The organism is Klebsiella sp. JN_Kp126, from assembly GCF_033843325.1.
GTDB lineage: Bacteria > Pseudomonadota > Gammaproteobacteria > Enterobacterales > Enterobacteriaceae > Klebsiella > Klebsiella michiganensis.
The window spans coordinates 57672-114227 of the sequence record NZ_JAWXQV010000089.1 but is presented as its reverse complement, the minus strand read 5'-3'; the positions used below and the strand labels follow the sequence as shown (position 1 = coordinate 114227).

Annotated in this window: 56 protein-coding genes and 1 other annotated feature (2 of these 57 running past the window's edge); of the genes, 18 read left to right on the top strand and 38 right to left on the bottom strand. The window is 57.4% G+C overall.

Features of this window, described 5'->3' with window-relative positions:
• The 5 genes from phnV to phnR form a co-directional block, all read right to left on the bottom strand.
• Positions 1-433, bottom strand: the 5' portion of a protein-coding gene (gene phnV, locus SIK97_RS24045; protein ID WP_025107577.1) for a 2-aminoethylphosphonate ABC transport system, membrane component PhnV. Its footprint begins 365 nt before the window's first position; the window shows 433 of its 798 coding nt (coding positions 1-433); its start codon is at positions 431-433; its stop codon lies beyond the left edge, outside the window.
• 2 nt (positions 434-435) lie between these two features.
• Complete coding sequence (phnU, locus tag SIK97_RS24040; protein ID WP_032751826.1) at positions 436-1296, bottom strand: 2-aminoethylphosphonate ABC transporter permease subunit; 861 nt, start codon at positions 1294-1296, stop codon at positions 436-438.
• Positions 1296-2408, bottom strand: a complete 1113-nt coding sequence (gene phnT, locus SIK97_RS24035) for a 2-aminoethylphosphonate ABC transport system ATP-binding subunit PhnT (RefSeq protein WP_014227307.1) — start codon at positions 2406-2408, stop codon at positions 1296-1298. The genes phnU and phnT overlap by 1 nt, the downstream gene beginning before the upstream one ends.
• 5 nt (positions 2409-2413) lie before the next feature.
• On the bottom strand, positions 2414-3427 hold the full coding sequence (gene phnS / locus SIK97_RS24030) for a 2-aminoethylphosphonate ABC transporter substrate-binding protein (protein WP_032751825.1): 1014 nt from the start codon (positions 3425-3427) through the stop codon (positions 2414-2416).
• A 360-nt stretch (positions 3428-3787) separates the two neighbouring features.
• Positions 3788-4507: a phosphonate utilization transcriptional regulator PhnR gene (gene phnR / locus SIK97_RS24025; protein ID WP_009653851.1), complete on the bottom strand. Its 720-nt coding sequence runs from the start codon at positions 4505-4507 to the stop codon at positions 3788-3790.
• A gap of 140 nt (positions 4508-4647) precedes the next feature.
• On the opposite strand from phnR, the gene phnW reads away from it, so the two are divergent.
• Together phnW and phnX are read left to right on the top strand one after the other, a co-directional pair.
• Positions 4648-5751: a 2-aminoethylphosphonate--pyruvate transaminase gene (phnW, locus tag SIK97_RS24020; protein ID WP_032752001.1), complete on the top strand. Its 1104-nt coding sequence runs from the start codon at positions 4648-4650 to the stop codon at positions 5749-5751.
• A 9-nt stretch (positions 5752-5760) separates the two neighbouring features.
• On the top strand, positions 5761-6570 hold the full coding sequence (gene phnX / locus SIK97_RS24015) for a phosphonoacetaldehyde hydrolase (protein WP_004855618.1): 810 nt from the start codon (positions 5761-5763) through the stop codon (positions 6568-6570).
• A gap of 32 nt (positions 6571-6602) precedes the next feature.
• On the opposite strand, the gene nepI is transcribed toward phnX, so the two are convergent.
• Positions 6603-7784 (bottom strand): purine ribonucleoside efflux pump NepI, encoded by a 1182-nt coding sequence (gene nepI, locus SIK97_RS24010; protein ID WP_014227312.1) that lies wholly within the window; start codon positions 7782-7784, stop codon positions 6603-6605.
• Positions 7785-7996: 212 nt separating this feature from the next.
• On the opposite strand from nepI, the gene SIK97_RS24005 reads away from it, so the two are divergent.
• Together SIK97_RS24005 and SIK97_RS24000 are read left to right on the top strand one after the other, a co-directional pair.
• Positions 7997-8356, top strand: coding sequence for a type II toxin-antitoxin system RelE/ParE family toxin (locus tag SIK97_RS24005; RefSeq protein ID WP_025107572.1), 360 nt, complete (start codon positions 7997-7999; stop codon positions 8354-8356).
• Positions 8340-8663 (top strand): helix-turn-helix domain-containing protein, encoded by a 324-nt coding sequence (locus SIK97_RS24000; RefSeq protein WP_004126838.1) that lies wholly within the window; start codon positions 8340-8342, stop codon positions 8661-8663. Before SIK97_RS24005 ends, SIK97_RS24000 begins: the two co-directional genes overlap by 17 nt.
• 82 nt (positions 8664-8745) lie before the next feature.
• Here the strand turns inward: SIK97_RS24000 and SIK97_RS23995 are convergent, their stop codons facing one another.
• The 8 genes from SIK97_RS23995 to ivbL all read right to left on the bottom strand — a co-directional run bounded on the left by SIK97_RS23995 (position 8746) and on the right by ivbL (position 16697).
• On the bottom strand, positions 8746-9198 hold the full coding sequence (locus tag SIK97_RS23995; protein ID WP_025107571.1) for a DUF1198 domain-containing protein: 453 nt from the start codon (positions 9196-9198) through the stop codon (positions 8746-8748).
• Positions 9199-9375: 177 nt separating this feature from the next.
• Entirely contained in the window at positions 9376-10767 is a 1392-nt protein-coding gene (gene uhpT, locus SIK97_RS23990; protein ID WP_004107098.1) for a hexose-6-phosphate:phosphate antiporter, read from the bottom strand.
• A 145-nt stretch (positions 10768-10912) separates the two neighbouring features.
• Positions 10913-12232 (bottom strand): MFS transporter, encoded by a 1320-nt coding sequence (locus tag SIK97_RS23985; protein ID WP_032751824.1) that lies wholly within the window; start codon positions 12230-12232, stop codon positions 10913-10915.
• A 9-nt stretch (positions 12233-12241) separates the two neighbouring features.
• Complete coding sequence (uhpB, locus tag SIK97_RS23980) at positions 12242-13723, bottom strand: signal transduction histidine-protein kinase/phosphatase UhpB (RefSeq protein ID WP_162097182.1); 1482 nt, start codon at positions 13721-13723, stop codon at positions 12242-12244.
• Positions 13724-13740: 17 nt separating this feature from the next.
• Entirely contained in the window at positions 13741-14334 is a 594-nt protein-coding gene (gene uhpA, locus SIK97_RS23975; RefSeq protein ID WP_032751823.1) for a transcriptional regulator UhpA, read from the bottom strand.
• A gap of 182 nt (positions 14335-14516) precedes the next feature.
• A complete protein-coding gene (ilvN, locus tag SIK97_RS23970; protein WP_004855635.1) occupies positions 14517-14807 on the bottom strand; it encodes an acetolactate synthase small subunit in 291 nt (96 codons plus the stop codon).
• 3 nt (positions 14808-14810) lie between these two features.
• Positions 14811-16499: an acetolactate synthase large subunit gene (gene ilvB, locus SIK97_RS23965; protein ID WP_025107569.1), complete on the bottom strand. Its 1689-nt coding sequence runs from the start codon at positions 16497-16499 to the stop codon at positions 14811-14813.
• A gap of 102 nt (positions 16500-16601) precedes the next feature.
• Positions 16602-16697: an ilvB operon leader peptide IvbL gene (gene ivbL / locus SIK97_RS23960; protein ID WP_004107123.1), complete on the bottom strand. Its 96-nt coding sequence runs from the start codon at positions 16695-16697 to the stop codon at positions 16602-16604.
• A 582-nt stretch (positions 16698-17279) separates the two neighbouring features.
• Here ivbL and tisB point away from each other — a divergent pair.
• From tisB to emrD, 4 genes are all read left to right on the top strand, one after another.
• Positions 17280-17369 (top strand): type I toxin-antitoxin system toxin TisB, encoded by a 90-nt coding sequence (tisB, locus tag SIK97_RS23955; RefSeq protein WP_004107126.1) that lies wholly within the window; start codon positions 17280-17282, stop codon positions 17367-17369.
• 71 nt (positions 17370-17440) lie between these two features.
• A complete protein-coding gene (locus tag SIK97_RS23950) occupies positions 17441-17887 on the top strand; it encodes a GNAT family N-acetyltransferase (RefSeq protein ID WP_057174096.1) in 447 nt (148 codons plus the stop codon).
• Positions 17888-17957: 70 nt separating this feature from the next.
• The gene (locus tag SIK97_RS23945) at positions 17958-18791 is read left to right on the top strand and encodes a DMT family transporter (RefSeq protein ID WP_014227319.1); all 834 of its coding nucleotides are present in this window, start codon (positions 17958-17960) and stop codon (positions 18789-18791) included.
• A 177-nt stretch (positions 18792-18968) separates the two neighbouring features.
• On the top strand, positions 18969-20153 hold the full coding sequence (emrD, locus tag SIK97_RS23940) for a multidrug efflux MFS transporter EmrD (protein ID WP_004855651.1): 1185 nt from the start codon (positions 18969-18971) through the stop codon (positions 20151-20153).
• Positions 20154-20399: 246 nt separating this feature from the next.
• On the opposite strand, the gene dsdC is transcribed toward emrD, so the two are convergent.
• Positions 20400-21329: a DNA-binding transcriptional regulator DsdC gene (gene dsdC, locus SIK97_RS23935; protein WP_032751820.1), complete on the bottom strand. Its 930-nt coding sequence runs from the start codon at positions 21327-21329 to the stop codon at positions 20400-20402.
• A gap of 223 nt (positions 21330-21552) precedes the next feature.
• Between dsdC and dsdX the strand changes: the two genes are divergently transcribed.
• Both dsdX and dsdA read left to right on the top strand, forming a co-directional pair.
• The gene (gene dsdX, locus SIK97_RS23930; RefSeq protein WP_004116631.1) at positions 21553-22890 is read left to right on the top strand and encodes a D-serine transporter DsdX; all 1338 of its coding nucleotides are present in this window, start codon (positions 21553-21555) and stop codon (positions 22888-22890) included.
• Positions 22891-22907: 17 nt separating this feature from the next.
• Positions 22908-24236 carry a D-serine ammonia-lyase gene (dsdA, locus tag SIK97_RS23925; protein WP_057174097.1) on the top strand — a complete coding sequence of 443 codons (1329 nt, stop codon included), beginning with the start codon at positions 22908-22910 and terminating at the stop codon, positions 24234-24236.
• Between the two features lie 52 nt (positions 24237-24288).
• Here the strand turns inward: dsdA and SIK97_RS23920 are convergent, their stop codons facing one another.
• The 5 genes from SIK97_RS23920 to SIK97_RS23900 all read right to left on the bottom strand — a co-directional run bounded on the left by SIK97_RS23920 (position 24289) and on the right by SIK97_RS23900 (position 28637).
• A complete protein-coding gene (locus tag SIK97_RS23920) occupies positions 24289-24819 on the bottom strand; it encodes a radical SAM protein (RefSeq protein ID WP_004855659.1) in 531 nt (176 codons plus the stop codon).
• Positions 24816-25178: a DUF202 domain-containing protein gene (locus SIK97_RS23915; RefSeq protein ID WP_014227322.1), complete on the bottom strand. Its 363-nt coding sequence runs from the start codon at positions 25176-25178 to the stop codon at positions 24816-24818. The genes SIK97_RS23920 and SIK97_RS23915 overlap by 4 nt, the downstream gene beginning before the upstream one ends.
• Entirely contained in the window at positions 25168-25515 is a 348-nt protein-coding gene (locus SIK97_RS23910) for a YidH family protein (RefSeq protein ID WP_004855665.1), read from the bottom strand. Before SIK97_RS23910 ends, SIK97_RS23915 begins: the two co-directional genes overlap by 11 nt.
• Positions 25516-25695: 180 nt before the next feature.
• Positions 25696-27018, bottom strand: coding sequence for a 6-phospho-alpha-glucosidase (locus SIK97_RS23905; protein ID WP_004855669.1), 1323 nt, complete (start codon positions 27016-27018; stop codon positions 25696-25698).
• Entirely contained in the window at positions 27015-28637 is a 1623-nt protein-coding gene (locus SIK97_RS23900; protein WP_032751816.1) for an alpha-glucoside-specific PTS transporter subunit IIBC, read from the bottom strand. The genes SIK97_RS23905 and SIK97_RS23900 overlap by 4 nt, the downstream gene beginning before the upstream one ends.
• Before the next feature lie 341 nt (positions 28638-28978).
• Between SIK97_RS23900 and SIK97_RS23895 the strand changes: the two genes are divergently transcribed.
• Positions 28979-29725: a GntR family transcriptional regulator gene (locus SIK97_RS23895; protein ID WP_014227323.1), complete on the top strand. Its 747-nt coding sequence runs from the start codon at positions 28979-28981 to the stop codon at positions 29723-29725.
• Here the strand turns inward: SIK97_RS23895 and SIK97_RS23890 are convergent.
• From SIK97_RS23890 to ibpA, 3 genes are all read right to left on the bottom strand, one after another.
• Positions 29693-31354 carry a putative transporter gene (locus SIK97_RS23890; protein WP_032751809.1) on the bottom strand — a complete coding sequence of 554 codons (1662 nt, stop codon included), beginning with the start codon at positions 31352-31354 and terminating at the stop codon, positions 29693-29695. The two genes, SIK97_RS23895 and SIK97_RS23890, sit on opposite strands and share 33 nt — an antisense overlap.
• A 196-nt stretch (positions 31355-31550) precedes the next feature.
• Positions 31551-31979 carry a small heat shock chaperone IbpB gene (ibpB, locus tag SIK97_RS23885; protein WP_004107167.1) on the bottom strand — a complete coding sequence of 143 codons (429 nt, stop codon included), beginning with the start codon at positions 31977-31979 and terminating at the stop codon, positions 31551-31553.
• Positions 31980-32097: 118 nt separating this feature from the next.
• On the bottom strand, positions 32098-32511 hold the full coding sequence (gene ibpA, locus SIK97_RS23880; protein WP_004126917.1) for a small heat shock chaperone IbpA: 414 nt from the start codon (positions 32509-32511) through the stop codon (positions 32098-32100).
• Positions 32505-32579: a sequence feature (ROSE (Repression Of Heat Shock gene Expression) occurs in the 5'-region of heat shock genes and acts as an RNA thermometer to modulate expression.), on the bottom strand. It overlaps the preceding gene by 7 nt.
• A 300-nt stretch (positions 32580-32879) precedes the next feature.
• Between ibpA and SIK97_RS23875 the strand changes: the two genes are divergently transcribed.
• Positions 32880-33212 carry a YceK/YidQ family lipoprotein gene (locus SIK97_RS23875; RefSeq protein WP_032694303.1) on the top strand — a complete coding sequence of 111 codons (333 nt, stop codon included), beginning with the start codon at positions 32880-32882 and terminating at the stop codon, positions 33210-33212.
• A 1-nt stretch (position 33213) separates the two neighbouring features.
• Here SIK97_RS23875 and SIK97_RS23870 read toward each other — a convergent pair whose 3' ends face one another.
• The 8 genes from SIK97_RS23870 to SIK97_RS23835 all read right to left on the bottom strand — a co-directional run bounded on the left by SIK97_RS23870 (position 33214) and on the right by SIK97_RS23835 (position 41511).
• Positions 33214-34440, bottom strand: coding sequence for a DUF3748 domain-containing protein (locus SIK97_RS23870; protein WP_032751807.1), 1227 nt, complete (start codon positions 34438-34440; stop codon positions 33214-33216).
• A 51-nt stretch (positions 34441-34491) separates the two neighbouring features.
• A complete protein-coding gene (locus SIK97_RS23865; RefSeq protein WP_071846050.1) occupies positions 34492-35829 on the bottom strand; it encodes an MFS transporter in 1338 nt (445 codons plus the stop codon).
• Between the two features lie 179 nt (positions 35830-36008).
• Positions 36009-37157 (bottom strand): galactonate dehydratase, encoded by a 1149-nt coding sequence (gene dgoD, locus SIK97_RS23860; protein ID WP_032751806.1) that lies wholly within the window; start codon positions 37155-37157, stop codon positions 36009-36011.
• Entirely contained in the window at positions 37154-37771 is a 618-nt protein-coding gene (locus SIK97_RS23855) for a 2-dehydro-3-deoxy-6-phosphogalactonate aldolase (RefSeq protein WP_014227330.1), read from the bottom strand. The genes dgoD and SIK97_RS23855 overlap by 4 nt, the downstream gene beginning before the upstream one ends.
• Positions 37755-38630: a 2-dehydro-3-deoxygalactonokinase gene (locus tag SIK97_RS23850; RefSeq protein WP_025107561.1), complete on the bottom strand. Its 876-nt coding sequence runs from the start codon at positions 38628-38630 to the stop codon at positions 37755-37757. The genes SIK97_RS23855 and SIK97_RS23850 overlap by 17 nt, the downstream gene beginning before the upstream one ends.
• Positions 38627-39316: a D-galactonate utilization transcriptional regulator DgoR gene (dgoR, locus tag SIK97_RS23845; RefSeq protein ID WP_032751803.1), complete on the bottom strand. Its 690-nt coding sequence runs from the start codon at positions 39314-39316 to the stop codon at positions 38627-38629. The genes SIK97_RS23850 and dgoR overlap by 4 nt, the downstream gene beginning before the upstream one ends.
• A 241-nt stretch (positions 39317-39557) precedes the next feature.
• Positions 39558-40370, bottom strand: a complete 813-nt coding sequence (gene yidA / locus SIK97_RS23840; protein WP_032751801.1) for a sugar-phosphatase — start codon at positions 40368-40370, stop codon at positions 39558-39560.
• A gap of 115 nt (positions 40371-40485) precedes the next feature.
• A complete protein-coding gene (locus SIK97_RS23835; protein WP_014839852.1) occupies positions 40486-41511 on the bottom strand; it encodes a zinc-dependent alcohol dehydrogenase family protein in 1026 nt (341 codons plus the stop codon).
• Between the two features lie 110 nt (positions 41512-41621).
• Here SIK97_RS23835 and SIK97_RS23830 point away from each other — a divergent pair, with 110 nt between their 5' ends.
• Positions 41622-42557, top strand: coding sequence for a LysR family transcriptional regulator (locus SIK97_RS23830; protein WP_032751999.1), 936 nt, complete (start codon positions 41622-41624; stop codon positions 42555-42557).
• Positions 42558-42589: 32 nt separating this feature from the next.
• On the opposite strand, the gene gyrB is transcribed toward SIK97_RS23830, so the two are convergent.
• The 4 genes from gyrB to dnaA all read right to left on the bottom strand — a co-directional run bounded on the left by gyrB (position 42590) and on the right by dnaA (position 48760).
• The gene (gyrB, locus tag SIK97_RS23825; protein WP_004126944.1) at positions 42590-45004 is read right to left on the bottom strand and encodes a DNA topoisomerase (ATP-hydrolyzing) subunit B; all 2415 of its coding nucleotides are present in this window, start codon (positions 45002-45004) and stop codon (positions 42590-42592) included.
• Positions 45005-45032: 28 nt separating this feature from the next.
• The gene (gene recF, locus SIK97_RS23820; RefSeq protein ID WP_032751800.1) at positions 45033-46106 is read right to left on the bottom strand and encodes a DNA replication/repair protein RecF; all 1074 of its coding nucleotides are present in this window, start codon (positions 46104-46106) and stop codon (positions 45033-45035) included.
• 148 nt (positions 46107-46254) lie between these two features.
• Entirely contained in the window at positions 46255-47355 is a 1101-nt protein-coding gene (gene dnaN, locus SIK97_RS23815) for a DNA polymerase III subunit beta (protein ID WP_004107206.1), read from the bottom strand.
• Positions 47356-47359: 4 nt separating this feature from the next.
• A complete protein-coding gene (gene dnaA / locus SIK97_RS23810) occupies positions 47360-48760 on the bottom strand; it encodes a chromosomal replication initiator protein DnaA (RefSeq protein WP_004871826.1) in 1401 nt (466 codons plus the stop codon).
• Positions 48761-49381: 621 nt separating this feature from the next.
• On the opposite strand from dnaA, the gene rpmH reads away from it, so the two are divergent.
• The 5 genes from rpmH to mnmE all read left to right on the top strand — a co-directional run bounded on the left by rpmH (position 49382) and on the right by mnmE (position 53326).
• On the top strand, positions 49382-49522 hold the full coding sequence (rpmH, locus tag SIK97_RS23805) for a 50S ribosomal protein L34 (RefSeq protein WP_004871828.1): 141 nt from the start codon (positions 49382-49384) through the stop codon (positions 49520-49522).
• A gap of 15 nt (positions 49523-49537) precedes the next feature.
• Positions 49538-49897, top strand: a complete 360-nt coding sequence (gene rnpA / locus SIK97_RS23800; RefSeq protein WP_004871829.1) for a ribonuclease P protein component — start codon at positions 49538-49540, stop codon at positions 49895-49897.
• Complete coding sequence (gene yidD, locus SIK97_RS23795; protein ID WP_004871831.1) at positions 49861-50118, top strand: membrane protein insertion efficiency factor YidD; 258 nt, start codon at positions 49861-49863, stop codon at positions 50116-50118. Before rnpA ends, yidD begins: the two co-directional genes overlap by 37 nt.
• A gap of 2 nt (positions 50119-50120) precedes the next feature.
• Positions 50121-51767 carry a membrane protein insertase YidC gene (gene yidC / locus SIK97_RS23790; protein WP_004855708.1) on the top strand — a complete coding sequence of 549 codons (1647 nt, stop codon included), beginning with the start codon at positions 50121-50123 and terminating at the stop codon, positions 51765-51767.
• Between the two features lie 194 nt (positions 51768-51961).
• Positions 51962-53326 carry a tRNA uridine-5-carboxymethylaminomethyl(34) synthesis GTPase MnmE gene (mnmE, locus tag SIK97_RS23785; RefSeq protein WP_025107558.1) on the top strand — a complete coding sequence of 455 codons (1365 nt, stop codon included), beginning with the start codon at positions 51962-51964 and terminating at the stop codon, positions 53324-53326.
• A 298-nt stretch (positions 53327-53624) separates the two neighbouring features.
• Here the strand turns inward: mnmE and SIK97_RS23780 are convergent, their stop codons facing one another.
• The 3 genes from SIK97_RS23780 to SIK97_RS23770 all read right to left on the bottom strand — a co-directional run.
• The gene (locus SIK97_RS23780; protein ID WP_025107557.1) at positions 53625-54125 is read right to left on the bottom strand and encodes a fimbrial protein; all 501 of its coding nucleotides are present in this window, start codon (positions 54123-54125) and stop codon (positions 53625-53627) included.
• A gap of 11 nt (positions 54126-54136) precedes the next feature.
• On the bottom strand, positions 54137-55006 hold the full coding sequence (locus SIK97_RS23775; RefSeq protein WP_025107556.1) for a fimbrial protein: 870 nt from the start codon (positions 55004-55006) through the stop codon (positions 54137-54139).
• 189 nt (positions 55007-55195) lie between these two features.
• Positions 55196-56556: the 3' portion of a fimbria/pilus outer membrane usher protein gene (locus SIK97_RS23770; protein WP_057173438.1), read on the bottom strand. 1240 nt of this gene lie beyond the right edge of the window; 1361 of the gene's 2601 nt are visible here — the last part of the coding sequence; its start codon lies off the right edge, out of view — the gene reads right to left on this strand; its stop codon occupies positions 55196-55198.

Below are 56556 nucleotides of genomic sequence, written 5' to 3'. Positions count from 1 at the left end.
GCACGAAGTGCGCCGCCAGAACGATCCAAAAGGTGCCGTTCATCTGCAGCGGTCCCTGGCTGAAGGCCACCAGAATGCCAAGACCCACCGAAACGGATGGGATGGCGCTTGGCAGATAGAACATCAGCCCAAGGTATTTTTGCAGCTTCGCACCGTACTGCCGCAGGGACAGCGCAGCCCACATGCCGCACAGCAGAGCGAACAGGCTGGCGCAAAACCCGACCATCAGACTGGAAAAGAGCGCATCCCACGCGGCGCCGCGAAACGCGTTAACAAAGTGTCCGAGGGTAAAGCCGGACGGCAGCAGGCCGTTCCACTGCTGGCTCAGGCTGGACATCAAAATCACCGCCAGCGGCAGGAAGAAAAACCCGGCAAACAGCGTCACCGCCAGCGCTCCTGCCGCCGTACGGCCTTTACGCGACCAAATCAACATCGTTAGCTCCTCACGCCGGTACGCGCGGCGGCCAGCCGATAGAGCATAAACAGCCCCAGCGACAGCAGAATATTAATCAGCGCAATCATGCAGGCGACGCTGTAGTCCGACTCGAGAATAGCCTTGCTGTAGACCATCATCGGTAGAGTATTTACCCCTTTGGCGCCGATAAACAGCACGATGCCGAACTCGTTGGTGGTCAACAGCAGACACAGGCTGCCGCCCGCCATTAGCGCCGGCAGCACCGCCGGAAAAATCACCTGGCCGATAACCCGCAGCGGATGCGCGCCGAGGATGCTCGCCGCTTCAAGCTGGCTTTTATCAATCTGCCGCAGCCCGGCCATCAGCGGGCGCATCACCAGAGGGGTGAAGACGGTCATTTCCGCCAGTATGACCCCCTGAATCGAATAGAGAAAATCCACCGGCGGCAGTTCAAAAGCAAACAGCGACATCAGCGTCCCGTTCAGCAGACCAGCGGAGCCGTAAATAAAGGTGAAAGCCAGGGTGATGAGAAAGGTCGGCAGCGCAATAAAGGTATCAATTATCCGGCTAATCAGCTGGCTACCGGGAAACGGGATAAACACCAGAATCAGCGCCAGTACGCTGCCGAGCAGCAGGCAGCCTGATGTCGCGATAACCGCGATTTGCAAGGTATTGAGCAATGCGCTGAGAAAGCGCCGGGACTCCACCACCTGCCAGAAGGTTTCGAGGCCCAGATGACCCTCGGTATCGCGCAGCGCCTGTTCGCCGATGAGCAGCAGCGGGTAGAAAAACAGGGTCGCCAGCACCAGCAGCGGCAGCAGCAGCCACAGTAAGGGCCGCAGATGAACAGAGCGACGCGGGAGCGTTAAGATCTGCGACATTATGACACCTCAATCAGGACCGCATCGTTGGGTTCAAAATAGAGCGCCAGCCTGTCGCCCGCACGCGGCAGCGGGTTCACGTGGGTCATCACGATACGCACCGCCTCCCCCGCCACGTCGCATAGCAGATGGGTCAAATCGCCCTGCCAGTGCACGGAGGTCAGGATGGCGTTCAGCCGGTTGCTGGTGGCCGATCGCGGCGCGAGACTCATATGCTGCGGGCGAATACAGAGCAGCTTATTGTTGCCATGCTGGCCGCCGCGGCTGAACGCGGCGATCAATCCGCCGCCGCAGCTGACGCTGACCAGGCCAGGTCCCGCGGTATCTGTCAGCGCCGTCGCCTGCAGGATATTGGCACGTCCGAGAAACTCAGCGCTAAAACGATTAGGCGGATAGTGGTAAAGCTGATGGGTTTCGCCGTGGGCAATGAGCGAGCCGTCTTTCATGATGCCAATCTTGTCCGCCAGGGTCAGGGCTTCAGTCTGATCGTGGGTGACGTAGAGAATGGTCAGCTCCGGCAGTTCGCGGTGCAGACGGGCAATTTCCTCCACCATGTTGTGACGGATTTGCGCATCCAGCGCCGAGAGCGGCTCATCAAGCAGCAATACCCGCGGACGCACGGCGATGGCGCGAGCAATTGCGACGCGCTGCTGCTGGCCGCCGGAAAGCTGGTGCGGATAGCGGCTGGCGTAATCCGCCATGCCGACGATTTTCAGGGCTTCCTGAACCCGTTCAGCGATCTGCGCTTTGGGCTGTTTCTGCGCCCGCAGGCCGAAGGCGACGTTATCTTCTACTTTCATGTGCGGAAACAGGGCGTAGTTTTGAACCACCATACCAAGGCCGCGTTGATACGGCGGCAGATGGGTGATATCCGTGTCGCCAAGCAAAATTCGACCACCGGCAGGCTGCACAAAACCGGCTATCGCCCGCAGCACCGTGGTTTTCCCGGAGCCCGAAGGGCCGATCAGCGCCAGCACCTCACCGGGTTCAATGGTTAATGTCAGCGGCTTCAGCACCACGTTGCCGTGATAAGAAACGCGCAGCGCGTCGAGAGTAATTCCGGACGTCCCCGCCAGCGACGGGGTGGGGGCAACGGTCGTTTTCATTAACATCACGCTTACTCGCTGTCCGTCACTTTATGCCAGCGGGCAATATCCGCCGACAGCGAAACCGCAACGTCGTCCCAGTTGGGTTCCCAGCTTTTCACGCCGTTAAGCGCCGCTTTCGCCGCTTTAAAGTTAGCGTCTTCCGGCGTCACGTCGCTGCGCACCGGCAGGCCCCAGGAGAGCGCGCTGACGCTGGACTGAGCGGATTTATCGAGCAGGAAGTTAATCAGCTTTTTACCGTTTTCGCCGTTCGGACCGTTCTGCACCAGGCCGATGGTATAGGGCAGCGCCAGCGCGCTGCGTTCGCCTTGCGCGTCCGCTGGCCAGAAGATTTGCACATTCGGATTACGCGCCATCTGCGACAGGTTCATTTGCAGATCGCCGTTAGCGATGTACAGCTCGCCTTTATTGACCAGCGCGGTCAACTTACCGGTGGAAGCAGACGGACCAACGTTATTGGCCTGGAGCTTACCGAGATAATCGAACCCCGCCTCTTTGCTCCCCATGCTGTGAAACGCCTGTAGCATGACCGCCGTACCGTCACCCGCCTGCCCCGGCGTCGAGTACTGCAGTTTGTTCCTGAAGCGGCTATCGAGCAACTCCTGCCAGCTGGCCGGTGCGGTTTTCAGCAGCTTACTGTTATAGATAAAGGTCAGATAGTTATTCACCAGCGGCGAGTAGCGGTCGTGTACGCCCGGGATCCGGGCGCTGTCCTGCGGCTGAAATTCGGCCAACAGCTGTTCTTTCGCGGCACGCTGGATAAACGGCGGCACCGTCACCAGCACATCGGCCTGAGGGTTGGTGCGCTCTTTTGCCAGGCGTTCAACAATCGCCCCGGAACCGCCTTCCACGTACTGCACCTTGATGCCCGTTGCTTTGGTGAAAGCGGCGAACTGGTGCTGGTACCAGCTGTTATCACCATCGTGCAGGCCGTCAGCGGAGTAAACCGTGACGATGCCATCTGCCCAGACCGGAGAGCTGGTCAGCGCGAACAGGGACAGCAGGGCAAGTCGGGAGAGTTTCATCGTATATGCCTCATCGGGTAGTTAGCCATTCTGGTGTAGACCAGATTGTTTTTCACGCTACCCGGGGTTTATGACAAAACGATGAATAAAGTGTGGCGAAAGGATGACGCCGGAGCAGAAGACTCCCTCCCGGAGGCGGCGCTTGACGCGCCTGTCCGGGCTACTCGTCCGCAGCCAGCGGTGAACCCGTAGCCCGGTCAGCGCAGCGCCACCGGGACGCCCGGCGCACAGGTATTTAATACCTGGGCTTATCCCGGAGGCGGCGTTTGACGCGCCTGTCCGGGCTACCCATCCGCAGACGGCGGTAAACCCGTAGCCCGAGCCGCAACCCGGGAAAACGCTCGGGCTGGACCAATAAAATCAATGGGTATCGACTTCAATACGCAGGCTGTCGTGGCGCCAGTACTCGATATCGTAATCGAGAATTCGCCCGTGCTGATCGTAGTTGAGGCGGCGCAAGAGCAGCGCCGGCCGCCCTTCCATCACCCCCAGGGCTTCCGCGGCCTGGGGCGGCATTGAGGTGGGCCAGAACGACAGATGCATACTGGTATATATCAGGTCATAGTGGGTCTGATAAATTTCGGTCAGGCTGCCGTTTAAATCATGGCGCAGCAGCTCCGGAACCCTGGCCGGCAGGCAGTGATTTTCACAGTAGCAGATTGCCCGCCCGTCAGCATGGCGCAGTCGGGTGAGCAGGTAGATCTGGTCGAACGGCTGCAGCGCCAGCGGCGCCATAACATCCAGCGGAACGGCGGCCAGACGCCCATCGAGCAGTACCGTTTTCGGCTCCCGCCCCTGTTCCAGGCACAGCTTGTGGAAGTTGGTATTCTGCGTCGGATCCAACCACAAGCGCTCCGGCGTAACAAACCAGCCGCGGCGGTCGGCGCGATAAATCACGCCGCTGGACTCAAGCTGCGCCAGGCTCTCACGCACCGTAATACGCGTGGTGTTGAACAGCGCGCACAGCTCGCGCTCGGACGGCAGCTTATCGCCGCTCTTCAACGCGCCGTTTTGAATACGCGCCTGAAGCTGCGCCTTGATCAGCAGATACTGTGGCGTCTCGCCAGAGGGTGATTTCATGTTCGCTCGCGGCCAAATTTGATGCGCTCATTATACATAACCAGATGAATTTTTTGTTGCAGCGCTACTTTCCCTTTGACCTTTTCGGGGCACGATCGTCATTATAAAAAACATCTGGTATAGACCAAATGGTGAAAACAATGACTTCGCGTAATTATCTGCTGCTGACGCCCGGACCGCTGACCACTTCCCGTACGGTAAAAGAGGCGATGCTGTTCGATAGCTGTACCTGGGACGACGACTACAATCTCGGCGTCGTTCAGGTCATTCGCCAACGGCTGGTGGAACTGGCGACGCCCGCTAACGGCTACACCTCAGTGCTGCTGCAAGGCAGCGGCAGCTACGCGGTTGAAGCGGTGCTCGGTAGCGCGATCGGCGCGCAGGGGAAAGTGCTGATTATCAGCAACGGCGCCTACGGCGCGCGCATGATCGAGATGGCGAAACTGATGTGCATTGCGCACCATCCCTACGACTGCGGCGAAGTGGCGCGGCCGGACGCGGCGGCGATCGAACGGATCCTGCAAACCGACCCGGCGATCACCCATATCGCCATGGTGCATAGCGAAACCACGACCGGCATGCTCAACCCGATCGAAGAGGTCGCCGCGCTGGCGAAACGGTACGACAAACGCTACATCGTCGATGCCATGAGCAGCTTCGGCGGCATTCCCATGGACGTCGCCGCCCTGAATATCGATTATCTGATAAGCTCCGCCAACAAATGCATTCAGGGTGTGCCGGGCTTTGCCTTCGTCATTGCCCGGGAGGCGGAACTGGCAAACTGCCAGGGCCGCTCGCGCTCGCTGTCGCTGGATCTGTACGCCCAGTGGCGCTGCATGGAGGATAACCACGGCAAGTGGCGCTTCACCTCACCGACCCATACCGTGCTGGCCTTTGCCCAGGCGCTGAAGGAGCTGGCGGAGGAAGGCGGCGTGCGCGCACGTCATCAGCGTTACAGCACGAACCAGCGGCGTCTGGTGGCGGGAATGCGTGCGCTAGGCTTTCAGCCGCTGCTCGACGATAGCCTGCACTCGCCGATCATCACCGCGTTTTACTCCCCGGATGCGCCGCAGTATCGCTTTAAGGATTTCTACCAGCGGCTTAAAGAGCAGGGTTTCGTGATCTATCCGGGCAAGGTGTCGCAAAGCGACTGCTTCCGTATCGGCAACATCGGCGAAGTGTACGACGCCGACATCACCGCCCTGCTGGCGGCCATCAAAAACGCCATGTACTGGCAATGCTAAGGAACCGTCATGAACCGTATTAACGCCGTTATTCTTGATTGGGCAGGCACCACCGTCGACTTTGGCTCCTTCGCGCCGACGCAGATTTTCGTTGAGGCCTTTCGTCAGGCTTTTGCCGTGGAGATTACGCTCGAAGAAGCCAGGGTGCCGATGGGTCTCGGCAAATGGCAGCATATTGAAGCGCTGGGGAAACTGCCCGCCGTGGACGCCCGCTGGCAGGCGAAGTTTGGCCGGGCGATGAACGCTGCCGATATCGACGCGATCTATGCTGCTTTTATGCCGCTGCAGATTGCCAAAGTTGTCGATTTTTCTGCGCCGATCGCCGGGGTTGTCGACACCATTGCCGCGCTGCGCGCCGAAGGCATAAAAATTGGCTCCTGTTCCGGCTATCCGCGTCCGGTGATGGAAAAGCTGGCGCCGGCCGCCGCCGCGCAGGGCTATGCGCCTGACCACTGGGTGGCGACGGACGACCTCGCCGTCGGGGGGCGGCCAGGCCCGTGGATGGCGTTACAGAACGTCATTGTCCTCGGCATCGACTCGGTAGCCCACTGCGTCAAGGTTGATGATTCCGCTCCCGGCATTACCGAAGGATTAAACGCCGGAATGTGGAGCGTGGGTCTGGCGGTTTCCGGTAACGAATTCGGCGCCAGCTGGGAGGAATATCAGCAGATGAGCGCCGAAGAGATCGCCGCCCGCCGCGAGCACGCCGCCGGGAAGCTGTACGCCGCCGGGGCGCACTATGTGGTAGATACGCTGGCGGATTTGCCGGGCGTGATTGCCGACATCAACCGTCGTCTGGCGCAGGGCGAACGCCCGTAGTTTTATTGACGATTCGCCTAACTGCGGCCCCATTACACTCGTACTTTCGTCGCCACCAGCAGGCCGGTCAGCAGCATCAACGTACCGGAGAGGACCAGCGGCGAGAGCAGACCAAGGTGATCCAGCGCCACGCCGCCAACCGCGGCGCCGCAGGTGTTGGCCAGCTGGATCACCGCCACCTGAATCGACCCGGCTTTCTCCGCCTGATCGGACAGGGAGCGGGTGATCCACGTTGACCAGCCAACCGGTATCAACGCGAAGGCAAAGCCCCAGATAACGGCAACCGTCGACGCCACGATTTTACTCTCCCCCCACAGTACCAGCACCGCCGCGCTGATGGCCAGCACCACCGGGGCAACCGCCAGCGCCGCTTTCACCGATCTTTTGAGCAGCATCGAAGAGAGCGAGGTGCCGACGAAGCTGGCGATGCCGAAGCTCAACAGCACCAGCGTCAGGCCGTCAACGTCAAAGCCCGCCAGCGTCATATACACCGGGCGAATATAGGTAAAGAAGGCGAACTGGCCGGCGAAGGCCATAAAAATGGCGCACATCCCGGCCATCACGCCGGGGCGCTTTAGCAGGCCGAACATATTTTGCTGCGCCGAGGTCGACTCGCCCGGCAGAGACGGCAGCGCCTTCAGCACCCAAATCGTACAGACCACCCCCATCACCGCGGCGCCGTTAAAGACGTTACGCCAGCCGATAATCCCACCGAGGAAGCTGCCCAGCGGCGCGGCGATCACCAGCGCTATCGATACCGCGCCAAAAATAACCGACAGGGCTTTGGGCACCACGCGCATCGGCACCAGCCGCATGGTGAGCGACGCCGACATCGCCCAAAAGCCGCCCAGCGCCAGCCCGAGGCAGGCGCGGCCGAGCAGCAATAACGCAAAGCTGTTAGCAAAAGAGACCAGCAGGCAGGAAAGGGTCAGCAGAACCGAAAACAGAATCACCACGTAGCGGCGATCGGTACTGCGGATAATCGAGGTGATAAACAGGCTGGCAAACATCGCCACGAACGCCGTGGTGGTGACCGACTGTCCGGCAACCCCTTCGGAGATGCCTAAATCCTGCGCCATCGGCGTGAGCAGGCTTACCGGCAGGAACTCAACGGTAATCAGGCAGGCCACGCAGAAGGCCACCGCAAAAACCGCCGACCAGTTGGGTCGCGCCGCCTGATGAGCCTGTGGCGTAGAGGCATTCGAAGGAGTCATAAGTTACCTGCATGGTTGAACACGGGGAAGCCGCGCAGTGTAACATTTTAAATGTGACGAATTTAACGTTTTGACAACTTTTCAGGCCTTGCAAAGCTCCTGCGTAGCTGCTCGCATAACCGGAAAATCACGTTCTTAGGTATTTCAGAACAGTAAGAGGAAGAAATAACATAGCACTTGGTGCTATATTTATGGTTACAGGATGTCAGCCAATGCGTGTTTTTAAAACGAAATGGTTTACCAGGGAAGCCCGGGCCCATGCGATTGATGATGGCGAACTCTGCAAAGCGATTGAAGCCACTCTCCAGGGAAAAGCAGATAACCTTGGTGGCGGCGTTTACAAAAAACGCCTCAATAAAAATCGCGATCGCGCAATTATTCTGGCAAAGGGCGCTGAGCATTGGTTTTACACATTTTTATACGCCAAACAGGATATCGCCAATATCGATAACCGAGAACTCGCGGCGTTCCGTGAGTTAGCCAGGCATTATTCCCTTCTCAGCGAGGAGAAAATGGCGGCATTGGTTAAGAGAAAAGAATTGGTGGAGATTTGTCATGACTGCAAAAACTAAATTCAAAAGCCCCGCCTTTGAAGCTATCCATAGCGCTGCAGCAGGTTTATACAGTGTTGATGCGATCGCGCAGGAGACAATGCGCAGCTTTGATGAAACATGCATCAGCCGCGTAAGCGATTTCCAACCTGGTGAAATTAAGGCTCTACGTGACCAACTCAACGTCAGTCAGCCGGTTTTTGCCCGCTATCTGAACACCAGCGTTTCCACGGTCCAAAAATGGGAAAGCGGGGCAAAACGCCCCGGTGGGCTGGCACTGAAATTACTCACCATCGTGCAAAAACATGGGTTAGAGGTACTGGCATGATGGCTTTGTTGCGATGACTTATGCACCGGTGGCCTCATCGGCGTGACGTTTAACGAAGCCAACAGTGCACCGGGAAGTGATATCAGTGCAGCCAGTGGACGCCATCCTCCGGCAAAAACAGCGCGTTATAGCGCTCCTGCAAAGCGTGCAGGTCGCTCACTTCCGGCTCCAGCTCGCGAAGAAAACCTTGTGCCAGGCGGATTTGCGCTTCGGTAATCGGCGCCGCGAGGCGGGACTTTTTCATCAGCCGATACCAGTAGTGCAGGTTCTGCTCGCTGCCGTCGACGATAGCGACCTGCCAGACCAGCAGCACCTGCGCGGCATTTTGCAAATGCGCTTCATTCGGCCGCTCCAGGTAGCGCAGATACTCGTTGCCGGCGGTTTTTCCCAGCTGATCGATCATCGATTCCAGCGGTACCGGCGTAATGCCTAATCGTTCGCTCAGACGGCGAATCGCACGGCGTGAATCAGAGGTAAGCACCCGAAATCCCACAACAAATACCACTATCAGCGTGGCCAGTCCTAACCAGATCATGCATCCTCTCATTCAATCGCAGCCCCACTATCATAATGGGAAATTGCCCGCTGTCGACTGCCGGAAGTACCATAATGTGACTTATCGCGACACCGTATCGCTATCATCAAACCGCCCGGCAAGAGGCATAAAAAAGCCCGGCGCAGGGGCCAGGCAACGTGACTCACACCCAATGACTCAGGCAGTCTGCAAAGTTTGCGTCTTTTTCTGACGGCGGATTTTACGTTCCTCAAACACCGCGACGATGGCCATCAGGCAGATGCAGCCAATCGCCGCCGCATCCAGCGCCGCAAAGGTCCCCGCCCAGCCGGTGAGGCCAAAAATCGGCGTTCCGTCGGCGATCATCCCGAGGCCCAGCTTGGCGAAGCTATCGCCGATCAGATAGGCAAAGGTGCCCTTGATCCCGTCGGCAGCGCCAATCGCCTTTTTCGGCACGAAACCTACCGCGGCAACGCCGATCAGCAGCTGCGGGCCAAACACCAGGAAGCCCAGCGCAAACAGAGAGGCGAGATAAACGTACTGGTTGCTGGCGTGCTGATAAACCCCCAGGGTGGCGATAATCAGCGCCAGCGCAATGCAGGCCACCAGCGCGCGACGACCGTTTGCCAGATCCGACAGCCAGCCCCACAGCAGCGTGCCGACCAGCGCGCCCACTTCAAACAGGGTAAAGCCCTGAATCGCCACCTCTTTGGAGAGCTTCAGCTCCTGGAAAGCGTAAACGGTGGACCACTGGTCGATACCGATGCGCACCACGTACAGGAAGATATTGGAGAAGCACAGCAGCCAGATGACTTTGTTCTTCAGTACGTACTCGACGAAGATCTGCCATTTGGTCATGGCGTTCTCTTCCGTCTCTTTATCCTCTTCGCTGATCTCTTCGCCAAACAGCTCTTCGGCGTTACCGAGGCCGTAGGATTCCGGGGAGTCGCTGCCGAAGCGCAGGCCGATAAAACCGACGATCAGCGCGATAATCGACGGGAAGATAAACATCCCGATCACGTGGCCGTCGAACAGGTAGTTGGCGCCAAACAGCGCTACGCCCGCCGCGCCGGCGCCGCCGAGGTTGTGAGAAATATTCCAGAAGCCGAGGAAGGTGCCGCGCTTACGGCGAGGCGTCCACTTGGTAATAGTCGAATAGCTGCATGAGCCGCCGGTGCTCTGGAAAAAGCCGCTCAGAGCGTAGAAGGCGATCATCAGGAACAGGCTGGTCGACCCTGCACCCATGCTGGCGCTGAAGCCAAGCATACAGATGGCCGAAAGGATCAGCATAAACGGTAGAAACTGCTTGGTGTTCTTACCGTCTGCGTAGTAAGAAACCAGCGTTTTACCCACGCCGTAGGTGATTGAGAATCCGAGACCGATCATCCCCAGCTGCGTCATGCTCAACCCGTAGGTGGAGATCATGTCGTTCTGCGCGATGTTAAAGTTTTTGCGGATCAGGTACATGGTCAGATAGCCGATGAAAACCACCAGATACGACTGCATGAACGGTTTGAACCACATTTTGCGCCGCGCTTCGAGCGGCAGGTCCAGGGTTGGCTTACGCACCTGGTTTAAGAAGGCCAGCATGATTGGGTGACTCCTGAGCTGATTTAGTACCTGCGAATGGCAGGCATTGTAAAAATCAGCCGGGAGACTCGCCTGAGACAGCGTCCAGGCGAAACCGGGAAAATTTCTTAGTTTTACGCCATTCGGCGAAGAAAGGTGAAGTGGGTCACGCTTCTCGCGGCGCCTGGGCGTTTAAAAACGGCAGCAGCAGCAGGGCGGAAATGCCGGCGGCAATGGCGATAACCACGAAAAAACCGCTCCAGTGCCAGATTTCCATCACCTGCGCCAGCGGCCAGCCGGAGAGCGATGCGCCAAGATAGGCAAACAGGCCAACAAAGCCGGTTGCCGCCCCCGCCGCCTCTTTGTGCGAGCACTCCGCCGCCGCCATGCCGATCAGCATCTGTGGGCCAAAAACGAAAAAGCCGGTCGTGAAGAAGCAGGCCGCCTGCATCACGTAGCTGGCGAACGGCATCAGCCAGAGGCCGCCGACCGACAGCAAAATACCGGCGGCGAAAATCAGGTTCATCGGCCCGCGGTTGCCGTTAAACAGTTTATCCGAGCCCCAGCCCGCCACCAGCGCGCCGATAAAGCCGCCCACCTCGAACATGGTGACCGCCGAATTCGCCGTGACCAGATCGACGCCGAGCGTTTCCGACATATACAGGTTGCCCCAGTCGTTAATCGCCGCGCGCACCACGTACACCAGCACGTAGCACAGCGAGAGCAGCCAGATATAGGGATTCAGCAGCACGTATTTGGTGAGGATCTCTTTACGGGTCAGGCCAGCCCCTTCCTGCTGCTGGGCAATCTCCAGTTCATCGTGCCGCCAGTCGCCCACGGCGGGCAGCCCTACCGCCTGCGGCCGGTCGCGCAGCCGCCAGCAGAGAAACAGTCCGGCGAGGATCGCCAGCATGCCGGCAATCATCATCCCCGTTCGCCAGCCGTAGTGCAGCGCCGCCGCGCCAACCACCATCGGGATCAGCGCCCCGCCGACGTTATGCGCCGTATTCCACAGCGCCCACCAGCCGCCGCGTTCGGTGCGCGAATACCAGGTCGTCAGCAGACGGGCGCACACCGGCGAGCCCCAGCCCTGGAAGAAGGCGTTCAGCGCCCACAGCAGCGCGAAGGCCCACAGCGAAGTGGAAAAGCCAAACAGAATATTCACCACGCCGGTAGCGACCAGACCAATGCCCATAAAATAGCGGGCGTTAGAGCGGTCGCTGACGATACCGGAGAAAAATTTCGACAGCCCGTAGGTGATGTAGAACAGCGTTGCCAGCAGGCCGATATCGCTGCGCGTCAGCACGTTGCTGGCGAGGATTTCCGGCACGGCGGCGTTAAAGCTTTTACGCGTAAAATAAAACAGCGCATAGCCCAGCCAGATGGTCAGCAGAATATGCCGACGCCAGTAGCGGTAGCGCGCGTCCAGCGCCGGTTTGTCGGTAATCGGCGGAGCATCGGGCGGGGATTTCAAAAAGGCAAACATCGTCGCTCCTCAGGCGTAGCGCAGCGGCAGGCTGACGCAAACGCGGGTGCCGTGGGTGCAGGAGATGGTTAAGGTGCCGCCCAGCGCGCTGACGCGCTCGCGCATGCCGGTCAGGCCGAAGCCCTGCTGGCCTGAGCCCGGCGGCAGGCCGCAGCCGTCGTCCTCCAGCACCAGCATCAGCCGCTGCTCCTGCTGCCAGCCCTGCAGCGTGACGGCGCTGGCGCTGGCGTGTTTGACGATATTATTCAGCCCTTCCTGGCAGACGCGGAACAGGGTGACGCGCTGGTTTTCGCTCAGCAGCGACTCATCAATGCGCCACGCAAGATGGCTGACCATACCGCGGTCCTCCAGCTCCATTTCGCGCATCAGCGAACGCACCGCCTGTTCAAGCGTCAGGTCGTCCAGCTGGCGCGGGCGCAGGCGGCCCAGCAGGCGGCGCACCGAATCATAGACGCCGAGCGAAAGCTGCTCAATCAGCTGGCCGCTCTGCCTGACGCTGGCGCTGTTAGGCGCCAGACGCTGGACGATCCCCGCCTGAGTACGGATGGCGGTGATGGTCTGCCCGATATCATCGTGCAGCTCGCGGGCCACCTCGCGGCGCACGCTCTCTTCGGTTTCCAGCAGGCGTTCCGCCAGCCGCTGGTTACGCACCAGCTCGTTTTGCAGCGACTGATTAAGCTCGCGCAGCCGCTGAATGCCTGCGCCCAGCAGCAGGCCCGTCAGGCTTTGCGCCAGCAGCGAAAGCAGCAAATCCACCGGATGATCGTGCCAGCTCTGGCTGGCAATCAGCGCGATGGCGTTCATCAGGGTCGCGATCAGCGCGCCCTGCCAGCCGTAGTGCCAGGCCAGGGCGATAATCGGCAGCGCCAGGCAGAAGGGCGTAAATCGCGAGAGCTCGGCGGGCAGCCCCAGCTGGAGCCAGAGGCTGACGCTGAACAGCAGCAGGTACCAGATAAGATGCCGCCCGCGCCAGTTTACCGGCTGCGAGACCAGCGATGGCCCCAGCGGCCGCCAGACGGTACTGGTAAGGTAGTGCCAGATAACCAGGCAGGTAGGCGCCAGCGTCAGGCCGCCGGTCAGGGTCAGCAGCAGCGCGTTCAGCCCCTCCTTGCCTTCCGGCAGCCACGGCAGCGACTGGAGCAGCGCAGCGGCGATCAGCGCCCCTCCCTGGCGCAGCAGGGTGAGCCAGTCGCGCTGCTGGCGATAGCGCGAGATCAGCGCCACCGGCAGCAGGGTCAACAGGCTTCCGGTCATCAATATTATCGGGTGCGCCAGCGCCACTTCCTGCGCCAGCCAGAAGATCAGCAGCCACTCAGCGCCCAGCAGAACCGGCCAGTAGCCGCGCGGACACTGCAGCATCAGGCCAAGACGCAGGCCAAAGGGGAAAAGCAGCACCGCCAGATCGGCACGCTCCACCAGGTGCAGGCTGATGCTCCACAGGCAAAACCACGCGGCGGAAAAGATAAAGCAACAACCGATAACCGAGAGCAGCCGGGAGAGAAAGGTGTTCATTGCCAGCTATCGAACATGCGGCGCGCCAGCTCGACGTCGTTGCTGACGCCCAGCTTTTCCAGCAGATTGGCGCGATGAACGTGCACGGTTTTTGGCGACAGGCCCAGCTCGGCGGCAATCTCTTTTACCGCCATCCCCTGCGCCAGCTTTTCCGCCACCTCGCGTTCGCGTTTGGTGAGCGGGTCCCGTCGCCCGGCCGCCAGCTTCATGGCGATATCCGGCGTCAGGTAGCAGCCGCCGGCCGCCACGGTGCGGACGGCGGCGATCAGCTCATCCGGGCTGCAGCGCTTGGAGAGAAAGCCGCGCGCGCCGGCGTTCAGCGCCTGCTCCACCAGCGCCGGGCTGTCGTGCACCGACAGCATCACGATCGCCATCCCTTTCGGCAGCTGGCTTAACAGCTCAAGCCCGGAGATATCCGGCATCGAGATATCGCAGATACAGACCTGCACGCCGCGGCCGGGCAGCCCCACCAGCGCTTCGCGACCGGAACCGAATTCGGCGACGACCTGAAAATCGGCTTCCAGCCCCAGCAGCTGGGCAAAGCCGGAGCGGACGATAAGATGATCGTCAATAAGGGCGATTGTGGTCATGGCGATTCCTGGGGAGGATAAAAAACGCGCTTACCTTAACGGTATAAACGTCATCCTTCAAGCTGCCTCTGTTCCCCCCAGTCACTGACTTCAGTCAGCTCCAGGGGGATTCTCAGAGTTGCCGCCCTGATGCGGCTTGAGTAATTTTGTTTATCGCGCGCAGCGGATCAAGCCGCGAGCGATTATTCGAAGAACACCGCGATTTTGCTGAACATGGAGGGATCGGACTGATTGCGCACCACCTTCTCAACGTCTTCCAGCTTTTCGATCTGGCTAATCATCTGCCCGAGGCGCTGATCGTCGTTGACCAGTAGCCAGATGCGGCTCTGGTTGCTGTCCGGGATCGGCAGACAAAGAATGCCTTCCACGTTAAATGCGCGGCGGGCAAACAGGCCGCAAACGTGGGTCATCACGCCAGGGTGGTTGCGCACGGTGAGCTGTAGAATAACGTTTTCATGAGTCGCTTGTTGCATGGCTTATTCCCCCACCATTTCAGTATTGGCCGCACCCGGCGGTACCATCGGATACACTTTTTCTTCGGCATCGATACGCACGTGGATCAGCGCCGGACCCGGGCGGTCGATAATCGCCTGCAGCGCCGCCTGCGGATCGGCTTCGTTATTTAAATCACAGGTTTGCAGACCAAAACCGGCGGCGATCTGCATAAAGTTGACCATGCCAGGATAGGTCGCGGCGAACACGCCCTGCTTATAGAACAGGCTCTGCTGCTGGTGAACCAGCCCCAGCGCTTCGTTATTCATCAGGATGATTTTTACGTCCAGCTGATTTTCCGCCGCGGTAGCCATTTCCTGAATGTTCATCATCAGGCTGCCGTCGCCGGAGAAGCAGATGACCTTGCGCTGCGGGTTAGCCAGCGCCGCGCCTACCGCGGCAGGCAGACCAAAGCCCATGGTGCCGAGGCCGCCGGAGGTCAGCCACTGGCGCGGACGGTTGAGCGGATACGCCTGTGCGACCCACATCTGGTGCTGGCCGACGTCGGTGGTCACGATTGCCTCATCGTCAACGCAGGCGGCAACGGCGTTAATCAGGCCATAGTGGGTAAGCGGGTCTTGCTCCTGCGGAATGGTGCAGGGGAACTCCCGCTGCAGATCGGCCACCAGCTGCAGCCATTCGCTGCGCGGCTGCGCCTCGACCTGCGGGATCAGCTGCGCCAGCACTTCGCCAACATCGCCCTGAATCGCCACGTGAGGCTGTTTGATTTTACCCAGCTCAGAGCGGTCGATATCAACGTGGATAATTTTCGCGTTCGGGCAGAACTGCTCGGTTTTACCAATCGCCCGGTCATCAAAACGGGCGCCTAAAACAACCAATAAATCAGCCTCTTGCAAAATAAAATTGGTGCTGCGCGCGCCGTGCATCCCCAGCATGCCCAGCGACAGCGGATGCGCTTTCGGCAGCATCCCCAGCGCCATCAGGGTCTGGGTGGTTGGCAGGTTGGCTTTTTCCGCCAGCTGGCGAATCTGCTCAGGCGCGTTGATCACCCCACCACCCAGATAGAGCACCGGACGCTGCGCGGCGTTAATCATCGCCGCCGCTTCGCGCACGCTGGCGCTATCGAATTCCGGGGCTGCCATGCGGGCGCCGGGTTCCGGCAGGGCGTCGAGCTCAATGGTCGCGGCCTGAACATCCTTAGGAATATCTATCCACACCGGCCCTGGTCGCCCGGACTGCGCGATGCGAAACGCGTCGCTTATCACCTGCGGCAGCTCAGCAATGTTGCGTACCAGATAGTTATGTTTCGTGATGGGGATAGAGATACCGTAGGTGTCGACTTCCTGGAAAGCGTCGGTGCCGATCATTGAGGCCGGAACCTGGCCGGTAATGCACACCAGCGGAATCGAATCCAGACGGGCGTCGGCGATAGCGGTGATCAGGTTAGTGGCTCCCGGGCCGCTACAGGCCATACACACCGCCGGTTTGCCCTCGGTGCGCGCCATACCCTGGGCAATAAACCCCGCGCCCTGCTCGTGACGCGCCAGAATATGGCGGATCTGCGTGCTTTGGCTTAACGCATCGTAAATGGGAAGGATGGAGCCGCCCGGAATGCCGCTGACCGTGGTGATCCCCTGACGCTCCAGTAAATGAACGACTAACTGTGCGCCAGTGAAGCGCATTTTTTGTGATGTTGTGCCCGAACTTGCCATGCTCCAGTCCTTTTATTCTGGGCCGACTTACCGGGGGGCATGAAACGAAAAACCCCGCTCGGTTTGCGCCGGCGGGGTTTGGAATTCGTGTTGTTCCGGACCCTACGGCGCGTTGCCGACGACGACCACCACAGACACGACGACCACCGCGGCAGGCGCGGTTAGTAGTAGGGTCGAAGTCAGCGTGGTAGCGTTCATGAGGGACCTGTTGTCTCAAAAAAGGGAATGAATTTATACAAACACAGCTTTTGTCATTTCACAATGGATTTATTTTCAACCAGGAGAAACTGCGCGGAAGATCACATTAATTTGCGGCGGGATAAAAAACAAAAAACCCCGCCGCGGCGAGGTTTTCTGTTCGGTGTTTTTACGGTTGGTAGCCGCAAGCACACTGTATTACGTCAACGAAAAAAGTATACGCGATCGGGGAAGAAGGCGCAATTTTCACGACGGTTTTTGCTGATTTAGAGTATGGATCGCGTATACAAATTTGTCCAAAAAATACTGTTCATATATACAGTATTCATTCTATACTGAGGGGGTACGCAGGGGGAATCTGGGGCCGCACTTTTACCGGCGCAAAAAAGTCCTGGCTGAAACGGGTGGTGCCGTCAGCGCCTTAACCCCAGAAGAGCACACTGTGTTACGTCAACAAATACCCCGAATTATTGAGTCCGCCACCGGCAGGTGGCGCCTGAATATGACGGGTATACCCTGGCTGGCAACAGGCGGCGGAAAGGTACGCCAGCCGGTTGTGCTCCTGAACCAGAGGAGACGCGTATGGGCGGAGTGGATATCGTTGTTCTGATCCTGAAACTCATGGTTGCCGTGTTGCAACTACTTGATGCAGTCCTGAAGCAGTTCCGCTGATTCAGGTTCAAGTCGCACCTGAGAGGGGCGGGAAACCGCCCCTCTACAGGCTAACCTGACGGAGAAAAATTATGGCACCGTTGTTGATCGCCGCTATCACCCCGGACGAACCCGGTTTTTCGGCACTCCGCGCCGAAAGCCTGGCGCAAAACCTGAACATGCTGCGTCGCCTGGCGGAGAACTGGCAGAACGGGGAAAACCGTTTTAACGCGCCGGGAGAAAAGCTGCTGGGGGCTTTTGCGCACGGGCAGCTGGTCGGCGTGTGCGGGCTTAACATCGACCCTTTTAGCCAGCAGCCGCGGGCCGGTCGCATCCGCCATTTGTATATCGCCGATCGCCATCGTCGGCAGGGGATCGGGCATCAGCTGCTGGTCTCGGTTATCACCCACTCCGGCAGCAGCTTTGATTTTCTCAACACCCATGCGCCGTCAACGGCCTGGTCGTTTTATGAAAATCTGGGATTTCGCCCGATATATGATGAACCCCGGGTCACCCATTGTCTGTTCTGTTCGCTCTAGCCGCCGCTGGCTGCTGAAGAGTGCGCATGTTACAGTCCGTTGACGATTTATTCCCCAGCGCCAGGCCGCAATGACCATTACCGTATTCTGTATTTTGCTGTTCGCCGCCCTGCTTCACGCCAGCTGGAACGCTATCGTTAAAGCCAGCGGCGATAAAATGTACGCAGCGGTAGGCGTTAGCGGCTCTGCCTCGCTCATCGCCCTGGTTCTGCTCCCTTTTGCCCCCCAACCCACGCTCGCCAGCGTGCCGTTTCTTGCCGTCTCCTGCGCGCTACAGGTGGTGTATACGGTGCTGGTGGCAAAAACCTATCAGGTCTCGGATATGAGCCAGACCTATCCGCTGATGCGCGGGACCGCCCCGCTACTGGTGGCGATAATCAGCGTCGCCTTTCTTGGCGACACTCTCTCCCCGCTGGCTTGGCTGGGCATCGGCGTCATCTGCCTGGCGATTCTGGCGATGGCCTTTAACGGGCGCGCCAGTTCGAGCCAGGGTATCGTACTGGCGCTGATCAACGCCTGCTTCATTGCGGGCTACACGCTGGTTGACGGAACCGGGGTGCGGCTTTCAGAAACCGCGCTGGGCTATACCCTGTGGACCTTTTTTATGAACGGCTTCTGTCTGCTGGGCTGGGCGATGATTGCCCGACGCCCGCAAGCCAGCCGCTATCTGCGCCAGCACTGGAAGAAAGGCATGGTCGGCGGCGTCGGTACCATGGGCTCCTATGGCCTGGCGCTGTGGGCCATGACCCAGGCGCCGCTGGCGGTGGTGGCCGCCCTGCGCGAAACCTCGATTCTTTTTGGCGCAGTTATCGCGTTTATCCTGTTGAAAGAGAAGGTAGTTCCATTGCGCATCGCCGCCGCCTGCGGCATTGCCGCCGGGGCGATTCTGCTGCGGCTGTCTTAATCCACACATGGCAACATTAGTTGCCGACTTTCGTTTACAAAACCTGCCTGAACATCCCCGACAATCCCCCCTTACAGGGTTGTTCTGTCATTTTTATGTGGTAGATTCCTCCATCGTTTAGCGGGTGTGCCAGTCACATATTCTTCATCTCCAACTTTATACAAAGTATTCATCGACATGAAACGGCATAAGAACTTCAATTTGTTGTTGATGCTGGTGCTGCTGGTGGCCGTAGGCCAGATGGCGCAGACCATTTATATTCCGGCGATTGCCGATATGGCGATATCGCTCAACGTTCGCGAAGGCGCGGTGCAGAGCGTGATGGCCGCTTATCTGCTGACGTACGGCGTCTCGCAGCTTTTCTACGGCCCGCTCTCCGATCGCGTTGGCCGCCGCCCGGTAATACTGGTGGGAATGTCCATTTTTATGCTGGCGACGCTGGTTGCCATTACCACCCATAGCCTGCCGGTGCTGATTGCCGCCAGCGCAATGCAGGGGATGGGTACCGGCGTCGGCGGCGTGATGGCGCGAACCCTGCCGCGCGATCTGTATGAAGGGGCGCAGCTCAGGCACGCCAATAGCCTGCTGAATATGGGGATTCTGGTTAGCCCGCTGCTCGCGCCGCTGATTGGCGGCATTCTCGATACCTTATGGAACTGGCGGGCCTGCTTCGTATTTCTGCTGGTACTTTGCGCCGGCGTCACCTTCAGCATGGCGCGCTGGATGCCGGAAACCCGGCCCACCGGCGCGCCGCGTACCCGGCTCATCACCAACTATAAAACGCTGTTCGGTACCGGCGCATTCAACTGCTATCTGCTGATGCTGATCGGCGGCCTGGCGGGCATTGCCGTGTTCGAAGCCTGTTCCGGCGTGCTGATGGGCGCGGTACTTGGTCTGAGCAGTATGTCGGTCAGCATTCTGTTTATTCTGCCGATCCCGGCGGCGTTCTTTGGCGCCTGGTTTGCCGGCCGGCCGAACAAACGCTTCCCGACGCTGATGTGGCAGTCGGTGATTTGCTGCCTGCTGGCGGGGGTGCTGATGTGGATCCCTGGCCTGCTGGGCGTGATGACCGTCTGGACCCTGCTGGTTCCCGCCGCGCTGTTCTTTTTTGGCGCGGGGATGCTGTTTCCGCTGGCGACCAGCGGCGCGATGGAGCCCTTCCCGTTCCTCGCCGGCACCGCCGGAGCGCTGGTGGGCGGGCTGCAGAATATCGGTTCCGGCGTGCTGGCGTGGCTGTCGGCGATGATGCCGCAAACCGGTCAGGGCAGCCTCGGCCTGCTGATGATGCTGATGGGATTGCTGATTCTGCTGTGCTGGCTGCCGCTGGCGTCGCGCTTTCATCAACACCAGCAGCCGGTTTAAGGCTTCATTGCGGGTTCCCCGGGTCGCGACGCGGGGCGTCTTACCCGGGCTACAAAATGACGGACGCCGATGAACCCGTAGCCCGGCTAAGCGCAGCGCAAGCCGGGAAGCGGTGGCGAATTATCAGCCCCGGCATATTTCCCGGAGGCGGCGCCTGACGCGCCTGTCCGGGCTACCGGCCCGCAAACGGAGGTAAACCCGTAGCCCGGTCAGCGCAGCGCCACCGGGATGAAACTAAGCCGGTCATCATAATTGCGCCTGACTCTGCAGCCAGTGGATAAAGGCGTCAATTTTCGGCCACTGACGGCCCGGCAGGGTCGTCACGTAGTAGTGCTGATGGCACTTCAGGGTCATCTCGCCGAACGGTGCGATCAGCTCGCCGCTCTCCAGGCGCTTTTGCACCAGCCGCTTACGCCCCATCGCCACGCCAACGTGATTCATCGCGGCAATCACCGCTAAATCCGAACGATCGAAGCCAATACCCGACGATTGCGGCAAATCTACGCAAAATTTCTGCGCCCAGCTGAACCACTCATCGGTGCCGGAATCGTTGCTCCACGCCTGACGATCGTGCAGCAGCGTACAGTGACGAAGATTGCCGGGGTTCTGCTGTAGCTGATGCTGGCGCGCGTAATCCGCCGTGCAGACCGGTACGATGGCCTCATCCATCAGAAAATGGTGGCTCAGCTGCGAGGAAGGCGCATCATCGAAGTAGATTGCCAGATCGATGCCCGCGCGCTGCATATTGACGTTATCGTTGCCGGTCAGCACGGTAAGCGAGATCGACGGATAGCGGCGGGTAAAATCACCGAGCGCGGGAACCAGCCAGCACTGGGCGATGGACGGGCGCGAATAGACCGTTAACGTCCCCGACAGCTCCTGGTTTTTAATATCCAGAATTTCCTGGTTCAGGCTATCCAGCGAGGACTTCAGCGCCCAGAACACCCGCTTACCTTCATGCGTCAGCTCTACTTTGCGGTGCGAACGCACAAACAACTGGATCCCCAGCTCTTCTTCCAGCTGATTGATACGGTGGCTCACCGCGCTGGGCGTCAGCGACAGCTCCTCCGCCGCCAGCGCAAACGACTCATGCCGGGCGGCGACTTCAAAGGTATACAGCTTCGATAGCTGCCAGCCGTTAAGCAGGCGAGTGCCTAACTCTTTTAGCGTCTCCATCTCTTACTCCTTCACTATTCCCCGCCGAGTGTAAGAAATTTTTCGCGCCAGCTGCGCGTTAAAGATGAATAAAAGTGATGCATAGCACACATAACAGACAATTTTAGAGCAAAATCACCTTTTTGATTCAATCTGATTCACCTGAATGGCCGTTTATATCGTTTGTCAGCGCGTGCCGTTTTTCTGTTCAATACCCATAGATTATTCACAGGCGAGGTGGGGTATGGAATCTCAGATCTGGGTTGTGAGCACGCTGCTGATCAGCATCGTGTTGATTGTATTAACTATCGTCAAACTGAAGTTTCACCCGTTTCTGGCGCTACTGCTGGCAAGCTTTTTCGTCGGCGCCATGATGGGCATGAGCCCGCTGGATATGGTTAACGCCATTGAGAGCGGGATTGGCGGCACGCTGGGCTTCCTTGCGGCGGTGATTGGGCTGGGGACGATTCTCGGCAAAATGATGGAGGTCTCCGGCGCAGCGGAACGTATCGGCCTGACGCTCCAGCGCTGCCGCTGGCTGTCCGCCGACGTCATAATGGTGCTGGTGGGCCTGATTTGCGGGATCACCCTGTTCGTTGAAGTGGGCGTGGTGCTGCTGATTCCGCTGGCGTTTTCCATTGCCAAAAAGACCAACACGTCGCTGCTGAAGCTGGCCATCCCGCTGTGTACGGCGCTGATGGCGGTGCACTGCGTGGTGCCGCCGCATCCTGCTGCGCTGTTCGTCGCCAACAAACTGGGCGCGGATATCGGAACGGTGATCGTTTACGGTCTGCTGGTGGGCCTGCTGGCCTCGCTGGTCGGCGGCCCGCTGTTCCTGCGGCTGCTCGGCAACCGCCTGCCGTTTAAAGCGGTGCCGGCTGAGTTTGCCAACCTCGAAGTGCGCAAAGAAGAGACTCTGCCGTCGCTGGGCGCCACGCTGTTTACGGTGCTGCTGCCGATCGGCCTGATGCTGGTAAAAACCATCGCCGAACTGAATATGACCAAAGGCGGCACGCTGTATATGCTGCTGGAGTTTATCGGCAACCCGATCACCGCCATGTTTATCGCGGTCTTTGTGGCCTACTACGTGCTGGGTATCCGCCAGAATATGGGCATGAGCACCCTGCTGACGCATACGGAAAACTGTTTCGGTTCTATCGCCAATATCCTGCTGATTATCGGCGCAGGCGGGGCCTTTAACGCCATTCTGAAAACCAGCGGCCTGGCCGATACGCTGGCGGTGATTCTGTCGAACCTCGATATGCACCCGATTCTGCTGGCCTGGCTGGTGGCGCTGATTCTGCATGCCGCCGTCGGTTCCGCCACCGTCGCCATGATGGGCGCAACCGCCATCGTCGCGCCGATGCTGCCGCTCTATCCCGGCGTGAGCCCTGAAATCATCGCTATCGCTATCGGCTCCGGCGCGATTGGCTGCACTATCGTGACGGATTCCCTGTTCTGGCTGGTTAAGCAGTACTGCGGGGCAAGCCTTAACGAAACGTTCAAATACTATACCACGGCGACCTTTATCGCTTCGCTGCTTGCACTGGCCGGTACATTCCTGCTTTCTTTCATCATCTGAGCGCAAAGAGACGTAATATGAAAAACGCTGACATGACCACTTTACTCGCCCAGTTTCCTCTGCTGGAGGAGCTGATAGCCCTGAAAGAAACCACCTGGTTTAACCCGTCAACGACGTCGCTGGCGGAGGGGTTACCCTACGTTGGCCTGACGACAGAAGACGTTCAGGACGCCCACGCCCGCCTCGACCGTTTTGCGCCCTATCTGGCGGAAGCCTTTCCTGAAACCGCCGCCACCGGCGGTATTATCGAATCCGAGCTGGTGGCCATCCCGGCAATGAAGGCCCGGCTGGAAAAAACCTTTCGTCAGCCCATTGCTGGCGATCTGCTGCTGAAGAAAGACAGCCACCTGCCGATTTCCGGCTCGATTAAGGCCCGCGGCGGCATTTATGAAGTCCTGACCCACGCGGAAAAACTGGCGATCGACGCGGGATTGTTAAACACAGCCGACGACTACCGCAAGCTGCTGACCTCCGAGTTCAGGACGTTCTTCAGCCAGTACAGCATCGCCGTTGGCTCCACCGGCAACCTGGGGATGTCGATTGGCATAATGAGCGCGCGCATCGGTTTCAAGGTGGCGGTCCATATGTCCGCCGACGCCAGAGCGTGGAAAAAGGCCAAACTGCGCAGCCACGGCGTGACGGTGGTGGAGTATGAAGAGGATTACGGCGTGGCGGTTGAGCAGGGGCGTAAAGCCGCCGAGTCCGACCCGAACTGCTTCTTTATCGATGATGAGAACTCGCGCACCCTGTTCCTCGGCTACTCCGTGGCCGGCGAGCGGCTAAAAGCGCAGTTTGCCCGCGAAGGGCGCGTGGTGGACGCCAGTCATCCGCTGTTTGTTTATCTGCCGTGCGGCGTTGGCGGCGGCCCCGGCGGCGTGGCGTTTGGCCTGAAGCTGGCATTTGGCGATAACGTCCACTGCTTCTTCGCCGAACCGACCCACTCCCCTTGCATGCTGCTGGGGGTTTATACCGGCCTGCATGACCAGATTTCGGTTCAGGATCTGGGAATTGATAATCTGACCGCCGCGGACGGTCTGGCGGTAGGCCGCGCTTCCGGTTTCGTTGGCAGGGCAATGGAGCGCCTGCTGGATGGGTTCTACTCTCTCGATGACCAGACAATGTACGACATGCTGGGTTGGTTAGCCGAGGAAGAAGGTATTCGCCTGGAGCCGTCCGCGCTGGCCGGCATGGCCGGGCCGCAGCGGGTCTGCGCCAGCCAGGCGTATCAGCAGATGCACGGTTTCACCGCCGGGCAGATGCGCAATGCGACCCACCTTGTGTGGGCAACCGGCGGCGGCATGGTGCCGGAAGAGGAGATGGCGCAGTATCTGGCAAAAGGACGGTAAACCTCCCGTCAGGTCAACGCGATGGCGACGAAGCTTCTTTCGTCGCCATTTTTTAGCGCAGCAGATGCATAAGCTCAACCGGCGAACGGTGCTGATTGAGTAGATCGCGCAGAACGCGCATATAGGGGGCGCTCCAGCTATAAAACTGCCGGTAACCCTCGCATAGCGCATTGGAGCCATCCTCCAGACGCAGCTGCGGGCAGCCCCCACCGCATAATCTTAGCCAGGCGCAGCCCGCGCAGGCAGGCCCCGGCGGATTGTTGGCATACTGCACCGACTCGCCGCGCCAGGCGCGCAGCGTGGCCTCAAACAGCGGCACGACGATGCGGTTAGCATCTTCTTTAACCCAAATCGCAAACACCGCGCAGAGGAAATCCCCCCACAGCCGGGCGTCGGAAGGTTGCAGATGGGGAATAAACTTGATGGCCACGGCTCCCTGAGCGCTCAGTTGATGGTAGACACGCTCGGGGCGTTGGCACGCCTGACGATCGATAATGACTTCCTGTACCGGAAGATCGCTCGCCAGCGATTTGCAGTTACCGCAGTGCCGATCGTCACCGTAATCGGCCTGACATCCTGTCATGTCATATCCTTAATAAACAAAATCACCTGTCGTATATGGGTTACAGCAAACAACAATGACAGGGAAAGTACTGCGAATGCGATCAAAAATTTGTCACGAACCGCCTGCGGCTGAGCAAAATCGCTTTGCTCAACGTTCATCAGATTGCGGCTGCGGGTATAGCGCCAGAGGATGAGGGCGGCGAACGGCAATATGCACAGCGAAATCCAGAATGCGATCCCCGCCTGATGCCAGTGGTGCTTAATCGCCAGCGCCAGCAGCGCGCCATAGCCTAAAAGGGTGCGAAACCAGGCCAGCGACGTACGCTCCGGCTGCAGGCCCGGATCGCTCTCGCGACGCGCCCGGCGATTATCCGGCATAGAGCACCAGCGCCATCACCACCACGATGACGAGGGTCAGCAGAATACTGATCAGCAGCAGCGTGCGGGTGTAGGGAAGATCCTGTTTCAGCCGCATCGCCTTTTCGTTGCTCAGCCAGCGTATATAGCCGTAAATCGCCAGACCGCCGGCAAACAGGCACAGCAGCAGCGCCAGAATTTCGCGAATCAGCGGCGTAGCGAAATCCGGCGCCAGCTGGTCCAGGCCGACGCCACCGGCTAAAAAGCCAAGCGAAGTGCGGATCCACGCCAGAAAGGTACGTTCATTCGCCAGCGAGAAGCGGTAATCCGGCGCTTCACCAAGGCGGGATATTTTCATCATGACTCCTTGATGGATTCCCGGTTGCGTAAAATACCGCCGATTCTACCTGACTGCCAAAGCGGAGGGCATTAATAATCGCCCCGTTTCAGAGGAAGCTCAGGCCTGATAACCGTATAAAGTCGGGCTATCAGGCCGATAAATGAATAACCGGCACCCTGTGGCTGCCGGTCAGCAGGATTAATGCAGTTCCGGCCAGTACGCTTTATTGGCCGCAATCAGGTCATCAAGAATCGCTTTCGCAACGGATGCGCTCGGCACGGTTTTCGACAGCGCAATGGCCTGCCACAGCTTGTGATAAGAGCGCTGTTCCCAGGCATCCACCACCAGTTTTTCCACCGCAACCTGCTGGCTCATCATCCCTTTCTGGAAGTGGGGAATGTCGCCTACCGTCAACGGCTCCGGTCCATTGTGGCCAACCAGGCACGGAATTTCCACCATCGCATCGGCGTCAAAGTTATGAATCGCCCCGTTGTTTGGCACAATTAGCAGCATGCGTTCCTGAGTATTAAAGGCAATCGCCGCCGCCAGATCGACGATGTAGGACGCGTGTTCGTCAATTTCCAGATCGCCTGCGGACGAGTGGCCCGCAGCAATAATGGCCCGGCAGGCGCTAAAGACGTTTTTCTCACGGTGATCCATCACCTCGTTAGCGCGGGTGCGTTCCGGATTGGAGTGCGCCACGACGTAGTCCGGGAACAGATAATACTTAAGGTAAGTATTCGGCATCGTATCCGGATCCAGCGCCTGCACGTCCTTCGCCTTGGCGAAGGTGTCGTTCCAGCTCGCCTCGGTATGGGGATCGTTTGATGGCGGAACATAGCCGAATTTCGCCACATGTTCGCGCAGTTTCGGCATCAGATCGTTACCCTGCAGATCTTCAATCGAGGTCCACCAGCCGAAGTGGTTCAGCCCATAGTAGCGCACGCGCATCTGCTTGCGGTCCTTGAGGCCGACGATTTGCGCCATCCGCCCTTCGATACCGATCGGCATATCGCAAATGTTGAGAATTCTGGCGTTCGGACGCAGGCGACGGGTCGCTTCCGCCACAATGGCCGCCGGGTTGGAGTAGTTCAGCATCCAGGCGTTCGGCGAATATTTTTCCATATAGTCCACCAGCTCCAGGACGCCGCCGATGGAGCGCATACCGTAGGCGATACCGCCAGGGCCGCAGGTTTCCTGCCCCAGCACGCCGTGGCGCAGCGGAATTTTTTCATCTTTTTCACGCATCGGGTATTTGCCCACGCGGATATGCGCCATCACGAAATCAACGTCGGTAAAGGCCGCCTGCGGGTCGGTGGTATAGCTGAATTCAATCTCCGGCGCCTGCTCTTTGAGGATCACTTTGCACGCCTCGGCGATGGTCTCCTGACGCGCGCCGTCGTTGTCGTAAAATTTCAGCGACCGCAGCGGGAAGCGATCCTGGTTCGCTAACAGCATCAGCACGATGCCCGGGGTGAAGGTACTGCCGCCGCCTGCGATAACAACTGAGAATTTTTTCATGATACTGCCTCCGTCATGGTGGTTTGTTCGGTCTGTAGAGAATCTTTGATGAGGGTTTCCAGCTGGTCGCGGACCTGAGGGACGTGCAGGCCGACGATGACCTGAATTCCGTTGCCGCGGCGGACTACGCCGTGGGCGCCCAGCGCTTTAAAGACGTCGTCGCTTTGCGTCTTCGCCATATCGACCAGCGCGATGCGCAGTCGGGTGGCGCAGTTATTAATGCTTTCGATATTGCCCGCTCCGCCCAGCGCCTGCAGGAAGCCGGCGGCCTGGCCCAGTTTGGTATCCGCAGCCCCCGCGGCGCTGGTTTTGCCGCGCGCGGCCTGATAATCCGCTTTGCTATAGAGCTTAATTTCACTCTCTTCGCGGCCCGGCGTTTTCAGGTTCAGGCGCAGAATCAACGTGCGGAAGATGACGAAGTAGAGCGCGGTGAAGCACACGCCAACGCCTATCTGGATAAACATCATTGAGGCATGGTTGTGGAACATGGGGATCCAGTTTTGCGGCAGAAACTGGTCGAGCAGGCCGCCGCCAAAGTTGCCTACCACGCCGCAGATATACATCACCGTCGCCATAGTGGCCGCCAGCACCGCATGGACGGCAAACAGCAGCGGCGAGATAAACAGGAAGGTAAACTCTAACGGCTCGGTTATTCCCACCAGTACGGCGGTCAAGGTGGCGGGAATCAGCAGACCGGCGACTTTCACGCGATTTTCCGGCGCGGCGGTGTAGTAGAGCGCCAGCGCGATACCCACGGAACCAAAGACCTTCGAGTTACCGTGCAGCGCGAATCCGCCTTCCGGGAACAGAGTTTTCAGCGCCTCGGTACTCTGGCTGAACTCATGTAAATGCTGCGCCCAGTAAACCTGAATACCGCTTTCCACTACCGCCGGGCCGAAAATAAACGGTCCGTAGACAAAGTGATGTAAACCGGTCGGGATCAGAATGCGCTCAAGGAAAATATAGACCCAGACCCCCAGCGCCCCGGCCGAGCGTAAGAAGGCCTGCAGCGATTCAATGCCCATCTGCACTTTTGGCCAGCCCAGCAAGGTCAGCCAGGCGCAGGGGATCATCGCCAGGAAGGCGACAATCACCACAAACGAGGAGCCCTGGAAAATCCCCAGAAACACCGGCAGCGGTTTATCGAAGTAGCGGTTATGCAGGGCGGTCACCAGCCCGGAGATAACGATCGCGCCGATAATGCTGGTATCGAGCGTTTTAATCCCGGCCATCATCGTCAGGCCGCTGCCTGGCGTCGGCTCCACGGAAAAATCGACGCCGAAGAAGTGGCCCCAGGTCATCCCCATGGCGTTGATGAAGTAGTTCCAGGTGAGGAAGCTGACCAGTACCGCCAGGCAGGCCCGGCCCTGGGCCTGTCTCGCCAGGCCGATCGGCAGACCGACGGCGAAAATCAGCGGCATATTACGAAAGACGGTCCAGCCGCCCTCTTCAACAATATGAACGATCTGAGCAAATAAACTATCGGGTGCTGTGAGCGCTTCCCCGACGAACATCGGGTTGCGCAGCATAATGGCGATACCCACCACGATCCCGGCGAAAGGAAAGAGTAAAACCGGGGTAAACATGGCGCCGCCAAAGCGTTGTATTTGACTGAGCATTTGAAAATCCTCATATAACAACTCATAGGGTGAGTGGCCTTATCCATACCCGACATGCTTCACGTACCGCGGTGAATGATTCAGGGTAATTATTTGTACTGGCCTGAAACGAGAATAGAAATTTGCCCGGTCGACAACATGCGGAGCCGTTACGATTCGTGATCGCTTTCATGGTTTTAATTGCGCCAATGTTGTCTACTTTTTAAGTAAAAATTAGACATTCTGAATTGCGCTGATTACGCCTCTGTAACGAAGCGTATTTATCCATATGTATTAACTCTATTTTTAAAGCTAATAATCCGTGCATCATCGTTTTCAACTGAGTGAATAGAGGTCTACTGGTGATCTACAAATCCATCGCCGACAGATTACGTTTGCGCCTCAACTCCTCCGATTTCGAAGTCGGCAGCCCGCTTCCCGGGGAAAAAAAGCTGGCGGAAGAGTTCGGCGTCGCGCGCATGACTATCCGCAAAGCCATCGATCTGCTGGTCACCTGGGGACTGGTGGTGCGTCGGCACGGCTCCGGCACCTACGTCGCCCGCAAAGACCTGCATCATGAAACCAGCAATCTGACCGGGCTGGCCGAGGTGCTGCGCAAGCAGGGTAAAGAGGTGGTCAGCCGGGTATTGGTTTTTGAGGTGATGCCCGCCCCCCCGGCTATCGCCAGCCTGCTGCGGATACAAATTGATGAACGGATCTACTTCTCGCGCCGGGTGCGCTATGTCGATGGCAAGCCGCTAATGCTGGAGGACAGCTATATGCCGGTGAAGCTGTTTCGCAATCTGTCGCTGGTGCATCTGGAAGGGTCGAAGTTCGATTACATCGAGAAGGAGTGTGGCATAACCATTAGCGGCAACTATGAAACGCTGTCGCCGGTGCTGGCGGACAGGCAGCTGGCGCAGTCGATGAACGTGCCGGAGCAGACGCCGCTGCTGCGTATAACCTCCCTTTCCTACAGCGACAGCGGCGAGTTTCTTAACTATTCAGTGATGTTCCGTAACGCCAGCGAGTATCAGGTGGACTACCACCTGCGGCGCGTCCAGGCGGAGAATCCGTTAACCTATCCCCCAGAACAGCACCGCCAGTAGCTGCGGCGTAATAATACGTAAGAACATGACCAGCGGATAAACGGTCGCGTAAGAGAGCGCCGCCGCGCCGCTGGTGGCATGCAGATTATTGGCAAAGGCCAGCGCGGGCGGGTCGGTCATTGAACCGGCCAGCATCCCGCACAGGGTCAGGTAGTTCATCTTCGCCAGCATCCGCGCCAGAATACCGACAGCCAGCAGTGGGATAGCGGTGATAAAGATGCCGTAGACAATCCAGCTCATGCCATCACCGTCAATCAGCGTCGCCACAAAATCGCCGCCGGATTTCAGGCCAACCACCGCGAGAAACAGCACAATGCCCAGCTCGCGCAGCGCAAGGTTAGCGCTGGGCGGCATAAACCAGTAGAGCTTACCGATGCTGCCGATACGCCCGAGGATCAGCGCCATAATCAGCGGCCCCCCTGCCAGGCCCAGCTTCAGCGCCGCCGGGAACCCCGGAATAAACAGCGGAATGGAGCCCAGCAGCACGCCCAGGCCAATACCGATAAATACCGGCAGCATCTGCACCTGCTGCAGTTTTTGCTGGGCGTTGCCCAGCTCGGCGGCCACCGCGTCAATCGCCTCCGGACGGCCGACGAGGTTAAGAATATCGCCGAACTGCAGGCTGGCATGGCTGCTGGCGACCAGCTCAACCCCGGCGCGATTGAGTCGCGAGATCACCACGTCATAGCGCTGTTTAAAGTGCAGATCGCGTATGCGTTTACCCAATACTTTTTCGTTAGTGACCACCACGCGCTCGACTTTCAGATCGGTACCGCGCGTGGAGAGCGAAGTGGAAACCTCCTTGCCAATCACCAGCTGGGCATTGTGTAAATCCTCCGGTCGCCCGACCAGGTGCAGCAGGTCCCCGAGCTGAATCAGGGTATTCGGCGCGGGCACCATCAGCATCTCCTCGCGCTTGAGACGCGAGCAGATCAGCTTGTCGCTGTTAAGCATCGGCACATCCTGAATCGCCATATTGTTCAGGTTGGGGTTTTCAACCCGCACGTTGATGGTCTGGAGATGCGCATGGCCATTGCCGCTGTTTTCATCAAATTGCTGAGCCTCTTTCTCAACGTTGATGCGGAAGAACAGCCGGACCAGCCACATGGTCAGCAAAATGCCGCAGATGCCAAACGGATAGGCCATGGCGTAGCTCATACCCATCTGATCGACGGTATCAAGCGGCACGCCAAGGTCGCGCAGGATCTGCTGCCCGGCCCCCAGCGCAGGCGTGTTGGTTACCGCACCGGAAAAGATCCCGAGCACCACGGGGAGAGGGATATCAAACAGTTTATGCAGGACCGCGGTAACCAGACCGCCGAGAATCACAATCAGAATGGCGAACAGGTTAAGCCGCAGGCCAGAGACGCGCAGCGAAGCGAAGAAGCCCGGCCCCACCTGGATCCCGATGGTGTACACGAAGAGGATCAGGCCGAATTCCTGAATAAAGTGCAGCATTGGGCTACTGAGCGTAATGCCCGCCTGGTCCACAAAGTGGCCGACGATAATACCGCCAAACAGCACGCCTCCGATACCGAAGCCGACACCGCGCACTTTTACATTGCCGATCCACAATCCGACTACCGCCACCAGCGCCAATACGCTAACGGTCAATGCTATATCACTCATCGTCTCTTCCCTGTGTATAACATTACGCACAATGAGGATTATGACCGGTAGTCACCAGGCTGTATGCCGCCTGGCGCACAATAATCACGGGATCAGCCAACGACCATTTTGTTGAACACAGCAAGAAAGGACAAAGTAATGTGTATCACGCACAAAAAAGCCCCGAAAATCGGGGCCTTATAAGTGATTCGCTTAATTAGCTCTGTAACGCAGGGCGCTCGCTGATGGCGATGCGCTGCGGGGCGATCTGTTCCGGCTCGTTGCGGGTCAAATCGATATGCAGCAGGCCGTTAGTAAAGGTTGCCCCGGAGACTTCCATATTTTCGGCGAGCGTGAAGCTCAGGCTAAATGCCTGGTTAACCAGCCCCTGGTGCAGCCATTTGGTCTCTTTTTCCGGCTGCTGCGGCGCGCCTTTTACCGTCAGGCGCGTGCCTTCAAGCTGGATATCCAAATCTTCCTGACGGAAACCGGCCAGCGCAAGGGTAATGCGATAGTGGTTGTCGTCGCTTTTTTCGATGTTATAGGGCGGGAAGCTCTGGCTTTCACCGGCGGTTTGTAGCGCGTTGGCCAGTTTGTCAAAACCGATCCATTGACGCAGCAGCGGGGATAAATCGTAGTTACGCATAGTCTTTCTCCTTCTAAGAAGCGAGTGGATATCTGCAAATCCTGTGGATTCGCCTTTGCCCCCTGACGGCGGGCAGTTTTTTTGAATGAATACCGGGCCGCCTTCGCGGCCCAACAAATTAGTTGATCTCGATACGGCGCGGCTTATTCGCTTCAGGAATAACTCGCTCAAGGTCGATATACAGCAGACCGTTTACCAGGTTGGCGCCGCGAATATGAATATTTTCCGCAAGCTGGAATTTACGCTCAAAATTGCGTTCAGCGATGCCCTGATACAGGTAAGTGCGCTCTTTCTGCTCGGCGGCATGGGCGCCTTTTACGATAAGCAGATTATCCTGCGCGGTAATTTCCAGTTCGCTCTCGGCAAAACCGGCAACGGCAATCGCGATGCGGTAGTTGTTCTCGTCTACTAACTCAACGTTGTACGGAGGATAGCCGCCATTACTCTGGCTTTGATTATTTTCTAACAGATTGAAAAGGCGGTCGAAACCAATAGCAGAACGATACAGCGGGGAGAGATCGAAATTACGCATAATACATAGCTCCTGAAATCAGCGAGAATTATCTGACCTTCCATCATGGACAGGCCGTTATTACCCGGAATACCCATTCGGCGTATTCTCCGGGAGACACATTCCTAAAATGGGTATATCCATGACCTTTTCAAGGGGAAATGGGCAATTTTTTTTGCAGTTTGCGGTCTATTGCTTAGACTGGAGGGACAGCACAAAAGGCAAAGTGCGACGCCTGCCACAGTGCGGCGCAATGGCACTATGCATCCATGGAATGGCCCGATATAACCGATATGTACGCCATTCTTCAGGCCGCGGCTCTGTTGGCTGCGCCCTGCATGATTTTGTACATAGAAGGTTCTATCAACGCCCGTAACGATGACGGAAAAATGATGAAAAACGGTCTGTTAAAGCTGGTCCTGTTTAGCGGGATGATAAGTTTAGGCGGTTGCTCCAGCGTGATGTCACATACCGGCGGTAAGGAAGGAACCTATCCGGGAACGCGCGCCAGCGCGCAAATGCTGGGAGATAGCGATGCCAACTGGGGTACGAAATCCCTGGTGGCGCTGGATATGCCGCTCACGGCCGTTATGGACACGCTGCTGCTACCGTGGGATATGTTCCGCACCGATAGCTCGGTTAAATCGCGCGTGGAAAAGAGCGAGAAAGAGACGCTGGCGACCAACGCAGTGATCCCGCCAGCGCCAATGCCGACCCCCTGATTTAGCGCGCCGTTGCGGTTACCCACAGCTGGCGGTAACCGTCCACCTCCTCCATCCAGGCAAGCCGTGTGCCGTCTGGCGAAAAGACGACCGCGTCGGCCGAAGGCGGATTGGCATGCTCATCAGTCAAAAAGTCGATTTCCCCGCTTCGCGCATCACAAAGCGCGATGCGGTTTTCCAGCACAAAGCCCAGCCATTTTCCTGACGGATGCCAGTTAAACGCCGACTGGATATCGGATCGGCTGTTGGTCAGCTGCCGCAGCTTGTCTCCCTGCGCCGAGATAAGCCACATTTGCACCACGCCGGCCTCGTCGCGCATCAGAAAAGCGATGTCCGTTGCCGACGGATTAGCGCGCACCCAATGACGCGGCGTATTCACCAGTCCCGGGTAACGGCGTTGGTGGGTAAACGTTAAGCGACGCTGAACAACGCCGGCAGGGGGAGCCGGCATCGTGGTTTCCGTTCCTGCCAATGGCGCATCGCCAGGCTGCTTCCAGCCCTGTTCGCTCTCCGGCAGCTCGACAATAAATAGCTCCGGCACTTTGTCGCCATTTACCGCCAGCGTATCGCCAATAAACGCCAGCGCCCGGTTGCCCACCCAGCCCTCTTCATAGGCGCGATTAATCTCGTCGCTGCCCGGCGCGGGGGTCGGCGTTGTGCGGCTGACCAGCACGCACCAGTGGCTGCCGCCGTATTCTCGTGGATGATCCCCACGCGGTACTACCGGGCCATAGGGAACCGCCACGCCAACGTTGCGCAAATCCAGCGCCGGATCGCGTTCATGCAGCACGTGGTCGTTATAGGTAAAGCTGACAAATTCGCCGCTCGGGCTGAAGACATGCACATGGCTGCCGCCGCGCAGCGCGCCGGGTGTATAGGGGGCGGAAATATCCATCGCATCGAGGTTATGCGTATCTCCCTGCCAGGACACCACGCCGCGACGATGGTGGAAATCGTAATGCCAGCGCTCGTCAGGGTTTTCCGGGCCGTGGATAAAGACATATTTATCTATCGATGGATGAACGGTCACCACGCCAACGTACGCGCCCTGTCCGGCACGGTAGAGGATCTCAACCTCTCCCGTCTCGACATTCACCCGCTCGATGGTTTCGCCGGTAAAAGAGGCGCCAGAGGGACGAACGTCGAAAACCAGCCACCGGCTGTCCGCCGTCCAGGCGCGCGTGTTGGTAAGCTGATGATGACGGGGAGCAAAGGTGACTTGTTTCATAAACATACCCTGATGCGAGACTTTCGCATCAGGGTATCGTATCGGAAAGAATTAGCCTACTCGTTTGACATCCCCCACCAGCAGGATGTAAGAGAGCGCGCCCACCAGCGCAATAACGGAAATATAAACCAGCGCAGGGGCAAAACCATAATCCTGGGCCAGATAGCCCACCACCAGCGGAACGGTGATACCGCCCAGCCCGCCGACGAAATTAAACATCCCACCGGTCAACCCGATAAGCCGCATCGGCGCAAGCGAAGAGACCAGCGACCAGGTAATGGAAGCGAAGCCGTTACCGAAGAAGGCCAGCGCCATCAGGACCATAATCCACACCGGATCGTTGGTATAGTTTGCGCCCATGATGCAGGTCGAGATCAGCAGGCCGCAGATAATCGGGGTTTTACGCGCGGCGCCTAATGAGAAACCTTTTCTCACCAGCCTGTCCGCCAGCCAGCCGGAGAGCAGCACGCCAACAAAGGCGGCAAGGAACGGAACCGTGGTCATAAAGCCCGCTTTCAGCGCCGTAATCCCCTTTTCCTGGGTCAGATAGTTGGGGAACCAGGTCAGGAAGAACCACAGCGTCGAGGTCACGGCAAACTGTCCAAGGTAAACGCCAATCAGTTTGCGATGGAATACCAGCTTCCAGTCGGCTTTGGTCAGCGGCTGCCGCGCCTCTTTTTTAACGGGCGCATCGCCGTCCACCAGACCACCGCCGTCGCGAATATAATCCAGCTCGGCTTTGCTGATGCTTTTCGTCAGACGCGGTGGCTGATAAACCTTAATCCAAATCAGTGACCATACGATCCCGATAGCGCCGGTAACGATAAATACCCAGTGCCAGCTCAGCATTTCCTGAATCCAGATTAATAGCGGGGTCAGGAATGCCAGCCCGACAAACTGGCCTGAGGTGTAAAAACCGACGGCTGATGCGCGCTCGTGCTCCGGAAACCAGCTGGTCACCATGCGATTATTGGTGGGAAACGCCGGCGCTTCAAATATCCCGGTAATCGCGCGCAGGCCAATCAACGACATCAGCCCCGTGGCAAATCCCTGCAGTAGCGTCGCCACCGACCAGCCAAAAATAGCGATAAAGTAGGTCAGCCTCGAGCCCACGCGGTCAAGGAACCAACCGCCGGGAATCTGGCAAAGCGTATACAGCCACGCGAAGGCGGAAAATACATATCCCATTTCCGCTTTGGTAATACCAAACTCTTCCTGAATATGCGCCGATGCCACCGCAAGGTTGGCGCGATCAACATAACAAATCACCACGGTAATAAAGATCATAATCAGCGTCAAATAACGACGACGCCCGGGTTTTGCAGCTGTAACTGAAATATCCATCGCAATCTGTCTCCAGATTTTGGGCATAGCGAGGCCGCTCACCATGCCCGGTAATTTACAGAGGGTTTATTTAAATTTTTTATTAATAACTTAACCGTAATGCGCTAAATAATTTGTGCTGGGGAAAGGCGGCAAATTTTCGCATTCCCAGGAGCATACATTAGTATGTGACTGGGATAAGAAAATGCAGCCAACGCATCAGCAGCGCAAAGTATGACGCGCATTTACCATTCGGCGACGCTACCATCCTCATGCCGCCACAACGGATTACGCCAGTCCGGCGCATTCTGACTTAATTCAATGACCCGCGCTTCATCGACTTCTACGCCAAGCCCGGGCTTCATTAATGGTTTAAAGAAACCGCCTTCCATATTGAAGTCGTCTTTATTTTTCACAAAGTCGAGTAATTCCGCGCCCTTGTTATAGTGAATGCCCATACTTTGCTCCTGGAAGACGGCGTTATAGGAGACAAAATCGACGTGCAGGCAGGCGGCAAGCGCAACAGGCCCCAGCGGGCAGTGCGGCGCCAGCGCCACGTCGTAGGCTTCGGCCATTCCGGCGATTTTATAGCACTCGGTAATACCGCCCGCGTGCGACAGATCGGGTTGGAGAATGGCCAGCCCACCGGCTTCCAGCACGCGTTTAAACTCGAAGCGCGAGAACATGCGTTCGCCCGCCGCGATAGGAATCGAGGTTTGCGCCGCCAGTCGCGGATAATATTCCGCCTGCTCGGCAAGAACCGGCTCTTCAATAAACAGCGGGCGATATTGCTCCAGCTCTTTAATCAGCACCTTCGCCATTGGCGCGCTAACGCGGCCGTGAAAATCGAGACCGAACTCAATTTCATTGCCGAACGCTTCGCGAATTTGCGCGACGGTATTCACCGCCGCATCCACCGCGCGAGAATTATCGATCAGCCCCAGCTCTTCGCAGCCGTTTAATTTGAAGGTATCAAAACCAATACCGCGCAGCTTCTTGATGCCATCAATCACCTCTGCCGGACGGTCGCCGCCAACCCAGCTGTAGGCTTTGATTTTGTCACGCACCAGGCCGCCCATTAGCTGCCAGACCGGCGCGTTCAGCACTTTGCCTTTAATATCCCACAGCGCCTGGTCGATACCGGCGATGGCGCTCATTAAAATCGGGCCGCCGCGGTAAAAGCCCGCGCGGTACATCACCTGCCACAGGTCGTTAATCCGCGCCGGATCCTGGCCTATGAGATATTCGCCGAGCTCATGCACCGCCGCCTCTACGGTGCGCGCGCGCCCTTCAATCACGGGCTCGCCCCAGCCAACCACGCCTTCGTCGGTTTCAATTTTTAGAAACATCCAGCGCGGGGGTAAACGATACGTGGTGAGTTTGGTTATTTTCATTGCACTGCCTCTCGATACGCTTTAACAAATGCTGCCGCCTGCCGTTGGGTACGCTCTACGGATTGGCCAGCGCGATAGAGATCGCTGCCCAGCCCGGCACCGGTACAGCCTGCTTTTATCCACTGCGCCAGATTTTCCGGCGTCACGCCGCCCACCGCAAAAACGGGCACCTCCGGTGGCAAAACGGCCTTTAGCGCTTTGATGTAGTCAGGGCCAAAAGCCGAAGATGGGAAGACTTTCAACGCCTGAGCCCCGGCGTCCAGCGCGGCGAACGCTTCCGTCGCCGTCGCGCATCCGGGACAAACCGTCATGCCGTAGCTCACCGCACGGCGAATGACCTCGGGCTGAATATTGGGCGTGACGATAAGCCTGCAGCCCATTCGGGCAAGCTGGTCCACCCGCTCTGCATTAAGCACGGTGCCCGCGCCAATCAGCGCCTTATCACCATAAGCCTCAACAACGGCGGGAATACTCTTTTCCCACTGCGGTGAGTTGAGCGGAATTTCAACGGCGTCGAAGCCGGCGTCGATCGCCGCCCCCACGTGCGCCAGCGCCTCTTCCGGCGTAATCCCGCGCAGGATAGCGATAAGCGGTAAGTTAGTTTGCCACTGCATGGATGATGCTCCTTATTCCTGTCTGAAATGCGTTGTCGCCCGACACCACGGTGGTCTGACGGCCAATGGCGCTCAGTGCCTGCTGATAGCGGTTCGCCAGCGTCTCGCCGGCGACAATGGTGACCTGCTGGTCGCGAAAGCGTTGGCTCAGGGTGGCGACTTCCGCGCCAATCAGCAGTCCCGACAGAAACTCGCCAACATGCGCGCGCGGCAGCGAACCCAGCACGTGTGAAGCGCGAACCTCAAAAAGCTGCGGCAGGATGTCTGGCGAATGCAGGCCGCGCTCAAGCCCGGCGTTAAACGCGTCAGGAGCGGAGACCTGCTCCGGTAACCCGGCGCCGACCAGCGAGTGGCGCAGCAGCAGATGATGCAGTTCACCGGTCATCACCGTGCGAAAGTCGTTAATTTGTTGGCGGTCTGCCTGCACCCATTTGCAGTGGGTGCCGGGCATCACGTAGACGGAAGAAGGGGCTATCGCCCGCGCGCCGAGGAGCTGAGTCTCTTCGCCGCGCATCACATTATGGTTATCGTCGCGAGAGACGCTGAGTCCGGGAATAATCCAGACGTTGTCGCTAACGGCAGTTAATTGTTCACCAATGGCGGAGAAATGAACGGGAACCGGCAAGTAGGGTACCGCCTGCCAGCCGACGTTACTGCCGACCATTCCGGCCATCACCGCCGGGGTCGCGCCGTCGCGCCAGCCCCGGGTTATTTCGCTAAACACCGCGGCGGGGGAGTGTCCGTTCAGACGCGTGACGCCTGCTTCCGATTGCCTGCTCTCCAGACACCGTTCGCCCTGATAGAGCCAGGCGCGCAGGTTGGTCGATCCCCAGTCAATTGCGATGTAGCGAGATGTCATGTGATTTCCTTTAACCTTCGTGTCGAGCTGGCGATCATGGTGAGCGCCGCCTGCTCCGCCGCTTCGCTGTCCTGATGCCGGATGGCGTCAAACAGCGCCTTATGTTCCTGGAGCGTTTTCGGCATGTTGGCCTCATCGCCCATCCACGTTCTTTCAAATACCGCCCGCTGTAGCGAGCTGATCGCCACGTTGAGCTGCTGCAGAACCGGGTTATGCACCGACTGCAGCACCGCCTCGTGATAGCGAATATCCGCTTCGTTAAACGCTTCCCTGTCCTGGTTATTGGCGATCATGTCGTTGAGCGCGTCTTCTATTTGCGCCAGGTCGCTCGACGTCGCGCGCTCTGCCGCCCAGCGGGCGATCGCGGGTTCAACCAGGTTACGTACCTCGCTCATCGCGCTAATCAGCCGCGGGTCGTAATCACTCTCCAGCACCCACTGTAAAACGTCGGTGTCGAGATAATTCCACTGGTTGCGCGGGGTAACGAACGCGCCGCGATAGCGCTTCATTTCAATCAGCCGCTTAGCCATCAACGAACGGAACACTTCGCGAATGATATTGCGCGAGGTGGCAAACTCCTCACACAGGTCGGCTTCAGCGGGCAGCGCAGAGCCGGGAACGTATTTGCCGCTGACAATCTGCTTGCCCAGCGTGATGACGATGCGATCGGTTTTATTGAGAGTCATGGAAAGTCCTTGTGCTCTGGATGTCTCTCTACTTTACCGCGACAGGCGGTTTTAACCGCAACTTTGTAGTACTAACGTGATGTCACTCGTCATCGCCATGGACACAATGTAGTACAACACAAACATGTTGTACTACAATTTAGATCACAAAAACGACAATTCGGTTTGGGGATTTTGCGGCGGGTTAAACTCAGGGCATAAAAAAACCCGCGATAAACGCGGGTTTTTCAGAAAGAGATTTTTAGTTTAAGACATATTTTTCAATAGCATATGCCACACCGTCTTCCAGATTGGATTTGGTGATAAAGTTTGCCGCTTCTTTGACGGCCGGAATCGCGTTATCCATCGCCACGCCGACGCCAGCGTATTCAATCATCGCGATGTCGTTTTCCTGATCGCCAATCGCCATCACCTCTTCCGGCTGGATGCCCAGCGCATCGGCCAGCGATTTCACGCCGGTACCTTTGGTGACGCGTTTATCAAGAATTTCAAGGAAGTACGGCGCGCTTTTCAGCACGGTGTACTTCTCTTTCACTTCAGCCGGAATGCGGGCGATAGCCTTGTCCAGAATCGCCGGCTCATCGATCATCATCACTTTCAGCAGCTGGATATTCGGATCCATATTTTCTGCTTCACAGAAGACCAACGGGATCGTCGCCACGTAGGATTCATGTACCGTGTAATAGCTCACATCGCGGTTCGCGGTATACAGGGTATTGCGGTCGAGCGCGTGGAAGTGGGAGCCGACATCGCGGGCCAGCTGTTCCAGATAGCGGTAGTCGTCGTAGCCCAGCGCGGTTTGCGCAACGGTACTGCCGTCGCTCGCCTTCTGCACTAAAGCACCGTTATAGGTGATGCAGTAATCTCCAGGCTGCTCCATATGCAGTTCTTTCAGATAGCTGTGCACGCCAGCGTAAGGACGGCCGGTGGTCAGCACCACGTTGACGCCGCGTTCACGGGCTGCGGCAATCGCGGTTTTCACCGCAGGAGAGATAGTATGGTCAGGCAGCAGCAGCGTGCCGTCCATATCGATTGCAATCAGTTTAATAGCCATGAAATCCCCGGGTAAGATGAGTCCTTACTCATGCTAACGCGATTAAGCCCACAAAAATAGAGCTACATTGCGCAGCAGAACCCCCCCTTTTAGGCAAGATCCGGGGAACGGGGTCTTACTCGCGGGTGAGCACGATTTTGCCAAACGCACCGCGATCGAGGTGTTCAAGCGCCTGTGCAAGCTGGTTAAAGCGGTAACGGTGCTCAATCACCGGTTTCAGCCTGGTCACGTCAACGGCGCGGACAAAATCTTCCAGTGCGCGACGGTGCCCCACGCCAATACCTTGAATCACCGGGGATTTCAGCAACAGTTCGCCCGCGGGCAGCGAGATTTCACTGCCGGCCAGCACGCCGATGACCGAAATACGCCCATGAACCGCCACGGCGCGCAGGGAATGCCTCAGGTTCTCCCCGCCAACGGTTTCAATGATGTGGTCGATGCCGCGATCGTTCGTCAGTTCGTATATCCCTTCAGCCCAGTCGCCTTTAAGCCGGTTGATGCCATAATCGGCGCCGAGTTGTTTGGCCCGCGCCAGTTTTTCATCGCTCCCGGACGTGACAAAAACCTCTGCCCCCTGCGCTTTGGCAATTTGCAAAGCGAATATCGCCACACCGCCCGTGCCCTGCACCAGTACCGATTGCCCGGCGCGTAAATGACCGCGCTCCACCAGCGCGAACCATGCGGTAAGCCCGGCGCACGGTAACGTGCTGGCCTCTGCGTCATCCAGGGTTTCCGGGGCGGCCACCAGCCCGTTTTCATTCACAATCACGTACTCAGACAGCATGCCCTGGAAGTAACCGCCGGTCGTTTTATAGGGCAAAGTGCGGGCGTCCGCTGTTGGCCTACCGTCGATCCACTCCGGGAAAAAGGTCGAGATGACGCGAGCGCCGGGTGTGAAACGCGTGACGCCCTCACCCGTACTTTCCACCACGCCCGCCATATCGGACGCCGGCGTAAACGGGAAGGAAAGCGCAATCGGCATGGTGCCTTCAATGACCATTTTATCGCGATAGTTGAGCGCAACGGCATTCACCCGTACGCGGACTTCACCCGGCCCTGGCTGCGGAACAGGCGCCTGGATGAGTTTGAGGTTGTCGCGCCCGAGGGCGTCCATGGACCAGCGTTGCATTGTCTCAGTCATTTTTTCTCTCCTGCCATTAAATAAGCTTCAGGAGCGACAGTCTACCGTTGACTCAGGGTCGCCAGTGGCGATAAGTTTTCCCATTATTGATGAAAGAAAAGATACAATCCATGACCGATACGCTGAAGGATATTCCGGTTTTTGTGGCCGCCGTTGAGGCGGGGAGTTTTGCTCAGGCCGCAATCCGTTTGCATTTGTCGCGTTCGGCGGTGGGAAAGAGCATCGCTCGCCTTGAGGAGCGACTGGGGGTACGTCTGTTTCAACGTACCACCCGCAGCCAGAGCCTGACCGACAACGGCGCCCTTTTTTATGAACACTGCCTGCGCGCGCTGGAGGAAATTCGGGGCGCAGAATCGCTGCTGGAAACGGGGAAACAGCAGGTCAGTGGCCGCCTGCGCGTGGCCATGCCGGTGCTGTTTGGCCGCCAGTGCGTCGCCCCGCTGCTGATCGCGCTGGCGCAGGAACATCCAGGCCTTGAGCTGGAGATGTCATTCAGCGATCGCGTGGTGGATCTCGTCGAGGAAGGGTTTGATATGGCGGTGCGTAACGGCACGCTTCAGAACAGCAGCGTTCTGGTCGCCCGAAGGCTGGGAGAACACCGCATGGTGCTGTGCGCCGCGCCGGATTATCTGCTGAAGAAGGGCACGCCGCAAAGCGTTGATGATTTACCCCATCATGCGGCCATTAACTATCTGCAGGCCGGCAGAGTGCTCTCCTGGCAGCTGATGGATAGCGAAGGTGCCTCGCACACCTTCACTCCCCGTTCATCGCTCAATATGGATGATTTGCAGGCGATCTGCGACGCTGCACTGGCCGGACACGGCATTGCATGGCTGCCCTGCTGGATGGTCAGCAAAGAAATTCATCAGGGAAAACTCGTTCCGCTGTTAAAGCAGGCGCCGGATGTGCGCTTCGACGTTCACGCGGTCTGGCAACAGACGCCGCATCTACCGCTGAGGGTGAGAATTGCCGTCGATACGCTCGCCAGCCGCTTACCGTCCGTGATGTCGCTGGACAGGCCTGCGCCCACAAAAAAGCCGCGCTAAACGCGCGGCCTGAGTATGGCGGTGTACGACGATTAAATATCGATGTTTGCCGCTTTGAGGGCGTTCTCTTCGATAAAGGCGCGACGCGGTTCAACGGCGTCCCCCATCAGGGTCGTGAACAGCTGGTCAGCGGCAATCGCGTCCTTGACGGTCACGCGCAGCATGCGGCGGCTGTCCGGATCCATGGTAGTTTCCCACAGCTGATCCGGGTTCATCTCACCAAGACCTTTATAGCGCTGGATAGAGAGTCCGCGACGGGACTCTTTCACCAGCCAGTCCAGCGCCTGTTCGAAGCTGGCCACCGGCTGACGACGTTCGCCGCGCTCAATAAAGGCATCGTCTTCAATCAGACCGCGCAGCGTTTCGCCCAGCGCGCAGATACGGTGGTATTCCGGCCCGGTGACAAACTCGTGATCCAGCGGGTAGTCGGTATCCACGCCGTGGGTACGCACGCGAACGATCGGCTCAAACTGCTGCAGCTCGGCGTTCTCGCGGACATCAAATTTCCACTGGCTGCCGTGCTGCTCTTTCTCGTTCAGCTCGCTCACCAGGGCGTTGATCCAGCGCGTTACGGTCTGCTCGTTCGCCAGGTCGGCCTCCGCCAGCGTCGGCTGATAGATAAGCTCTTTCAGCAGGGCTTTAGGATAACGACGTTCCATACGCGTAATCATTTTCTGCGTGGCGTTATACTCGGCAACCAGTCTCTCCAGCGGCTCGCCGGCTAAGGCCGGCGCGTTGGCGTTGGTATGCAAAGTGGCGCCATCCAGCGCGATGGAGATTTGGTACTGATCCATCGCTTCGTCGTCTTTAATGTACTGTTCCTGCTTGCCTTTCTTCACTTTGTACAGCGGCGGCTGGGCAATGTAGACGTGTCCGCGCTCAACGATTTCCGGCATCTGGCGATAGAAGAAGGTCAGCAGCAGCGTACGAATGTGCGAGCCGTCGACGTCCGCATCGGTCATGATGATGATGCTGTGGTAGCGCAGTTTGTCCGGGTTGTACTCATCGCGGCCAATGCCGCAGCCCAGCGCGGTAATCAGCGTCGCCACTTCCTGAGACGCGAGCATTTTGTCAAAGCGCGCTTTCTCAACGTTAAGGATTTTACCTTTCAGCGGCAGAATCGCCTGGTTCTTACGGTTACGCCCCTGTTTCGCAGAGCCGCCCGCAGAGTCCCCTTCCACTAAGTACAGTTCAGAGTGCGCGGGGTCGCGTTCCTGACAGTCCGCCAGCTTGCCCGGCAGGCCAGCCAGATCCAGCGCGCCTTTACGGCGAGTCATTTCACGCGCGCGACGTGCGGCTTCGCGCGCGCGCGCCGCGTCGATGATTTTACCGACCACGATTTTGGCGTCAGACGGGTTTTCCAGCAGGTATTCGTTCAGCAGTTCGTTCATCTGCTGTTCGACCGCCGATTTCACCTCGGAAGAGACCAGCTTGTCTTTGGTCTGCGAGGAGAATTTCGGATCCGGCACCTTCACGGAGACCACGGCAATCAGGCCTTCACGGGCATCGTCGCCAGTGGCGCTGACTTTCGCTTTTTTGCTATAGCCTTCTTTATCCATGTAGGCGTTCAGGGTACGGGTCATTGCCGCACGGAAGCCTGCAAGGTGGGTACCGCCGTCGCGCTGCGGAATGTTGTTGGTAAAGCAGTAGATGTTTTCCTGGAAACCATCGTTCCACTGCAGCGCAACTTCAACGCCGATGCCGTCTTTTTCGGTGGAGAAATAGAAGATATTCGGGTGGATCGGCGTTTTGTTTTTGTTCAGATATTCGACGAACGCTTTGATACCGCCTTCGTAGTGGAAATGATCTTCTTTACCGTCGCGCTTGTCGCGCAGGCGAATCGACACCCCGGAGTTCAGGAACGACAGCTCGCGCAGGCGTTTTGCCAGAATCTCGTATTCGAATTCGACCACGTTGGTAAAGGTTTCGTAGCTCGGCCAGAAGCGAACCATGGTGCCGGTTTTTTCGGTTTCGCCGGTAACCGCCAGCGGCGCCTGCGGCACGCCGTGGGCATAAATCTGACGGTGAATTTTGTTATCGCGCTGAATGACCAGCTCCAGCTTCTGCGACAGGGCGTTAACAACGGAAACGCCTACGCCATGCAGACCACCGGAAACTTTATACGAGTTATCATCGAATTTACCGCCCGCGTGCAGAACGGTCATGATCACTTCCGCCGCCGACACGCCCTCTTCCGGGTGAATACCGGTCGGAATACCGCGGCCGTCATCCTGTACGGAGACGGAGTTGTCGCTGTGGATAGTAACAACGATGTCTTTACAGTAACCTGCGAGCGCTTCGTCGATAGCGTTATCCACAACCTCGAATACCATGTGGTGCAGACCGGTGCCGTCATCCGTGTCGCCGATATACATACCCGGGCGCTTACGCACCGCATCCAGCCCTTTCAGGACTTTGATACTGGAGGAGTCATAAGAATTCGACATCAACGTTTCTCGCTCATTTTATCTTAGGTTAATCCGCTATTTTACCCTTTTCCACGGTAAACATCTTCGAATTTTCGTCCGACATGTCCATAACGTGTTCAGCGCTAATGGCGCTGACGAAAACCTGCGACTGCGTGGCTTTTAAGCGGCTGGCCAGCAGCCCGCGCCGCGCGTCGTCAAGTTCCGAGGCAAAATCATCTATCAGGTACAGGCAGCGCCGCCCGCTTTCACGGGTCAGAAACTCGCCTTGCGCCAGTCGTAGGGCGCACATCAGCAGCTTAAGCTGCCCGCGTGACAATGTATCCTCTACCGGCGCGCCGTCGGCACGAATGCGGAAATCCGCTTTGTGCGGGCCGTGGGCGGTATAGGTTAGCATGCGGTCGCGTTCGAAATTTCGCTCCAGCACCTCGGCATAATCCGTTTCTTTCTCCCAGCCGCGCTGGAAAGAGAAGGTGAGAGCAAACTCCGGTAAAAACTGCCGACAGGTATCCGCCATGTCTTCGACGATAGCGGCACTGTATTCGGCCCGCCAGCGGCTGATTTGCTCCGCCAGCGGTATCAGCTCCAGATCCCAGGGCCGCAGCTGCGCATAGCGGCTGACCTGACGCAGCGCGGCGTTGCGCTGCTTCACCAGGCGCTTCAGGTTGCTCCAGGCGGTAAAGAATCCGGCTTCGTTGTGGAAGCATCCCCAGTCAAGGAACGCTCTTCTGTATTTGGGGCCGCCGTTGAGTAAAGTAAACCCCTCGGGCGTAATCAGCTGCATCGGCATCAGGTGCGCCAGCTCCGCCACTTTATGCCCGTCGGTACCATCGATACGCACCTTGCTGTCGCCCTGCTTATCTTTTGTCAGGCCGACAGATACTTCTCGCTCTTCGCCCTGCAGGCGACCGTGCAGGACAAAGGACTCCTGCTCGTGACGAATCACGCGGCCAATCTGCAAACTACGAAACGCCCGACCGTGGCCAAGCGTGTAGATAGCTTCAAGCACGCTGGTTTTGCCGCTGCCGTTGGCGCCAACCAGGAAGTTAAAGCCGGGGGATAGGGCGAGATCCGCATTTTCAATATTGCGGAAGTCTTTGATTAGAAGTCGGGATAGCGACATATCAGCTCGTCATCATTCAAGGGGCGTGGGTGTCGCAGCCAGTTCGTCTACCGCCAGCGCGCAGAAAGCGGAGCGTACACGAAGTACGTGAGCATTTCGAGCACTGCCGGAAGGCGAAATGGCAAGTAAACCAGCCCCTTTGCAGATTCTACAATCGCATGGGCATGACGACGTAGGCTGCGGATTGCGAAGCCGCATCCTCAATCTGCACGCTCGACACGGAATCGGTCAGCAGGATACGCACATTCTCGCACTTCAGCGCGTTAAGCACATCCAGTACGTAGCTGACGTTAAAACCGATTTCCATCTCAGTCCCGGCATAGGTGACGTCCAGAATCTCTTCCGCTTCTTCCTGTTCCGGGTTATTGGCGGTGATTTTCAGCTGATTTTCACTGACGTAAAGGCGCACGCCGCGGAATTTTTCGTTAGAAAGAATCGCCGCGCGGGCAAAGGCCTGCTTGAGAATATCGCAGCCGGCATCCAGGTGCTTATCCGGGTTTTTCGGTAGTACGCGGCGATAGTCAGGGAAACGACCATCCACCAGCTTTGAAGTGAAGATAAAGTCGCCAACGTGAGCGCGGATATTGTTGCTGCCGATCTGCACGCGCAGCGGGGTATCGCCGCCGTCGAGCATACGCATCAGCTCAATCACGCCTTTACGCGGTACGATCACCGAATGATTGGGCAGGGACTCTTCCAGCGGCATCGAGCAAACCGCCAGGCGGTGGCCGTCGGTCGCCACGGTGCGCAGTTCGCTGCCTTCGGTTTCAAACAGCATGCCGTTCAAGTAATAGCGAACGTCCTGGTGAGCCATCGAAAACTGCGTCGCCTCGATCAGGCGCTTCATGGTCGCCTGCGGCAGGGTAAATTCAACTTCGCTCTGCCAGTCATCAAGGTTGGGGAAATCCGCTGCAGGCAGCGTAGAGAGCGAGAAGCGGCTGCGACCGGAACGCACCAGCATACGCTCGCCTTCCAGCTGTACCGCAATCTCCGCGCCTTCAGGCAGGCCGCGGCAGATATCAAAAAATTTACGCGCCGGAACGGTTGTTGCTCCCGCTTCGTGCGGCTGAATCAGCGCAACGCGCGCGACCATTTCCATTTCCAGATCGGTACCGGTCAGCGACAGCGCGCCATCGGTAACCTGAAGGAGCAGGTTGCCAAGAATCGGTAGCGTCGGACGACCACCTAAAGGACCGCTCACCTGTTGCAGCGGTTTTAATAAATGTTCACGTTCTACGGTAAATTTCATAGCGTCACGAGGATAATGTTCTGATTAAATTGGAAAAATCTTCTTTGATATCGTGGCTTTCTTCACGCAGTTGCTCAATCTTACGGCAAGCGTGCAGGACGGTGGTATGGTCGCGGCCGCCAAACGCATCGCCGATTTCCGGCAGACTGTGGTTGGTCAGCTCTTTTGCCAGCGCCATCGCCATCTGGCGGGGGCGCGCCACCGAACGGGAGCGGCGTTTAGACAGCAGGTCCGCTACCTTAATTTTGTAATACTCCGCCACCGTCTTTTGAATATTGTCGATGGTGACCAGTTTTTCCTGTAAAGCCAACAGATCGCGCAGCGCTTCGCGTACGAAATCGATGGTGATCGCCCGGCCGGTAAAGTTGGCGTTGGCGATAACGCGGTTCAGCGCCCCTTCCAGCTCACGTACGTTAGAGCGCAGGCGCTTGGCAATGAAGAACGCCACTTCGCCCGGCAGGCGGATGTCGTTTTCATCGGCTTTTTTCATCAGGATCGCCACGCGGGTTTCCAGCTCAGGCGGCTCGATCGCAACCGTCAGCCCCCAGCCGAAGCGTGATTTCAGACGATCTTCAACCCCGTTGATCTCCTTCGGATAGCGATCCGACGTCAGGATGATCTGCTGATTGCCTTCCAGCAGGGCGTTAAAGGTGTGGAAAAACTCTTCCTGCGAGCGCTCTTTATTAGCAAAAAACTGAATGTCATCGATCAGCAGTGCGTCAACGGAGCGGTAATAGCGCTTAAATTCTTCAATGGCGTTGTTTTGCAGGGCTTTTACCATGTCCTGTACAAAACGCTCGGAGTGCATGTAAACCACTTTTGCATTGGGTTTACGCGCCACAATTCCGTTACCCACCGCATGTAAAAGGTGCGTTTTACCCAAGCCGGTGCCGCCATAAAGAAACAGCGGGTTGTACGCGCCGCCGGGATTATCCGCAACCTGACGCGCCGCCGCGCGAGCCAGCTGGTTGGATTTACCTTCGACGAAGTTATCAAACGTATGTTTGACGTTGACGTTAGAGCGGTAGGTCGGTTCTGCCGGCGCCGGAACGTTATCCCAGCCCGGACGCACGATAGTGGGCGCAACGCGCGCCGTCTGGATCTGCTGCGCAGGTGCTGCGGCCGCAACGCTTACCGTACCTCTCTGCATCTGAACGGCAGGCTTAGCGCCCACCTCAAACCGCAGCTGTGGGGCATCCGCACCGCAAAAATCATTGAGGAGTCCATTGATATTATTGAGGTATTTATCCCTTACCCAATCGAGCACAAAACGGTTTGGCGCATACAGTGCCAGCGTGTTATCGCTCAATTCCGCCTGCAAAGGGCGTATCCACATGCTGAATTCTGTGGCTGGTAACTCATCCTGCAATCGGGCAAGACACTGCTGCCAAAGCGAAAGTGACACGGCGGACTCCACTCGAACAAAAATCGATATATAAAGAGAAACTGAAACAATCGTGATTGTTGGCACACGTCGACAAGACCCTGCATAGCCGAAAAGCCCCTGCACAAAAGGGGTGACGTGCGAACCGCTATCTGCGGTTATTACCCGATGCGGATCTCTGGATCCCGATCGGGACCGGGGATCATAGCCTAAACTGAGAAAGAGATCTTGTGTTTCTCAACAGATTCTTCCCGATTTATCCACAGGAAGGATCGAAGCTGGGTAAGTGTAATCGATCCTGGCTGGAGTGGGGCACGATTTCAGCCGCATATTGGAAAAATTAATGAACTATCCTGGTTTTGGGCTTAATCGATCTAACAAAGATCCTTTGCGATCCTTGCGCTTTATCCACCAGGTCGTATAATCCACCACCCGGCGCGTAAAGCCCGTTTTCCGCAGCGTGCCATCGCCTGTTTTTTGTGCGGCAAGGTGCGAGAAATAAGGAAAGAGAATTGACTCCGGAGTGTACAATTATTACAATCCGGCCTCTTTAATCACCCACGCTGAGGCGTAGGCCGTTCGAAATTCGTTCGGATTTACGCGAAAGTCAGTGAAATTATTCAAGTTTAGGTAGAAATCGCCATGAAACGCACTTTTCAACCGTCTGTACTGAAGCGCAACCGTTCTCACGGCTTCCGTGCTCGTATGGCTACTAAAAATGGTCGTCAGGTTCTGGCACGTCGTCGTGCTAAAAGCCGCGCTCGTCTGACCGTTTCCAAGTAATAAAGCTAACCCTGAGTGGTTAAGCTCGCATTTCCCAGGGAGTTACGCTTGTTAACTCCCAGTCATTTCACTTTCGTCTTCCAGCAGCCATTACGGGCTGGCACGCCGCAAATCACCATCCTCGGCCGCCAAAATTCGCTGGGGCATCCCCGCATCGGTCTTACCGTCGCCAAGAAAAACGTCAAGCGCGCGCATGAACGCAATCGGATTAAACGTCTGACGCGTGAAAGCTTCCGTTTACGTCAACATGAACTCCCGCCAATGGATTTCGTGGTGGTGGCGAAGAAAGGGGTTGCCGACCTCGATAACCGTGCTCTCTCGGAAGCGTTGGAAAAATTATGGCGCCGCCACTGTCGCCTGGCTCGCGGGTCCTGATAGGCCTGATTCGGGTCTATCAGCGCCTGATTAGTCCGCTACTCGGGCCGCACTGTCGTTTCACGCCGACCTGTTCTCAATACGGAATTGAGGCATTGCGCAGGTTTGGATTGATAAAAGGCAGTTGGTTGACGGTGAAACGCGTATTAAAATGCCACCCTTTACACCCTGGTGGTGACGATCCCGTCCCGCCTGGACCATTTGATACCAGAGAACACTAACGATGGATTCGCAACGCAATCTTCTTATCATCGCTTTGTTGTTCGTGTCTTTCATGATCTGGCAAGCCTGGGAGCAGGATAACAATCCTCAACCCCAGCAGCAGACCACGCAGACAACGACCACAGCAACGGGTAGCGCCGCCGACCAGGGCGTACCGGCCAGTGGCCAGGGGAAACTGATTACGGTAAAAACCGATGTGCTTGACCTGACCATCAACACCCGCGGTGGTGATGTTGAGCAAGCGCTGCTTCTGGATTATCCGAAAGAGCTGAAGTCAACTGAGCCGTTCCAGCTTCTGGAAACCACGCCGCAGTTTACCTATCAGGCGCAGAGCGGCCTGACCGGTCGTGATGGCCCGGACAACCCGGCTAACGGACCGCGTCCGTTGTATAACGTCGATAAAGATGCGTTTGTGATGGCTGATGGCCAGAACGAAATCGTCATTCCTCTGACGTACACCGATAAAGCAGGCAACGTATTCACTAAAACTTTCACCCTGAAGCGCGGTGAATATGCGGTGAACGTCGGCTATAGCGTGCAGAACGCCAGCGAAAAACCGCTGGAACTGTCGACCTTTGGCCAGCTGAAGCAAACCGCCAACCTGCCGACGCATCGCGACACGCAGACCGGCGGTCTGACGACGATGCACACCTTCCGTGGCGCGGCGTACTCAACGTCTGAAACGAAGTACGAAAAATATAAATTCGATACTATCGTCGATAACGAAAACCTGAACGTCAGCACCAAAAACGGCTGGGTTGCCATGCTGCAGCAGTACTTTACTACCGCATGGGTTCCGCAGAACACCGGTACTAACAACTTCTACACCGCGAATCTCGGCAACGGTATTGTGGCAATCGGCTACAAATCTCAGCCGGTTCTGGTGCAGCCGGGTCAAACCGATAAGCTGGAAAGCACCCTGTGGGTCGGCCCGGCTATTCAGGACAAAATGGCCGCCGTTGCGCCGCATCTTGACCTGACCGTCGACTACGGCTGGCTGTGGTTTATCTCTCAGCCGCTGTTCAAACTGCTGAAATGGATCCATAGCTTCCTGGGCAACTGGGGCTTCTCCATCATCGTCATCACCTTTATCGTTCGTGGCATCATGTACCCGCTGACTAAAGCGCAGTACACCTCCATGGCGAAGATGCGTATGCTGCAGCCGAAGATTCAGGCAATGCGCGAGCGTCTGGGCGACGACAAGCAGCGTCAAAGCCAGGAAATGATGGCCCTGTATAAAGCTGAGAAGGTTAACCCGCTGGGTGGCTGCTTCCCGCTGATTATCCAGATGCCAATCTTCCTTGCGCTGTACTACATGCTGAGCGCCTCGGTTGAACTGCGTCATGCGCCGTTTATCCTGTGGATCCACGACCTGTCTGCGCAAGACCCGTACTACATCCTGCCGATCATCATGGGCGCGACGATGTTCTTCATCCAGAAGATGTCTCCGACCACCGTGACCGACCCGATGCAGCAGAAGATCATGACCTTTATGCCGGTCATCTTTACGGTGTTCTTCCTGTGGTTCCCGTCAGGTCTGGTGGTTTACTATATCGTCAGCAACCTGGTCACCATTATTCAGCAGCAGCTGATTTACCGTGGTCTGGAGAAGCGTGGCCTGCATAGCCGCGAGAAGAAAAAATCCTGATTCTCTTCATTCTTCAAGCCGCAGATGCGTTGGCTTCGTTAGTTCGCCCCGGTCACTTACTTCAGTAAGCTCCAGGGGCCTCTCTAACTTGCCGCCTTCCTGCAACTTGAACTATTTCGAGAATCTACGGTAAAGTTAATGCCAGAGAAGGCGGTCAATAGACCGCCTTTTTTACATCTACATAGAGAGTCACCATGAGCCATAACGACACTATCGTCGCCCAGGCAACCCCACCGGGACGCGGTGGTGTGGGCATTCTGCGCATCTCTGGCCTGAAGGCGCGCGACGTTGCGCAGGCGGTGCTGGGCAAGCTGCCGAAGCCGCGCTATGCCGACTACCTGCCGTTTAAAGACAGCGACGGCAGCGCGCTGGATCAGGGGATTGCGCTGTGGTTCCCCGGCCCGAACTCCTTTACCGGCGAAGACGTGCTGGAGCTTCAGGGCCACGGCGGCCCCGTTATCCTCGACCTGCTTCTGAAACGCATTCTGACGCTGCCGGGCGTGCGCATCGCCAGGCCCGGCGAGTTCTCCGAGCGCGCGTTTTTAAACGACAAGCTCGACCTGGCACAGGCAGAAGCCATTGCCGACCTGATCGACGCCAGCTCCGAGCAGGCGGCGCGTTCTGCGCTGAATTCGCTGCAGGGCGCATTCTCCACTCGCGTAAACCATCTTGTGGAAGCGCTGACGCACCTGCGCATCTACGTGGAAGCGGCCATTGATTTCCCGGACGAAGAGATCGACTTCCTCTCCGATGGCAAAATCGAAGCCCAGCTAAACGACGTTATCGCCGATCTTGACGCCGTGCGCGCCGAAGCGCGCCAGGGTAGCCTGCTGCGCGAAGGGATGAAGGTCGTCATTGCCGGGCGGCCGAACGCCGGGAAATCAAGCCTGCTGAACGCGCTGGCGGGCCGGGAGGCGGCTATCGTCACCGATATTGCCGGTACCACCCGCGACGTGCTGCGCGAGCATATCCATATCGACGGTATGCCGCTGCACATCATTGATACCGCCGGCCTGCGCGATGCGAACGATGAGGTCGAACGTATCGGCATCGAACGCGCCTGGCAGGAGATTGAACAAGCCGATCGCGTGCTGTTTATGGTCGATGGTACCACCACCGATGCGACCGATCCGGCAGATATCTGGCCAGATTTTATCGCCCGTCTGCCGAAAAACCTGCCGATTACCGTGGTGCGCAACAAGGCGGATATCACCGGCGAAACGCTGGGGCTGAGCGAAGTGAATGACCACTCACTTGTTCGCCTTTCGGCGCGTACCGGCGAGGGCGTAGACGTGCTGCGTAATCATCTCAAGCAGAGCATGGGCTTTGAAACCAATATGGAAGGCGGCTTTCTGGCGCGCCGCCGCCATTTGCAGGCGCTGTCCGACGCCGCAGAGCATCTTCAGCAGGGTAAAGCGCAGCTGCTGGGCGCCTGGGCTGGCGAGCTGCTGGCGGAAGAGCTGCGCCTGGCCCAGCAAAGCCTGAGCGAAATCACCGGCGAGTTTACCTCCGACGACCTGCTGGGACGCATTTTCTCAAGTTTCTGTATTGGTAAATAAGCTCAGTATGTGAGCATTGACTAACCCGCATTAACTGATTGTTAATGCGGGTTTTTATTGTTTGTACTGGTGCGTAGTCGTGCGGGGCTATCCGCGATTTTGTATTCTGAATTAAAAACGCTGTGTCATTGCTCACTTTTTACGCTAAAAATCACATCAAATGTTTAGCGGCAAGCAAAAGAACTCACGAACTGCACCTGCATAAATCATATCGAGATTTCATTACTGACCGCCTGCGGTCTGATGAAAGCACAGCGCGATAACCTGACAGGGCAGAAAAATATCTACCCTGTCATTTTCATTCATATGAGAGGGTATAAGTCGCCGTCGCATTCACCGTTCCGGGAACCACATCGCCTGTTCTGTAGAATCTGGCGCCAAGAGTAATCACTTCGCTGGTCTGTGAATTTTCGATAATTGTCCAGGAACTCCCGAGTGGGACAGGCCTGTTGTTATTGTTGGGCTCCAGTAATTGCGTACCGACCCCCTCCGCGGTACCGGTATTTACCATGACCGTGTTATTGTCACTTACGCTGGTGCCGTCAATCTGTATTATTACTTTCGTACCGCTGATACAACTTAGCGGGATATTGAGTCCAACCTGATTAGCCGTTGAACCCACAGAAGGTAAATCCGCCCGGTCAACCGTACCCAAAGAAAGCGTGAAATCTGTAGCGCCATCTACTGTGCAGGATTGAGCCGTCAAATTTCCCGTAATATGAATATTGCCTCCGTCAGCCTCAGCCAGTGACGCTATCGCTAGCAGTAACAAAGGGAGAAAAAATAAACGCAGAAACATATTCATTCTCCTTAATCATAGTCAAGCGTGTAGGTGGCGCTGGCGTCAACGGAGCCCGGGGTTAAGTCGCCCGTGCGAATATAACGCGCGGCGAGCGGTATTTTTGCCGTCGTCCCTGAACTGGTAATCGGCGACCAGCGGTAATTCAGATTGACCGGGTGATTACCGCCGCCATGCAGATCCATCACCTGCACGGAAAGTCCTTTAGCGGTGCCATTATTCTTTAATATACTGGTATCACTGGTGCCAGGTTCCTGTGTGCCGCTAAGGGTAAAATAGACATTCGTTCCGGCAGTACAGCTCAGCGATATATCTTTTTCACTGCTCTCTCCCCAGGTGCTCCCGACCGAAGGCAGTTCGCTTTTTTGCACATCATCAAGCGTAAAACTCAGATCCGAGCCGCCGGAGAGGGTACAGCCGCTGGCCGACAACGTGCCAGTGAAATTAATATCGATATTTGCCGACCCCTGGTTGCCGTTCGCCTGACCGTAACCAACCTTTCCGGAGAGCGTACCGCCGCTTACCGAATCGGCGATTTTAATTAAATTAAGCTTTGGGGTAATCGACATATAAATCATCGCCCCCCAACCGATACTGTCATCGGTTAACAGCTTTATTGACGAGCCGCTGGTTATCCAGCCGTTGCCCGAGGCCCCTTTCGTATCCGACATGCTGGCGCCAAGCTGAACGCCAACGCCGGACAAATTGGTTTTAAAAGTCAGTCGGCCGTTATAGGTTCCCGCCGAAGCCAACGACGAATAGAGATAACCATAAAAGTATTTCTCTACCGTAAATGAGGATTCACATGACGCAAACTGAACCGAATCAAACGTTTTATCGCCGCCGGTAATCGATTGTCCAACGGCCAGATCCGGCGACACCGATATCGTTTTCAGATCAACGCTCGTTGAGGCAACACTCGAGTAACACTCTGAAGCCCAGACATTCAGCGATAGCGTGCAAGCGCATCCAGCCATTACCGCCTGGCGAAAAAACCGTGTGTTTGCCTCGCGCTGCCCTGTCAACGGCGGCCTGCATGTTGTTCTGTTTTTCATTTCACCACCTTTTCTCTACTGACATTGCGCATCAAGATTAATTACGCCAGTTTTTTCACCCTCTTGCGGCAGCTGATAATGGGCATGGCACTGCGCATTTTTTCCTTTGCCCCACTGTGCCAGGATGTCGCCCTGCTGCGGCATCCCGGTCAGATACACTGAACCGCCGTCGCTAACGATGCTATTGACGCTGTCGTCCTCTGCCAGCGTGACGGTGGCGCCGAAAGGAACGTCCGTACTCGCGTGATGCAGATGCATCAACACCCTCGCACCGATATGCGTTTTAAACCCCGCCAGTACAATCGCCCCTTCCGTCGGCACCACCTGCGCCGTGGAGCTATCGACTTCCGCATTGTCGGCCAGGGTGCTGGTATCAAGCCTTACCGTCGTGCGGCGATACGGCGTCAGATAAGGTACGATGGCATAACCGCGCCAGTCGGTGCTGACCCCGGTGCCGTTTTCCACGGTCACATCGCTGACCCCCGGCGAGCGCACCAGCGCCAGCGACTGGATATCCTCACTCAGCGACTGCGAAAAGGTGACGCCGTAAGGGTGCACCACCACTCCGCCCTGCACGCCATAGTTCACCTGCCTGCTGTCCGGATCGTAGTTGTAACCCATGTTCGCTTCGCCCGCGCGACCGGTATAATCGACGGATAGCGTGCCGTTATTGCCGGAATTTTCATGGTTGCTGTAGCCTTCCATCACGCTATAGCTAAGGTTCGAATCCTTCAAAGCCGTACCGTACAAGCTGACCTGCTGGGTGGTGTCTCCGTGGCGGTTAGTGTTGAGGCTGTATCCGGCATAGGCTTTCGGCAGCCATTTACTCAGCGGGATACTGATATTCAACGCGCCCTGATGGTCGTCCTCTGTTCCCGGCATGCTGCTGAAGGTGTAGTTCAGGCCCAACGTCATGCCATCCCAGCTGGTGTCGTAGCCGAGGGACAGGTTTCGCTCATATCCACCTTCGTCCCAGTAATCCTGCTGGTAGCCGCTCGCATAAAGCGATCCCCAGCCCTCTGGTAGCGACTGACTGAGTGACAGCTGCCAGCGGGAACGTTTGTTATGGCTTAAGTCAAATTCATCCTGGTCGTTCAGGTCGTCATCGTGAGAATCATCGACGATTAGATCCGCCGCATCCTGAAAGCTGTAGTAGCCCTTAGTGGAATAACGGTATGCCGCCAGCGTGATCGTTGAGCCGGTGCTGAGCATACTTTTTGAGTACTGGGCGCGTATGGACTGCCCCTCTTTGTGCTCGTCATTGCTCAAATCGGCCGAGGAATAGGCCCCGTCAAAGGAGATGGAGCCCAGTTCACCGAGGGTGAATCCCATCCCCAACAGCCCGTTCTGGTAGCTATCCGCCAGCTGCGTACCGC

Coding starts and splice junctions, on each gene's coding strand:
- phnU (WP_032751826.1), bottom strand. CDS start 1,296: ATGTCGCAGATCTTAACGCTCCCGCGTCGCTCTGTTCATCTGCGGCCC.
- phnT (WP_014227307.1), bottom strand. CDS start 2,408: ATGTTAATGAAAACGACCGTTGCCCCCACCCCGTCGCTGGCGGGGACG.
- phnS (WP_032751825.1), bottom strand. CDS start 3,427: ATGAAACTCTCCCGACTTGCCCTGCTGTCCCTGTTCGCGCTGACCAGC.
- phnR (WP_009653851.1), bottom strand. CDS start 4,507: ATGAAATCACCCTCTGGCGAGACGCCACAGTATCTGCTGATCAAGGCG.
- phnW (WP_032752001.1), top strand. CDS start 4,648: ATGACTTCGCGTAATTATCTGCTGCTGACGCCCGGACCGCTGACCACT.
- phnX (WP_004855618.1), top strand. CDS start 5,761: ATGAACCGTATTAACGCCGTTATTCTTGATTGGGCAGGCACCACCGTC.
- nepI (WP_014227312.1), bottom strand. CDS start 7,784: ATGACTCCTTCGAATGCCTCTACGCCACAGGCTCATCAGGCGGCGCGA.
- SIK97_RS24005 (WP_025107572.1), top strand. CDS start 7,997: ATGCGTGTTTTTAAAACGAAATGGTTTACCAGGGAAGCCCGGGCCCAT.
- SIK97_RS24000 (WP_004126838.1), top strand. CDS start 8,340: ATGACTGCAAAAACTAAATTCAAAAGCCCCGCCTTTGAAGCTATCCAT.
- SIK97_RS23995 (WP_025107571.1), bottom strand. CDS start 9,198: ATGATCTGGTTAGGACTGGCCACGCTGATAGTGGTATTTGTTGTGGGA.
- uhpT (WP_004107098.1), bottom strand. CDS start 10,767: ATGCTGGCCTTCTTAAACCAGGTGCGTAAGCCAACCCTGGACCTGCCG.
- SIK97_RS23985 (WP_032751824.1), bottom strand. CDS start 12,232: ATGTTTGCCTTTTTGAAATCCCCGCCCGATGCTCCGCCGATTACCGAC.
- uhpA (WP_032751823.1), bottom strand. CDS start 14,334: ATGACCACAATCGCCCTTATTGACGATCATCTTATCGTCCGCTCCGGC.
- ilvN (WP_004855635.1), bottom strand. CDS start 14,807: ATGCAACAAGCGACTCATGAAAACGTTATTCTACAGCTCACCGTGCGC.
- ilvB (WP_025107569.1), bottom strand. CDS start 16,499: ATGGCAAGTTCGGGCACAACATCACAAAAAATGCGCTTCACTGGCGCA.
- ivbL (WP_004107123.1), bottom strand. CDS start 16,697: ATGAACGCTACCACGCTGACTTCGACCCTACTACTAACCGCGCCTGCC.
- tisB (WP_004107126.1), top strand. CDS start 17,280: ATGGGCGGAGTGGATATCGTTGTTCTGATCCTGAAACTCATGGTTGCC.
- SIK97_RS23950 (WP_057174096.1), top strand. CDS start 17,441: ATGGCACCGTTGTTGATCGCCGCTATCACCCCGGACGAACCCGGTTTT.
- SIK97_RS23945 (WP_014227319.1), top strand. CDS start 17,958: ATGACCATTACCGTATTCTGTATTTTGCTGTTCGCCGCCCTGCTTCAC.
- emrD (WP_004855651.1), top strand. CDS start 18,969: ATGAAACGGCATAAGAACTTCAATTTGTTGTTGATGCTGGTGCTGCTG.
- dsdC (WP_032751820.1), bottom strand. CDS start 21,329: ATGGAGACGCTAAAAGAGTTAGGCACTCGCCTGCTTAACGGCTGGCAG.
- dsdX (WP_004116631.1), top strand. CDS start 21,553: ATGGAATCTCAGATCTGGGTTGTGAGCACGCTGCTGATCAGCATCGTG.
- dsdA (WP_057174097.1), top strand. CDS start 22,908: ATGAAAAACGCTGACATGACCACTTTACTCGCCCAGTTTCCTCTGCTG.
- SIK97_RS23920 (WP_004855659.1), bottom strand. CDS start 24,819: ATGACAGGATGTCAGGCCGATTACGGTGACGATCGGCACTGCGGTAAC.
- SIK97_RS23915 (WP_014227322.1), bottom strand. CDS start 25,178: ATGCCGGATAATCGCCGGGCGCGTCGCGAGAGCGATCCGGGCCTGCAG.
- SIK97_RS23910 (WP_004855665.1), bottom strand. CDS start 25,515: ATGAAAATATCCCGCCTTGGTGAAGCGCCGGATTACCGCTTCTCGCTG.
- SIK97_RS23905 (WP_004855669.1), bottom strand. CDS start 27,018: ATGAAAAAATTCTCAGTTGTTATCGCAGGCGGCGGCAGTACCTTCACC.
- SIK97_RS23900 (WP_032751816.1), bottom strand. CDS start 28,637: ATGCTCAGTCAAATACAACGCTTTGGCGGCGCCATGTTTACCCCGGTT.
- SIK97_RS23890 (WP_032751809.1), bottom strand. CDS start 31,354: ATGAGTGATATAGCATTGACCGTTAGCGTATTGGCGCTGGTGGCGGTA.
- ibpB (WP_004107167.1), bottom strand. CDS start 31,979: ATGCGTAACTACGATTTATCCCCGCTGCTGCGTCAATGGATCGGTTTT.
- ibpA (WP_004126917.1), bottom strand. CDS start 32,511: ATGCGTAATTTCGATCTCTCCCCGCTGTATCGTTCTGCTATTGGTTTC.
- SIK97_RS23875 (WP_032694303.1), top strand. CDS start 32,880: ATGATGAAAAACGGTCTGTTAAAGCTGGTCCTGTTTAGCGGGATGATA.
- SIK97_RS23870 (WP_032751807.1), bottom strand. CDS start 34,440: ATGAAACAAGTCACCTTTGCTCCCCGTCATCATCAGCTTACCAACACG.
- SIK97_RS23865 (WP_071846050.1), bottom strand. CDS start 35,829: ATGGTGAGCGGCCTCGCTATGCCCAAAATCTGGAGACAGATTGCGATG.
- dgoD (WP_032751806.1), bottom strand. CDS start 37,157: ATGAAAATAACCAAACTCACCACGTATCGTTTACCCCCGCGCTGGATG.
- SIK97_RS23855 (WP_014227330.1), bottom strand. CDS start 37,771: ATGCAGTGGCAAACTAACTTACCGCTTATCGCTATCCTGCGCGGGATT.
- SIK97_RS23850 (WP_025107561.1), bottom strand. CDS start 38,630: ATGACATCTCGCTACATCGCAATTGACTGGGGATCGACCAACCTGCGC.
- dgoR (WP_032751803.1), bottom strand. CDS start 39,316: ATGACTCTCAATAAAACCGATCGCATCGTCATCACGCTGGGCAAGCAG.
- yidA (WP_032751801.1), bottom strand. CDS start 40,370: ATGGCTATTAAACTGATTGCAATCGATATGGACGGCACGCTGCTGCTG.
- SIK97_RS23835 (WP_014839852.1), bottom strand. CDS start 41,511: ATGACTGAGACAATGCAACGCTGGTCCATGGACGCCCTCGGGCGCGAC.
- SIK97_RS23830 (WP_032751999.1), top strand. CDS start 41,622: ATGACCGATACGCTGAAGGATATTCCGGTTTTTGTGGCCGCCGTTGAG.
- gyrB (WP_004126944.1), bottom strand. CDS start 45,004: ATGTCGAATTCTTATGACTCCTCCAGTATCAAAGTCCTGAAAGGGCTG.
- recF (WP_032751800.1), bottom strand. CDS start 46,106: ATGTCGCTATCCCGACTTCTAATCAAAGACTTCCGCAATATTGAAAAT.
- dnaN (WP_004107206.1), bottom strand. CDS start 47,355: ATGAAATTTACCGTAGAACGTGAACATTTATTAAAACCGCTGCAACAG.
- rpmH (WP_004871828.1), top strand. CDS start 49,382: ATGAAACGCACTTTTCAACCGTCTGTACTGAAGCGCAACCGTTCTCAC.
- yidD (WP_004871831.1), top strand. CDS start 49,861: ATGGCGCCGCCACTGTCGCCTGGCTCGCGGGTCCTGATAGGCCTGATT.
- yidC (WP_004855708.1), top strand. CDS start 50,121: ATGGATTCGCAACGCAATCTTCTTATCATCGCTTTGTTGTTCGTGTCT.
- mnmE (WP_025107558.1), top strand. CDS start 51,962: ATGAGCCATAACGACACTATCGTCGCCCAGGCAACCCCACCGGGACGC.
- SIK97_RS23780 (WP_025107557.1), bottom strand. CDS start 54,125: ATGTTTCTGCGTTTATTTTTTCTCCCTTTGTTACTGCTAGCGATAGCG.